This window comes from Streptomyces sp. NPDC058307 (assembly GCF_042880295.1).
GTDB lineage: Bacteria > Actinomycetota > Actinomycetes > Streptomycetales > Streptomycetaceae > Streptomyces.
The window spans coordinates 1-57,671 of the sequence record NZ_JBHVYZ010000030.1 but is presented as its reverse complement, the minus strand read 5'-3'; the positions used below and the strand labels follow the sequence as shown (position 1 = coordinate 57,671).

At 71.1% G+C, this 57,671-nt stretch carries 48 protein-coding genes, 2 pseudogenes and 1 riboswitch (1 of these 51 running past the window's edge); of the genes and pseudogenes, 25 read left to right on the top strand and 25 right to left on the bottom strand.

The genetic code is table 11. The features are described from left to right. The 7 genes from ACFVYN_RS22130 to ACFVYN_RS22100 form a co-directional block, all read left to right on the top strand. A protein-coding gene (locus ACFVYN_RS22130; protein ID WP_390001092.1) for a rhamnogalacturonan acetylesterase crosses the window boundary here: on the top strand, positions 1–616 show its 3' portion. The gene continues 185 nt to the left of window position 1, outside the view; 616 of the gene's 801 nt are visible here — the last part of the coding sequence; its start codon lies beyond the left edge, outside the window; it ends in the stop codon at positions 614–616. A gap of 35 nt (positions 617–651) precedes the next feature. Further along, a complete protein-coding gene (locus ACFVYN_RS22125) occupies positions 652–1,971 on the top strand; it encodes a polysaccharide lyase family 1 protein (protein WP_390001090.1) in 1,320 nt (439 codons plus the stop codon). 112 nt (positions 1,972–2,083) lie between these two features. Beyond that, positions 2,084–3,211, top strand: coding sequence for a pectinesterase family protein (locus tag ACFVYN_RS22120; protein WP_390001089.1), 1,128 nt, complete (start codon positions 2,084–2,086; stop codon positions 3,209–3,211). A gap of 1 nt (position 3,212) precedes the next feature. Continuing rightward, positions 3,213–4,241: a pectinesterase family protein gene (locus ACFVYN_RS22115; protein WP_390001087.1), complete on the top strand. Its 1,029-nt coding sequence runs from the start codon at positions 3,213–3,215 to the stop codon at positions 4,239–4,241. Beyond that, entirely contained in the window at positions 4,228–5,385 is a 1,158-nt protein-coding gene (locus tag ACFVYN_RS22110) for a dienelactone hydrolase family protein (RefSeq protein WP_390001086.1), read from the top strand. Before ACFVYN_RS22115 ends, ACFVYN_RS22110 begins: the two co-directional genes overlap by 14 nt. A 40-nt stretch (positions 5,386–5,425) precedes the next feature. Further along, positions 5,426–6,538, top strand: a complete 1,113-nt coding sequence (locus ACFVYN_RS22105; protein WP_390001084.1) for a chondroitinase-B domain-containing protein — start codon at positions 5,426–5,428, stop codon at positions 6,536–6,538. A gap of 90 nt (positions 6,539–6,628) precedes the next feature. Then, a complete protein-coding gene (locus tag ACFVYN_RS22100; RefSeq protein WP_390001083.1) occupies positions 6,629–7,426 on the top strand; it encodes an HAD family acid phosphatase in 798 nt (265 codons plus the stop codon). On the opposite strand, the gene ACFVYN_RS22095 is transcribed toward ACFVYN_RS22100, so the two are convergent. Then, positions 7,423–9,621: a family 43 glycosylhydrolase gene (locus ACFVYN_RS22095; protein ID WP_390001081.1), complete on the bottom strand. Its 2,199-nt coding sequence runs from the start codon at positions 9,619–9,621 to the stop codon at positions 7,423–7,425. The two genes, ACFVYN_RS22100 and ACFVYN_RS22095, sit on opposite strands and share 4 nt — an antisense overlap. Positions 9,622–9,828: 207 nt before the next feature. Here ACFVYN_RS22095 and ACFVYN_RS22090 point away from each other — a divergent pair, with 207 nt between their 5' ends. Further along, positions 9,829–10,983, top strand: a complete 1,155-nt coding sequence (locus tag ACFVYN_RS22090; RefSeq protein WP_390001079.1) for a right-handed parallel beta-helix repeat-containing protein — start codon at positions 9,829–9,831, stop codon at positions 10,981–10,983. A 283-nt stretch (positions 10,984–11,266) separates the two neighbouring features. On the opposite strand, the gene ACFVYN_RS22085 is transcribed toward ACFVYN_RS22090, so the two are convergent. Continuing rightward, positions 11,267–12,121, bottom strand: coding sequence for a hypothetical protein (locus ACFVYN_RS22085; RefSeq protein WP_390001077.1), 855 nt, complete (start codon positions 12,119–12,121; stop codon positions 11,267–11,269). Next, positions 12,118–12,684: a SigE family RNA polymerase sigma factor gene (locus ACFVYN_RS22080; RefSeq protein WP_390001076.1), complete on the bottom strand. Its 567-nt coding sequence runs from the start codon at positions 12,682–12,684 to the stop codon at positions 12,118–12,120. Before ACFVYN_RS22080 ends, ACFVYN_RS22085 begins: the two co-directional genes overlap by 4 nt. Positions 12,685–12,918: 234 nt before the next feature. On the opposite strand from ACFVYN_RS22080, the gene ACFVYN_RS22075 reads away from it, so the two are divergent. Beyond that, positions 12,919–14,322, top strand: coding sequence for an NCS2 family permease (locus ACFVYN_RS22075; RefSeq protein WP_390001074.1), 1,404 nt, complete (start codon positions 12,919–12,921; stop codon positions 14,320–14,322). A gap of 13 nt (positions 14,323–14,335) precedes the next feature. Here the strand turns inward: ACFVYN_RS22075 and ACFVYN_RS22070 are convergent, their stop codons facing one another. The 3 genes from ACFVYN_RS22070 to ACFVYN_RS22060 all read right to left on the bottom strand — a co-directional run bounded on the left by ACFVYN_RS22070 (position 14,336) and on the right by ACFVYN_RS22060 (position 17,115). Further along, entirely contained in the window at positions 14,336–15,787 is a 1,452-nt protein-coding gene (locus tag ACFVYN_RS22070) for a peptidoglycan D,D-transpeptidase FtsI family protein (protein WP_390001073.1), read from the bottom strand. Between the two features lie 80 nt (positions 15,788–15,867). Next, on the bottom strand, positions 15,868–16,338 hold the full coding sequence (locus ACFVYN_RS22065; protein ID WP_390001071.1) for a GNAT family N-acetyltransferase: 471 nt from the start codon (positions 16,336–16,338) through the stop codon (positions 15,868–15,870). 3 nt (positions 16,339–16,341) lie between these two features. Continuing rightward, entirely contained in the window at positions 16,342–17,115 is a 774-nt protein-coding gene (locus ACFVYN_RS22060; protein ID WP_020121403.1) for an IclR family transcriptional regulator, read from the bottom strand. Between the two features lie 130 nt (positions 17,116–17,245). Between ACFVYN_RS22060 and ACFVYN_RS22055 the strand changes: the two genes are divergently transcribed. The 4 genes from ACFVYN_RS22055 to ACFVYN_RS22040 all read left to right on the top strand — a co-directional run bounded on the left by ACFVYN_RS22055 (position 17,246) and on the right by ACFVYN_RS22040 (position 21,419). Next, positions 17,246–18,775, top strand: a complete 1,530-nt coding sequence (locus tag ACFVYN_RS22055; RefSeq protein ID WP_390001070.1) for an aldehyde dehydrogenase (NADP(+)) — start codon at positions 17,246–17,248, stop codon at positions 18,773–18,775. 45 nt (positions 18,776–18,820) lie between these two features. Further along, positions 18,821–19,429, top strand: a complete 609-nt coding sequence (locus ACFVYN_RS22050) for a DUF1349 domain-containing protein (RefSeq protein ID WP_390001068.1) — start codon at positions 18,821–18,823, stop codon at positions 19,427–19,429. A gap of 99 nt (positions 19,430–19,528) precedes the next feature. Further along, positions 19,529–20,254, top strand: coding sequence for a DsbA family oxidoreductase (locus tag ACFVYN_RS22045; protein ID WP_390001066.1), 726 nt, complete (start codon positions 19,529–19,531; stop codon positions 20,252–20,254). 112 nt (positions 20,255–20,366) lie between these two features. Then, positions 20,367–21,419: an aminotransferase class V-fold PLP-dependent enzyme gene (locus ACFVYN_RS22040; RefSeq protein WP_390001065.1), complete on the top strand. Its 1,053-nt coding sequence runs from the start codon at positions 20,367–20,369 to the stop codon at positions 21,417–21,419. Positions 21,420–21,520: 101 nt separating this feature from the next. Here the strand turns inward: ACFVYN_RS22040 and thpD are convergent, their stop codons facing one another. From thpD to ACFVYN_RS22010, 6 genes are all read right to left on the bottom strand, one after another. Then, entirely contained in the window at positions 21,521–22,414 is an 894-nt protein-coding gene (gene thpD, locus ACFVYN_RS22035; protein WP_390001063.1) for an ectoine hydroxylase, read from the bottom strand. Positions 22,415–22,418: 4 nt separating this feature from the next. Further along, positions 22,419–22,829 carry an ectoine synthase gene (locus tag ACFVYN_RS22030; protein WP_356585739.1) on the bottom strand — a complete coding sequence of 137 codons (411 nt, stop codon included), beginning with the start codon at positions 22,827–22,829 and terminating at the stop codon, positions 22,419–22,421. 85 nt (positions 22,830–22,914) lie between these two features. Next, positions 22,915–24,186 carry a diaminobutyrate--2-oxoglutarate transaminase gene (gene ectB / locus ACFVYN_RS22025; RefSeq protein WP_390001061.1) on the bottom strand — a complete coding sequence of 424 codons (1,272 nt, stop codon included), beginning with the start codon at positions 24,184–24,186 and terminating at the stop codon, positions 22,915–22,917. A 49-nt stretch (positions 24,187–24,235) separates the two neighbouring features. Next, the gene (gene ectA / locus ACFVYN_RS22020; RefSeq protein WP_390001060.1) at positions 24,236–24,763 is read right to left on the bottom strand and encodes a diaminobutyrate acetyltransferase; all 528 of its coding nucleotides are present in this window, start codon (positions 24,761–24,763) and stop codon (positions 24,236–24,238) included. A gap of 306 nt (positions 24,764–25,069) precedes the next feature. Next, positions 25,070–25,588, bottom strand: a complete 519-nt coding sequence (locus ACFVYN_RS22015) for a DinB family protein (protein ID WP_390001058.1) — start codon at positions 25,586–25,588, stop codon at positions 25,070–25,072. A 346-nt stretch (positions 25,589–25,934) separates the two neighbouring features. Next, a complete protein-coding gene (locus tag ACFVYN_RS22010) occupies positions 25,935–27,035 on the bottom strand; it encodes a pyridoxal-phosphate-dependent aminotransferase family protein (protein ID WP_390001149.1) in 1,101 nt (366 codons plus the stop codon). A gap of 175 nt (positions 27,036–27,210) precedes the next feature. Here ACFVYN_RS22010 and ACFVYN_RS22005 point away from each other — a divergent pair, with 175 nt between their 5' ends. The 11 genes and pseudogenes from ACFVYN_RS22005 to ACFVYN_RS21955 all read left to right on the top strand — a co-directional run bounded on the left by ACFVYN_RS22005 (position 27,211) and on the right by ACFVYN_RS21955 (position 39,374). Further along, positions 27,211–28,062, top strand: a complete 852-nt coding sequence (locus tag ACFVYN_RS22005; RefSeq protein WP_390001057.1) for a transporter substrate-binding domain-containing protein — start codon at positions 27,211–27,213, stop codon at positions 28,060–28,062. Further along, complete coding sequence (locus ACFVYN_RS22000; protein WP_390001055.1) at positions 28,059–28,892, top strand: amino acid ABC transporter permease; 834 nt, start codon at positions 28,059–28,061, stop codon at positions 28,890–28,892. Before ACFVYN_RS22005 ends, ACFVYN_RS22000 begins: the two co-directional genes overlap by 4 nt. Beyond that, a complete protein-coding gene (locus ACFVYN_RS21995; protein WP_390001054.1) occupies positions 28,889–29,695 on the top strand; it encodes an amino acid ABC transporter ATP-binding protein in 807 nt (268 codons plus the stop codon). Before ACFVYN_RS22000 ends, ACFVYN_RS21995 begins: the two co-directional genes overlap by 4 nt. 76 nt (positions 29,696–29,771) lie before the next feature. After that, positions 29,772–30,562, top strand: a pseudogene (locus tag ACFVYN_RS21990) (PIG-L deacetylase family protein). 24 nt (positions 30,563–30,586) lie between these two features. Further along, positions 30,587–31,678, top strand: a complete 1,092-nt coding sequence (locus ACFVYN_RS21985) for an amidohydrolase family protein (protein ID WP_390001052.1) — start codon at positions 30,587–30,589, stop codon at positions 31,676–31,678. 142 nt (positions 31,679–31,820) lie between these two features. Continuing rightward, positions 31,821–32,701 (top strand): annotated as a pseudogene (locus ACFVYN_RS21980) (SCO1860 family LAETG-anchored protein). Positions 32,702–32,933: 232 nt separating this feature from the next. Beyond that, a complete protein-coding gene (locus ACFVYN_RS21975) occupies positions 32,934–33,788 on the top strand; it encodes an ABC transporter permease (RefSeq protein ID WP_390001148.1) in 855 nt (284 codons plus the stop codon). Then, positions 33,785–34,672: a carbohydrate ABC transporter permease gene (locus ACFVYN_RS21970; protein WP_390001050.1), complete on the top strand. Its 888-nt coding sequence runs from the start codon at positions 33,785–33,787 to the stop codon at positions 34,670–34,672. Before ACFVYN_RS21975 ends, ACFVYN_RS21970 begins: the two co-directional genes overlap by 4 nt. Before the next feature lie 41 nt (positions 34,673–34,713). Beyond that, positions 34,714–36,351: an extracellular solute-binding protein gene (locus ACFVYN_RS21965; RefSeq protein ID WP_390001049.1), complete on the top strand. Its 1,638-nt coding sequence runs from the start codon at positions 34,714–34,716 to the stop codon at positions 36,349–36,351. A 48-nt stretch (positions 36,352–36,399) separates the two neighbouring features. Next, entirely contained in the window at positions 36,400–37,455 is a 1,056-nt protein-coding gene (locus ACFVYN_RS21960; RefSeq protein WP_390001047.1) for a LacI family DNA-binding transcriptional regulator, read from the top strand. Positions 37,456–37,469: 14 nt separating this feature from the next. After that, positions 37,470–39,374 carry a DUF2264 domain-containing protein gene (locus ACFVYN_RS21955; RefSeq protein WP_390001045.1) on the top strand — a complete coding sequence of 635 codons (1,905 nt, stop codon included), beginning with the start codon at positions 37,470–37,472 and terminating at the stop codon, positions 39,372–39,374. On the opposite strand, the gene cobC is transcribed toward ACFVYN_RS21955, so the two are convergent. Genes cobC through cobM form a run of 6 tightly spaced genes read right to left on the bottom strand, consistent with a single transcriptional unit; the run spans position 39,322 to position 45,621 of the window. Beyond that, positions 39,322–40,392, bottom strand: a complete 1,071-nt coding sequence (cobC, locus tag ACFVYN_RS21950) for an Rv2231c family pyridoxal phosphate-dependent protein CobC (protein WP_390001043.1) — start codon at positions 40,390–40,392, stop codon at positions 39,322–39,324. The two genes, ACFVYN_RS21955 and cobC, sit on opposite strands and share 53 nt — an antisense overlap. Then, positions 40,382–41,311, bottom strand: a complete 930-nt coding sequence (locus ACFVYN_RS21945; protein ID WP_390001042.1) for a sirohydrochlorin chelatase — start codon at positions 41,309–41,311, stop codon at positions 40,382–40,384. The genes cobC and ACFVYN_RS21945 overlap by 11 nt, the downstream gene beginning before the upstream one ends. Then, positions 41,308–41,898, bottom strand: coding sequence for a precorrin-8X methylmutase (locus tag ACFVYN_RS21940; protein ID WP_390001041.1), 591 nt, complete (start codon positions 41,896–41,898; stop codon positions 41,308–41,310). Before ACFVYN_RS21940 ends, ACFVYN_RS21945 begins: the two co-directional genes overlap by 4 nt. After that, positions 41,895–43,580 (bottom strand): precorrin-3B C(17)-methyltransferase, encoded by a 1,686-nt coding sequence (gene cobJ / locus ACFVYN_RS21935; RefSeq protein WP_390001039.1) that lies wholly within the window; start codon positions 43,578–43,580, stop codon positions 41,895–41,897. The genes ACFVYN_RS21940 and cobJ overlap by 4 nt, the downstream gene beginning before the upstream one ends. Beyond that, positions 43,577–44,806 carry a precorrin-6y C5,15-methyltransferase (decarboxylating) subunit CbiE gene (gene cbiE / locus ACFVYN_RS21930; RefSeq protein WP_390001038.1) on the bottom strand — a complete coding sequence of 410 codons (1,230 nt, stop codon included), beginning with the start codon at positions 44,804–44,806 and terminating at the stop codon, positions 43,577–43,579. Before cbiE ends, cobJ begins: the two co-directional genes overlap by 4 nt. Beyond that, positions 44,803–45,621: a precorrin-4 C(11)-methyltransferase gene (gene cobM, locus ACFVYN_RS21925; protein WP_390001036.1), complete on the bottom strand. Its 819-nt coding sequence runs from the start codon at positions 45,619–45,621 to the stop codon at positions 44,803–44,805. Before cobM ends, cbiE begins: the two co-directional genes overlap by 4 nt. A gap of 106 nt (positions 45,622–45,727) precedes the next feature. Between cobM and ACFVYN_RS21920 the strand changes: the two genes are divergently transcribed. Next, positions 45,728–46,456, top strand: a complete 729-nt coding sequence (locus tag ACFVYN_RS21920) for a ZIP family metal transporter (protein ID WP_390001035.1) — start codon at positions 45,728–45,730, stop codon at positions 46,454–46,456. A gap of 56 nt (positions 46,457–46,512) precedes the next feature. Here ACFVYN_RS21920 and cobI read toward each other — a convergent pair whose 3' ends face one another. The 7 genes from cobI to ACFVYN_RS21885 are packed head-to-tail and all read right to left on the bottom strand — an operon-like array spanning position 46,513 to position 57,360. Beyond that, entirely contained in the window at positions 46,513–47,259 is a 747-nt protein-coding gene (cobI, locus tag ACFVYN_RS21915) for a precorrin-2 C(20)-methyltransferase (RefSeq protein ID WP_390001033.1), read from the bottom strand. Further along, positions 47,244–48,674, bottom strand: coding sequence for a cobyrinate a,c-diamide synthase (locus tag ACFVYN_RS21910; RefSeq protein ID WP_390001031.1), 1,431 nt, complete (start codon positions 48,672–48,674; stop codon positions 47,244–47,246). The genes cobI and ACFVYN_RS21910 overlap by 16 nt, the downstream gene beginning before the upstream one ends. Then, a complete protein-coding gene (cobO, locus tag ACFVYN_RS21905; protein ID WP_390001029.1) occupies positions 48,671–49,270 on the bottom strand; it encodes a cob(I)yrinic acid a,c-diamide adenosyltransferase in 600 nt (199 codons plus the stop codon). Before cobO ends, ACFVYN_RS21910 begins: the two co-directional genes overlap by 4 nt. After that, entirely contained in the window at positions 49,270–51,261 is a 1,992-nt protein-coding gene (locus ACFVYN_RS21900) for a putative cobaltochelatase (RefSeq protein ID WP_390001027.1), read from the bottom strand. Before ACFVYN_RS21900 ends, cobO begins: the two co-directional genes overlap by 1 nt. After that, positions 51,258–54,914, bottom strand: coding sequence for a cobaltochelatase subunit CobN (gene cobN / locus ACFVYN_RS21895; RefSeq protein WP_390001025.1), 3,657 nt, complete (start codon positions 54,912–54,914; stop codon positions 51,258–51,260). Before cobN ends, ACFVYN_RS21900 begins: the two co-directional genes overlap by 4 nt. Then, positions 54,911–56,422: a cobyric acid synthase gene (locus tag ACFVYN_RS21890; RefSeq protein ID WP_390001023.1), complete on the bottom strand. Its 1,512-nt coding sequence runs from the start codon at positions 56,420–56,422 to the stop codon at positions 54,911–54,913. Before ACFVYN_RS21890 ends, cobN begins: the two co-directional genes overlap by 4 nt. Continuing rightward, positions 56,419–57,360 (bottom strand): cobalamin biosynthesis protein, encoded by a 942-nt coding sequence (locus ACFVYN_RS21885; RefSeq protein ID WP_390001021.1) that lies wholly within the window; start codon positions 57,358–57,360, stop codon positions 56,419–56,421. The genes ACFVYN_RS21890 and ACFVYN_RS21885 overlap by 4 nt, the downstream gene beginning before the upstream one ends. A 97-nt stretch (positions 57,361–57,457) precedes the next feature. Beyond that, positions 57,458–57,601, bottom strand: a riboswitch (cobalamin riboswitch). Positions 57,602–57,671: the final 70 nt, after the last annotated feature.

The following is a 57,671-nucleotide window of genomic DNA, read 5'->3' as shown; positions in this document are numbered from 1 at the left end:
CTTCTTCCTGCACAAGGATCTCCGGGTCGCCAATCACGCGGTGAACGGGCGGAGTTCGAAGTCCTTCGTGGACGAGGGACGGCTCGATGTCATCCTCGGCGCCATTCGGCCGGGCGACTTCCTGCTGATCCAGTTCGGCCACAACGACGAGAAGACCGCGGACCCGGCCCGCTACACCGAACCCTGGACGACGTACCAGGACTATCTGCGCCTGTACATCGACGGTGCCCGCGCCCGTGGCGCCCGGCCCGTGCTGCTCACCTCGGTCGAGCGGCGGAAGTTCGACGCCACCGGCAACGCCGTGCCGACCCACGGCGACTATCCGGCGGCGATGCGGGCGCTCGCCACCGAGGAGGGCGTCGCACTGCTCGACATCCAGGCCCTGTCGCTCGCCCTGTGGCAGCGGCTCGGGGTCGAGGAGACCAAGAAGTACTTCAACTGGACCGCGACCGAGCAGGACAACACGCACTTCAATCCGCCCGGCGCCATCGCGGTGGCGCGTCTGGTCGCGCGTGAACTGCTGCGGCACCGAGTACTGGCGCCCCGGGACGTGCGCCGGCTCGACGCCGAGATCCCCGAGTCGTGGATCACCTGGCCGTCTCCGGCCGCTGCCTGACCACTCCTTCTTCGCAGTCGAAAGAGAGCCGCACAATGAACGCACAGACATGGCATGGGCATGTCATGACAAAGGCGATGGCCGTGGCAGGCTGCGCCGCCCTGGTCCTCGCGGTCACCGGCACCACCGCCCAGGCCAAGGGCCACGACGCCGCCCGCGACACTCTCGCCACCGGTGACGGCTGGGCCTCCGACGGCACCGGCACCACCGGAGGCGCCGCCGCCGACGCCGCCCACGTGTACACCGTCACCGACTGGGCCGGCTTCAAGGCCGCCCTCGCCGCGGGCGGCACCGCACCGAAGATCATCAAGGTGAAGGGGACCATCGACGCCGTCTCCGAGGGCTGTGACTCCCTCGCCGCGCCCGGGTACGACTTCGACGCCTACCTCGCGAAGTACTCGCCCGAGGCCTGGGGCCTGGACACCGACCTGAGCGCCGAGCCCGACGACAGCCCCGAGGGCCTGCGCCGCGTCTCGGCCGCCAACCAGGACCAGACCATCAAGGCGAACGTGCCCGCCAACACCACGATCATCGGCGTCGGCAAGAACGCCGGGTTCAAGGGCGCGAGCCTGCAGATCAAGGCCGTCGACAACGTCATCGTCCGCAACCTCACCTTCGAGAGCCCCATCGACTGCTTCCCGCAGTGGGACCCCACCGACGGCGACAAGGGCAACTGGAACTCCGAGTACGACACCGCCGTCGTCTACGGCTCCACCCATGTGTGGCTGGACCACAACACCTTCACCGACGGCAGCCACCCCGACAGCGCCGCGCCCACCTACTTCGGGATGCTCTACCAGCAGCACGACGGCGAGCTGGACATCGTCCGGGGCGCGAACTACGTCACCGCCTCCTGGAACGTCTTCACCGAGCACGACAAGACGATCCTGATCGGCAACAGCGACAGCGAGTCCACGGCGGCCGGGGACCGGGGCAAGCTCAAGGTCACCTTCCACCACAACCTGTTCTCCGACCTCGTCGAGCGCGCACCCCGCGTGCGCTTCGGCCAGGTCGACTCCTACAACAACCACTTCGTGGCCAACGCCGACTACGCCTACAGCTTCGGCATCGGCAAGGAGTCCCACCTCGTCGCCGAGCACAACGCGTTCACGCTGCCGGAGAGCGTCAACCCGGCCAAGGTGCTCAAGCGCTGGAACGTCTCTCCGCTCACCGCCACCGACAACTACGTCAACGGCAAGCCCACCGACCTGATCGCCGTCCACAACGCCGGGATCCCCGCCGAGACCCTGGAGTCCGGCGCGGGCTGGACGCCGACCCTGCGCACGAAGATCGACCCGGCCAAGAAGGTACCGGGGATCGTCGACCGCGGCGCGGGCGCCGGGCACATCTGCTGACACCACCCCCCTGACCGGCCGGGGCGGAATCCAGCGGCCGCCCCGGCCACCCACCTCACCCCCCACGCGAGGCACCCCACACCCCTGAGCCGCATGTCCAAGGAGCACCCGCATGCCCTCGCACGACACCCGACTCCCCCTGTCCAGAAGGGGGTTCCTGCTCGCGAGCACCGGAGCGGCGGCCGCTCTCGCCCTCGCACCGGCCCCCGCGCACGCCGGCGCCCGGCGCCCGTTCGGCCGCTTCGGATCACCCACCGCCCGGCTCACCCCGCAGACCCTCTACGTCGACCCGAAGGGCCGCGGCGACCACACCACCGTCAAGGACGCCGTCACCGCGGCCACCGGCAGCGGCTGGACACTGGTCCTCGCCCCGGGCACCTACCGGGAGACCGTCGCCGTCGACGTCACCCGCACCGAGGCGACCTGGATCGGCGCCTCCGAGGACCCCCGGGACGTCGTGATCGTGTACGACAACGCGGCCGGCACCCCCAAGCCCGGCGGCGGCACCTACGGCACCACCGGATCCGCCACCACCACGGTCCAGGCCGACGGCTTCACCGCCCGCTGGATCACCTTCGCCAACGACTGGCTGCGCGCCGACCACCCCGGCATCACCGGCACCCAGGCCGTCGCCATCAAGGTCCAGGGCGACCGCTCCGCCTTCCACCACTGCCGCTTCCTCGGCCACCAGGACACCCTCTACGCCGACTCGATCGCCCTGACCTCCTTCGCCCGCCAGTACTTCTCGCACTGCTACGCCGAGGGAGACGTCGACTTCGTCTTCGGGCGGGCCACGGCCGTCTACGAGCACTGCCACTTCCGGACCCTGAACCGGACCGACCTGGCCGCGGCGCCGTACGGCTTCGTCTTCGCGCCCTCCACGGCGGGCGCCAACCCGCGCGGGTACCTCGTCACCAGGAGCCGGGTCGGCAGCGAGGCCCCCGACAGCTTCTACAAGCTGGCCCGCCCGTGGGTGCCCAGCTCCGACACCACCGCGCGGCCCTCGCTCGTGGTCCGGGACACCTGGCTGGGCCCCGGCATCGACGCGGCCGCCCCCTACACCAACATGTCGGACGCCTTCCCCTGGCAGAACCAGCGCTTCGCGGAGTACCGCAACACCGGCCCCGGCGCCCGGATCACCGTCCCGGAGAACCGGCCCCAACTCACCCGCGAGAAGGCGGAGTCGGCGACCCGGGAGGCCTACCTCGGCGACTGGAAGCCATGGAAGGAGGCGTGCTGAGATGCGCAGACGGACCTTCATGGCCGCCGGTGCCGGACTCGCCCTCGCGGCCGCCGCCCCGGCCCACGCCGGTACCCCCCGAGTCCTCCACGTCCGCCCCGGCGACTCCGTCCAGGCCGCCGTCGACGCGGTCACCGGCCCCGGCTGGACGATCGTCGTGCACCCGGGCACCTATCGCGAGGTCGTCAACGTCCCTGCCGACAAGGCGGAGTTGACCGTACGCGGCGCCGTCCCCGACCCCCGCGCCGCCGTCATCGTCTACGACAACGCCAATGGCACCCAGAAGCCCGACGGTTCCGGCACCTACGGCACCGCGGGCTCCGCCACCTTCACCTCCGCGGCCCCCGGCCTCACCGTCCGCGACCTCACCCTCGCCAACGACTGGCTGCGCGCCGACCATCCCGACATCACCGGCACCCAGGCTGTCGCCGCCTACACCTACGGCGACCGCACCCACTTCGACAACGTCCGGCTCCTGGCCCACCAGGACACCCTCTTCGTCGAGACGACCGCGCTCGCCTCCTTCGACCGGCAGTACTTCCGCCACTGCTACATCGAGGGGGACGTGGACTTCGTCTTCGGCCGGGCCACCGCCGTCTTCGAGGAGTGCCACTTCCACACCCTCCAGCGGGACGTCGGCTTCACCCCCAAGGGCATGGTCTTCGCCCCCTCCACGGCCCGCGCCAACCCGCACGGCATCCTCGCCGTCCGCTCCCGCATCACCTCCGGCGCCGAGGACGGGGCGTACAAACTGGCACGGCCCTGGGTGCCGTCGTACGAGACGACCGCCTGGCCGTCCCTCGTCGTGCGGAACTCCCGGATCGGGCCCGGGATCGACCCGGTCGCGCCCTACACCAACATGCGCGAGGCCTACCCCTGGCAGACCATGCGCTTCCGGGAGTACGCCAACTCCGGTCCAGGAGCGGTGATCTCCGTCCCCGACAACCGGCCCCAGCTGACCGCCGAGGAGGCCGCCGCGCACACCCGGCGCACCTATCTCGGGGACTGGAGGCCCTATGAGCGCCGGTGACCCGCTGGGGCGGCGGGCGTTCGTGGTGGGCGCCGGAGCTGCCGTGCTGGCCGGGGGAGCGGTGAGCCCCGCGGAGGCCGGGGTCGTGGACGGCCCGCTGCCCGACTTCCACCCGGCACTCAAGGCCGAGCTGACCTTCCCGCTGGCCTGGGGGACGTCGCCCGTCCGCGATTTCGGGGTGTGGCGTCGGAAAGCCAGGGCCGTGGTCGATGAGCACCTCCTCGTCGACCGCCAGGACGGGACGCCGTACGCCCCCGAGTTCACCGACCGGTCACCGTCCGACGGCTACACACGAGAGTTGGTCACCCTCTCCCTCACCCACCACGAACGGGTCCGCGCCGCCCTGCTCACCCCGCACGGCCCCGGTCCGTTCCCCGCCGTGCTGCTGCTCCACGACCACGGGGCGAAGTTCGACATCGGCAAGGAGAAGCTGGTCCGGCCCTGGTACGACGACACCCGGCTCGCCTCCGCGCAGTCCTGGGCCGACAAGTACTTCAGCGGCCGGTTCGTCGGCGACGAGCTGGCCCGGCGCGGCTATGTCGTCCTGTGCGCGGACGCGCTCGGCTGGGGCGACCGCGGACCCGTCACCTACGACCAACAGCAGGCCCTGGCCAGCAACTTCTTCAACCTCGGCTCCTCGCTCGCCGGGCTCATGGCCCGCGAGGACGCCCGCGCCGCCGGGTTCCTGGCCGGCCTGAAGAGGGTGGACGCCAGAAGGGTCGCGGCCGTCGGCTTCTCCATGGGCGCCTACCGCGCCTGGCAGACCGCCGCGCTGACCGACGCCGTCACGGCCACGGCAGCCGTCTGCTGGATGACCGGCCTCAAGGAAATGATGGTGCCCGGCAACAACACCCTGCGCGGGCAGTCCAGTTACTACATGCTCCATCCGGGGCTGCCCCGGTTCCTCGACTTCCCCGACGTGGCGAGCATCGCCGCCCCCAGGCCGATGCTCTTCTTCAACGGCGGGCTGGACCCGCTGTTCCCCGCCGACGGCGTACAGGTCGCGCACGACAAGCTGCGCGCCGTCTGGCACTCCCGCCGCGCCGAGGAGCGGTTGCACCTGAAGACCTGGCCCGACCTCGGCCATGTCTTCGTCGACCGCATGCAGGACGAGGTCTTCGGCTGGCTCGACGTCGTCCTGTGAACCATCCCCCCCCACCCGCACGAGAAGGGACCCGCACTCCATGTCTCGTCGTACCGCTCTCACCGTTCTGTCGGCCCTGTCCCTGGGCGTCGGCCTCGCCGTCCTCCCCACCCAGGCGCAGGCCGCGACCGTGGTCGTCAGCAACTCGACCGATCTGTCCAACGCCGTCAAGAACGCCACCGCCGGCACCGTGATCCAGGTCCGCGGCGGCACCTACTACCCGACGGCCACCCTCCAGTCCACGGCCAACGGCAGCTCCTCCGCGCCGGTCACGCTCACCGCGTACGGCTCGGAGACCGTGAAGATCGACGGCTCGTCGCTGCCCGCCGGCGACTGGATCTTCAAGCTGACCGCCGACTACTGGAACGTCTCCAACATCACCTTCCAGAACTCCCCGGACAGCGCGGTCGTCTGCCAGTCCTGCACCGGGACGGTCTGGAACAACATCAAGACCATCAACGGCGGCGACTCCGGCTTCACGCTCACCGGAGACGGGACCGTCAACAACACCGTCAAGAACATCGACTCCTACGGCAACTACGACGCCGCCAACCACGGTGAGAACGCCGACGGCATCGCCGTGAAGTTCGGCTCCGGCACCGGCAACCTCATCACCGGCGCCCGCCTCTACAACAACTCGGACGACGGGATCGACTTCTGGTCCTTCTCCTCGCCCGTCACCGTCGAGCACACCTGGTCCATGGGCAACGGCGTCAACCGCTGGTCCGACTCCGCCTTCGCGGGCGACGGCAACGGCTACAAGCTGGGCGGTGACGGCGAGGTCGTCGCGCACGTCATCAACAACTCCGCGGCCTGGGGCAACGCCGGCAACGGGTTCACCGAGAACTCCAACACCGGCGCGATCGTCATCAACCGCACCACCGCCTACGCCAACAGCAAGTGGGGCTACTACTTCGCCACCAGCTCCGCCAAGCTCGGCAAGAACCTCGCGGTGAGCAATGGCGGCGGCTCGGTCAGCAAGGGCTCCAAGGTCTCCTCGTCCGGCAACAACTGGGACAGCGGGATCAGCACCCCCGCCTTCAAGTCGACGGACGCCTCGACGACGTACAACGCCCGCAGCTCCAGCGGCACCCTGCCCTCCACCACGTTCCTGACGACGGGCAGCACCACCATCGGCGCCACCATGAACTGACGCCTCGGAAACCCCGGCTCAGGGCGCTTGACCCGTTTTTTACCGGGCGGGTCTCGCGCCCGACATGGTGACGCGCGTAGAACCTCTGTCATGCATAAGTCACTGCGTATCGCAGCCGCCACCGCGGCGTGTGCCGTCGCCGCGGGCGCCCTCTACGGCGCCGGCGCGGCCACCGCCGGCCAGTCCACGGCGAACTCCACGCACGAGCCCTACAACATCGGCGTCCTGGTCAAGGACATCGACACCTACTACGGCACCACGGCCGACGCCAACGGTGTCTACCAGGCGTCCCCCACCAGCCCGTACGCCAAGGACCTCGCGGCCATCGACAAGGCAGCAAAGAAGCAGATCGACCAGGCCGCCCGCAAGGCGCACCACAGGGGCGAGAAGCCCGCCGTCGTCTTCGACATCGACGACACGCTGCTGCTCAGCCTCGACTACGAGAAGCGCTACAACTACACGTACAACGGGACCACGTGGGCCGACTACGTGAACCGGGCCGACCGTCCGGCCGTCTTCGGCAGCCCGGAGCTCGTGCAGTACGCCGAGAAGAAGGGCGTCGAGGTCTTCTACAACTCGGGCCTCAGCGAGGCGCAGCGCTCGGCCGCGGTCGAGAACCTGAAGAAGATCGGCGCCGACGTGAACCTCGACGCCGACCACGTGTTCCTCAAGGACAAGGCGAACCCGCCGTCCTACCTGAGCGCCTGCGCCACGCCGGGCACCTGGACCTGCACCACCGTGCAGTACAAGTCCGGCACCCGTGCGCACATCGAGAACGACCTCGGGTACGAGATCATCGCCAACTTCGGCGACCAGTACTCCGACCTGGAGGGCGGTTACGCCGACAAGACGTACAAGCTCCCGAACCCGACGTACTTCGTGAGCTAGTTCCGCACCGGCCTGATCCCCTCCAGGGTCGGCACCACGGGCTTGATCGTGCCGTCCGCCGCGAACTCCAGCCGGTCGACGGTGGTTTCGCGGTGCATTCCGTCGCCGCCGGGCTTCCCCGGCCCGTTCAGGGCGAACCGGTGATAGACGATGTACCAGTCGTCGGTGCCGGGGACGTTCACCACGGAGTGGTGGCCGGTGGCGAGGATGCCGTACTCGGGACGCTTGGACAGGATCGTCCCCTTCTTGGTCCACGGGCCGAGCGGGGACGGTCCCGTCGCATAGGCGACGTGGTAGTTCTCGCTGCGGGTGTCGTCCTCGGACCACATGAAGTAGTACGTGCCGTTCCGCTTGATCACGAAGGACCCCTCGCGGAAGTTGTCCGGGGTGATGTCCTTCACTGCGGCGGCGTCGTAGGACGTCATGTCGTCGTTCAGAGGGGCGACATACCCGTGCCCGTTGCCCCAGTACAGATACGACGTCCCGTCGTCGTCCGTGAAGACGGCCGGGTCGATCATCTGGCCCTTGAGTGAACCGCCCTTGGCCACGAGTGGCTTGCCCAGGGCGTCCTTGAAGGGACCGGCGGGGGAGTCCGCCACCGCCACGCCGATCTGCTGCTCGGCGCAGAAGTAGAAGTAGTACTTGCCGTTCTTCTCCGCGATCGCCGGCGCCCACGCGTACTTGTCGGCCCAGGACACGTCCGCGCCGAGGTCGAGAATGACCCCGTGGTCCTTCCAGTGGACCAGGTCCTTGGAGGAGTAGGCCTTGAACCGGGTCCCGCTCCAGCCGTTGAAGCCGTCGGTGGTCGGATAGATCCAGTACTCGCCGTTCAGATAGTGCACGTCCGGGTCGGCGTTGAGGCCGGGCAGGACGGGGCTGCCGGTCCGCACCGCCTCGACCGTCCAGCTGCGGCTGGTGCCGTCGGCGGCTGTCACGGTGTAGGACTGCGGCCTGCGGAAGTCGCGCCGGGTACCGGACCTGGGGGCGATGCTCGCGCCCTCACCCACGGCGATCTGCGGAGCGAGGTGCGTGAGGTCGGTGTCGGTCTGCACCGGGAGCACGACCTTCGACGCGGCCTCGGTGACGATCGCGTACCCCTTCTGGCCCTTGGCCGTTGCGTCCACGACCGAGGCGGGCGTCGACGGATACGCGGCCAGCAGCCGGTCGTACTCCTGCTGCGTCACCGGAAGTACCGTGCCGTGCCGGGGACTCGCGGGCAGCTGGTAGTTCGTGGACGGGGTCCACGTGCCCGAGTCGAGGTCGGTGGTCTCGAAGGGGACGTACCCGCGGCCGCCGTACTCGTCGATGAACAGGTACCACTTCTTCTCGGTGTTCGACTTGAACACCGTCGGACCCTCACCGCGGTCCATCGCCCCGCTGCCGATGCAGTCCGCGACCAGGTCGTACTTCGTCGAGGTCAGGCTCGTCGACTTCTCGCCGGTGATGAACTTGGCGCAGGGCGAGCTGGAGGTGGGGTCCCGCTCGTCCTTGGTGTAGCGGTAGTAGGTGTCCTTGTACTTCACGACCGTCGAGTCGATCACCGAGTAGCCGGGGTCGTCCCAGACCTTGGGCGCGCTGAAGGTGCGGAAGTCCTTGGTGGTCGCGTACAGCATCTTGTTGTACGTCGATCCGGTGTGCCCGGGGTCGTCGTCGGCGTACAGCTTCGACGCCCAGAAGACGACGTACTCGCCGAGGCTGTGGTCCCAGTAGGCCTCCGGCGCCCAGGTGTTGCCCGCGTTGTCCGGGGCGACCTTCACCAGGCGCTGGTCGGTCCAGTGGACCAGGTCGGTGGACTCCCAGATCATGACCGACTTGCTGCCGTGCCGCTGGACGTCGTCCCAACTGCCGCTGCTGTTCTTGTACATGCGCAGGTCGGTGGCGATGAGATAGAACTTGTCACCCTTGGGGGAGCGGATCACGAAGGGGTCGCGCAGGCCCTTCTCGCCGGTCGTCGACGTCAGGACCGGCTTGCCCTGGTTCAGCTCACGCCAGTGCAGGGGGTCGTTGCCGCGGCTGAGGGCGTAGCGGATCTGCTCGCCGTCGGCGGTGCCCTCGCCGGTGAAGTAGGCGAAGAGATATCCGGCGTACTTGGGGTGGTTCACGGGTGGAGCTCCTGAGTGGGCGGAACCGTGCGGTGCGGTGAGCAGGGCCAGCAGTAGCGAGAGACAGGCGACGAGGAGAATACGTGGGCGCATGTCGCTCCTGTGAGTGTGGGGGTGTGGGGGTTTCTGTTGGGGGCTGTGCGCGCCTTCGGAGTGTTACGAGCGGGAAACAGCACGTCAATCGGTGAGTGCGCGAGCGGAAGCAGCGAAAGTTTCGGTTGTTTTCGGCGGGGCGCGGCAACCTCACCGGCCAGGGCGGCGACTTCAGGGCGTCTCCACTGCCGAGGAAAGGAACGCCCTGTGCGTCACAGCACCGGACGCCACCGCCGGACCCGCACGCTCTCCATCGCCGCGGCGGTCGCCGTCAGTGCGGGCGCGGGCGGTGTGTATCTCGGCCTGTCGGGCGGCGGGGCCGAGGCCGCGTCGACGACGGTCACCGTCTCCGGTACGGCCCAGCTGGAGGCGGCGGTGCGGAACGCGAGCGCGGGTACGGTCATCCAGGTCCGCGCCGGCACCTACACCCCGTCGGCCACCCTCAAGTCCGCTGCCAACGGCACGAGTTCGGCGCGGATCACGCTGCGGGCGTACGGCGGCGAGAAGGTGCGGATCGACGGGTCCGAGCTGCCCGCCGGGTCCTGGTTGGCCGGCATCCACGGCGATTACTGGACCGTCCAGAACCTCACCTTCCAGAACTCCCCGGCCCAGGGCCTCGTCGTCACCTCCTCCGTCGGCGGGGTCTTCGAGAACCTCGTCACGGCGAACAACGGGGACTCCGGATTCACCCTGCGCGGCGACGGGACCAGCGACAACCTCGTGCGGAACCTGGACAGTCACGGCAACTACGACCCGGCCGGGCACGGTCAGAACGCCGACGGGATCGCCGTGAAGTTCGGGTCAGGGACCGGCAACCGGATCACCGGGGCGCGTCTCTACAACAACTCGGACGACGGGCTCGACCTGTGGCAGTTCTCCTCGCCGGTCACCGTCGAGCACAGCTGGGCCTTCGGGAACGGCAGGAACCGGTGGGGGGACAGCGACTTCGAGGGCAACGGCAACGGGTTCAAGCTGGGCGGCGGAGGCGTCACGGTGGCCCATCTCGTCCATCACGACGCGGCCTGGGACAACACGCAGAACGGGTTCACCGAGAACTCCAACACCGGGGCGGTCGTGCTGAACCGCAACACCGCGTACGCCAACGGTGCGGCCGGGTTCCACTTCGCCACCGGCAAGGCCAGGCTGGCGCGCAATCTCGCGGTGGGCAACAAGGGCGGCCTGCCGCAGCCGGGCCCGGCCACGGTGTCCGCGGCGAACAACTGGGACGGCGGGGTGCCCACTCCGGCCTTCCGGTCGACGGATGCCACCACGGCCTACGGCACCCGCGGTCCGGACGGTTCGCTGCCCCCGACGGACTTCCTGACCACCGGATCCACCACCGTCGGCACCACGATGGACTGAGCCGCTCAACGACGGAACGCCCCGCCTGTCGTCACAGGCGGGGCGTTCCTCGTGCCGGCCCGAGGGGGGCTCCAGCCGGCAGCTGCCGGCCGAGGGGGGCTCAGGCCAGCAGGTCTGTGTACTGCGAGGTGCCGGTTTTCCCGGCATTATTAGTGACGTTGAAGATGTACGAATGGTTGTTCCATACCGTGCACCTCTTAAGTGGCCGCTGAGGCGAGAAGGGTTGCCGCGTCGGGGAGATTTCTCGGCAGGACTCCGGCAAGGGGTCTGCGAGTCAAGAGGCCTACGAGTCCCCTTCGTCCGCGGACCCGTCGTCCTGCGCCGCGAAGCCGCCCTTCACGGCGAGGTCCCCGGACTTGGCGGTCGCCGTCGCCGTGTAGCCGTCGTCCTTCGCGTCCCGGCCGCCGCGCTCGTGGTTGTACTGCCCGGCGAACACCCACTCGCCCTTCGGGACCGTACGGCCGTCCTTGAGCACCCAGGTGTAGACGAGGAAACCGTCCTTCTGGGCGACCGTCAGCGTGAAGTCGTCCTCGGGCAGCGAGCGCCAGGCGCCGGCGTCGGTCACACCGCCCGTCTGCGCGATCCTCAACTCGACCGTGAGCGCGGTCAGTTGCTCGGAGGTCTTGAAGGTCAGATCGCTCTGCGCCCAGAACTCGTTGCTGTGCGGGTCCACCGAGCCGTCCGACCACAGCGGGCCGTCCTCGACGCCGGACGCCCGCACTTCGGTGGAGGCGCTCGGTGTGCCGGCGGGCGTACCGCTCGGCCTCTCGGCCCGGTGCGTGGGGGTGGTGCTCGGCGTCGGATCCGCCGACGGGGCGGGCGGACGGCTCGTCGCGTCGGGCGAGGAGGCGGGGGAGCCGGTGGCCGCGACCGGCTTCTGCCCGGGCGGCTCGTCCTTCACCGCGGAGGCCACCGCGTAACCGCCGAGGCCCAGCACACAGGCGACCGCCGCCGTGGCGCTCACCACCCGCACCCAGCCGTAGACCGGCGGCCGGGTCGCCCGGTGGTCGGGGCGGGCCTGTTCCGACATGCCGCGCTCGATCCGGGCGAGGATCCGCTCGCGGTTCGGCTCGTGTGCCCCGGCGGCGTCCTGCAGCCGGGCGCGCAGTTCGCCGTGCACGTCCCGCCGCATGGTCATCGGTCCCTTCCTCCGGCGTCACCGGTGCGCGCCATCGCGGCATGCACCTTCAGCGGAGCGTTCTGGGGGCCGAGCAGCCGCTGCAACTCGGCCATCCCCTTGGAGGTCTGGCTCTTAACCGTACCGACCGACACACCGAGGGCCAGCGCGGTGTCCTTCTCGGAGAGATCGAACGCGTGCCGCAGCACGACACACGCCCGCTTGCGGAACGGCAGCCTGCGCAGCGCCTCCTGGACGTCGACCGTTCCCGCCACGTCGGGATTGTCTACCTTCTCCTCGCGCTGGGACCAGAACAGGGCGATGCGCCGACGCTCACGGACCGCGCTGCGGATGCGGGTCCGGGCCAGGTTGGCGACCACTCCGCGCGCGTACGCCGCCGGGTGGTCGGCCGCGCGCACCCGGTCCCAGCGGTGCCACAGGGCCAGCAGCGCGTCCGCCGCCAGGTCGTCGGCGGCGTCCGGCTCGCCGGTCAACAGCAGGGCCAGACGGGACAGTTCGGCGTAATGGCGCTCGAAGAAGGCGTGGAACTCCACGGAGGCGGCGTCGTCGACGACTGTGCCCACGGGTTCCCTCTCCTTTGTGTGTCATGTGAATGACATGTGATCATCCGGGGGTGGCCGGACGGAGATCCGGAAGCGTAGCAGCGATCGAGTACGTGTTCCCGTACAGGTCTTCGAACAAGGTATGACGGGGCGACCCCCGATTCGTAACACGGGGAAAACCTGAAGCGCGTTCAACGCAGGAACAATCCAGCCAGCATCCGCACACCGATCATTCAGGCACCAGGAGCATCGAGCATGTCCGTCGACCGGTACTTCAGGATCTCCGAACGGGGATCCACCCTCGCCCGTGAGACGCGCGGCGGCTTCGCCACGTTCTTCACGATGGCCTACATCCTTGTCCTGAATCCGATCATCCTCGGCAGTGCGAAGGACAAGTTCGGGCACCAGTTGGATGCGGTCCAGCTGACCACCGCGACGGCTCTGGTGGCCGCGGTGATGACGATCGTCATGGGCGTGGGCGGGAACCTGCCGCTCGCGCTCGCCGCCGGGCTCGGGCTGAACGCGGTCGTCGCCTTCCAGATCGCCCCGCTGATGAGCTGGGACGACGCGATGGGCCTGGTCGTCCTGGAAGGGCTGCTGATCTGTGTGCTGGTGGTGACCGGTCTGCGGGAGGCCGTCATGCACGCCATCCCGCAACCGCTCAAGCAGGCGATCAGTGTCGGGATCGGGCTGTTCATCGCGTTCATCGGCTTCGTGGACGCCGGGTTCGTCAGCCGTATACCCGACGCCGCGAACACCACCGTGCCGGTTCAGCTCGGCGGCACCGGCGCGCTCACCGGCTGGCCGATCCTCGTCTTCTGCCTCGGGGTGCTGCTGACGATCGGGCTGCTCGCGCGCAAGGTCAAGGGCGCGATCCTGATCAGCATCGTGAGCATGACGATCCTCGCGATGATCATCAACTCGATCGCCGACATCAAGACCTGGGGGCTGACCACGCCTGCGTGGCCCGACAAGGTCGTCGACACCCCCGACTTCGGACTGATCGGCCACTTCAGCCTGTTCGGTTCCTTCAGCGCGCCCGGCGTCGGGATCGTCACGGTCGTCCTGCTGATCTTCACGCTGATCCTGTCCGACTTCTTCGACACGATGGGCACGGTCGTCGGGATCACCGCGGAGGCCGGGCTCCTCGACGAGGAGGGCAAGGTCCCCAACCTCGGCCGGGTCCTGCTGATCGACGGGGCGGCGGCGGTGGCCGGCGGTGCGGCCTCGGCGTCCTCCGCCACCTCGTACATCGAGTCGGCGGCGGGCGTCGGTGAGGGCTCGCGCACCGGGTTCTCGAACCTGGTCACCGGCGGGCTCTTCGGCCTGGCGCTGTTCCTGACCCCGCTGCTGACCATCGTCCCGCTGCAGGCCGCCGCCCCCGCGCTGGTTGCCGTGGGCTTCCTGATGATGACGCAGGTCAAGCACATCGACTGGGACCGCTACGACATCGCGATCCCGGCGTTCCTGACCATCGCCGTGATGCCGTTCACCTACTCGATCACCAACGGGATCGGGGCCGGCTTCCTGGCCTACGTCGTGATCAAGACGGTGCTGGGGAAGGCCAAGGAGATCCACTGGCTGCTGTGGGCCGCCTCGGCACTGTTCCTCGTGTACTTCGCCATCGACCCGATCGAGCAGATCCTCGGCGCCAAGTAACCCCCGGGAAGGCTCAGTTCTTCAGGGCCGCCTCCATCATGGCCTTGGCCACGGGGGCGGCCAGTCCGTTGCCGCTCACCTCCGAGCGGGCCGCGTTCGACTGCTCCACGACCACCGCCACGGCGACCTCCTTGCCGTCGGCCTTGCCGTAGGACGTGAACCAGGCGTACGGCGTCTTGCTGTTGTTCTCGCCGTGCTGGGCCGTGCCCGTCTTGCCGCCCACCGTGACGCCGTCGATCAGGGCGTTCGTGCCGGTGCCCTTCTCCACCACCGACTGCATCGCCGACTGGAGTTGCCGCGCCGTGTCCGAGCTGACGACCTGCGTCGTGGCCGCCTCGTCGTCGTAGTTCTTCAGGACGTCGCCGCCATGGTCGGTGATCGTCGACACCATGTGCGGCGAGACCAGCTTGCCGCCGTTGGCTATGGCCGCGGAGACCATGGCCATCTGGAGCGGGGTGGCCGTGACGTCGTACTGGCCGATACCGGTCAGGGCCGTCGAGGACTTGTTCATGCCGGACGGGTAGACGCTCTCGTAGGCCCGCACCGGGACGTCCTGCTCGGCGTCGTTGAAGCCGAACTTCTCGGCCGTCGCCCGCACCTTGTCCTGGCCGAGGTCGACGGCCATCTTCGCGAAGACGGTGTTGCAGGAGTACTCCAGCGCGACCCGGATCGAGGCGTTCTCACAGGGCGCCGAGGCGCTCTCGTTGCCCAGCGGGGTCACCGTGCCCGGCAGGGTGTACGGGGCCGGGCTCACGGTCTTCTCGTCCACCGAGGAGTAGAGACCGTCCTCCAGCGCGGCCGCGGCCACCACCAGCTTGAACGTCGAACCGGGCGGCAGCGGCTGGCGCAGCGCGCGGTTGGTGAGCGGCTTGTCGGAGTCCGCGGTGAGCCGCTTCCAGGCACTGCCCGCGGTGTTGGCGTCCGTCAGCGAGGAGGGGTCGTACGACGGCGTCGACACGACTGCCAGGATCTTCCCGGTCGTCGGGTCGATCGCGACGGCCGCACCCTTCGTGTCGCCGAGCGCGGCGTACGCCGCCTTCTGCACCGCCGGGTCGATCGTCGTGATCACATCACCGGGCTCGGCCCGCTGGTTGGTGACCGTGTCCATGACGGTCTTCAGCCGGCTGTCCGTGCCGTTGAGGAGATCGGCGTAGATGCCCTCCAGTTGGGTCGGGGCGTAGGCCTGCGAGGCGTAACCCGTCACCGCCGCGTACAGCGTGCCGTTCGTGTACGTCCGCTTGTACGCGAGGTCGCTGTCCGTCGTCCTCGCGGAACCCGTCACGGCCTTTCCGGCCACGATGATGTTCCCGAGCGGCGAGGAGTACGTCTCGATCGCGTTCCGCCGGTTGTCGTTGTCGTCCGCGAGTGCCTGGCCCTCGTAGAACTGCACCCAGGTCGCTCGGATCAGCAGAGCGAACACCAGGAGCAGCGCGAAGACCGATGCGCGCCTGATCGTCTTGTTCATCCCACTCTGAAGACGATCAACGGCGGACGAATCGTTCCCGAACGACCGCTCTTCTCATCGGACGTTCATCTACGGCGGTGTCAGGCGCCCAGCGTGAGCACCAGCTCGTCGATCTCCGCACCGCGCGCGGTGGCGTACCCGGACGCCTGGGCGGTCACCCGGAAACCGCACTTCTCGAGGACGCGCAGGGACCCGGCGTTGTCGGCGGCCGCGCGGGCGTACAGGGGACGTTCGGGGACCTGGGCGACCAGCTCCCGCAGGGCCGCCGTGGCGATGCCGCGCCCCCAGTAGGCGCGGTCGATCCAGTACGTCACCTCGCGCTCGCCCGGCTCGCCGTACACCGCCGCGCTGCCCACCACGTCACCGTCCGCCAGGATCGTGCGCTGCACGTCCTGCGAGGCGCGGATCCGTTTCCAGTGGGCGTCGAAGGCGTCCCGGTCGGCCGGGTCCTTCGGGGTGAAGGCGGCCATGTGCAGGGCCTCGGGGTCGTTCAGCTGCCGGAAGAAGACCGGCAGATCGCTGTCATGGACTTCGCGGAGAACGATCTGCATGCCTCAGAGCCTACGGGTGGCCAGGGTCAGCCGGTCGCGGGCGTCGAACAGCGCGTCCTTCACCAGCTGTTCGTGCGCCGGGGTCAGCCGCGCCACCGGCACCGAGCAGCTGATCGCGTCCCGCGCGGGCGTGCGGTAGGGGATCGCCACGCCGAAGCAGCGCAGCCCCAGCGTGTTCTCCTCGCGGTCCACGGAGAAGCCCTGCTCCCGGATCTGGTGCAGCTCCTCGATGAGCTTCTCGCGGTCGGTGATCGTGTGCTCGGTGAGCGCCGGCAGGGTCTCCGGCAGCATCTTGCGGACCTGCTCGTCGGAGTACGTGCTCAGCAGCGCCTTGCCGAGGGAGGTGGAGTGCGCCGGGAGCCGGCGGCCGACTCTCGTGAAGGGCCGCAGGTAGTGCTGCGACTGCCGGGTGGCCAGGTAGACGACGTTCGTACCGTCCAGGCGCGCGAGGTGGATGGTCTCGGTGGTGTCGTCGGAGAGCCGGTCCAGGGTCGGCCGGGCCGCCGCGACCACCTCGTCACCGTCGATGTAGGAGGTGCCGACGAGCAGCGCCCGCACCCCGATGCCGTACCGCGTGCCCGTCGCGTCGGTCTCCACCCAGCCCAGCTCGACCAGCGTGCGCAGCAGCATGTAGAGACTCGACTTGGGGTACCCGACGGCCTCCTGGACCGCCGCGAGGGAGTGCATGCCGGGACGTCCGGCGAAGTATTCGAGCAGTTCAACCGTCCGTACCGCGGACTTGACCTGTGACCCGCCGCCCGTCTCGCCAGCCGACATCGCCCATGACCCCTTCGTTCGCCGGGAACCCAGCTATATAGTCTCCAACAGCATATTCACCATCAGGGACAGCGTTCAGCATATCGAACGGTCCTGGTGGGTGACCCAGATACACGTGGAGGGACCCGCGGTGGCAGCAGCACCAGTCTGGAGTGTCGACCCCCGAACCGGGAAGCAGCGCGAGCAGGTTGCGGTGGAGGCCACAGCCCAGGAGGTGGACGCCGCCGTCCGCGCCGCGTACGACGCGCGCGCGTCCCTCGCCGACCGCACCGTCCGCGCGGCCTTCCTGCGCACCGCCGCCGACAAGCTGGAGGGCTCCAAGGAGCACCTCGTCGAGGCCGCGGACGCCGAGACCGCGCTCGGCCCGGTCCGGCTGACCGGCGAGCTCGCCCGCACCTGCTACCAGCTGCGGGCCTTCGCGGACATCGTCGACGAGGGCGCCTTCCTCGACGTGGTGATCAACCACCCCGACGACACCGCGACCCCGCCGGTCCCGGACCTGCGCCGCTACAAGGTGCCGCTGGGCGTCGTCGCCGTCTACTCGGCCTCCAACTTCCCCTTCGCCTTCTCGGTCGCCGGCGGCGACACCGCGAGCGCGCTGGCGGCCGGCAACCCGGTCGTCGTCAAGGCCCACCCCGACCACCCGGGCCTGTCCGAGCTGGTCGCGTCCGTGCTGCGCCGGGCCGCCGACGAGCACGGCATCCCCGCGGGCGTGCTCGGCCTCGTGCACGGCTTCGAGGCCGGCATCGAGCTGATCAAGCACCCGCTGGTCGCCGCCGCGGGCTTCACCGGTTCCGTGAAGGGCGGCCGCGCCCTGTTCGACGCGGCGGCCGCGCGTCCGGTGCCGATCCCGTTCCACGGTGAGCTGGGCTCCCTGAACCCCGTCGTGATCACCGAGGAGGCCGCGGCCGAGCGCGCGGAGTCCATCGGCACCGGGCTCGCGGGCTCCATGACCCTCGGCGTCGGCCAGTTCTGCGTGAAGCCGGGCCTGGTCCTCGTGCCGTCCAGCGCGGCGGGCGACGGACTGGTGAAGTCCCTGACCGACGCGGTCAGCGACACCGACGCAGGCGTCCTCCTCGACCACCGCATGCGGGACAACTTCGTCGCCGGCGTCGCCGAGCGCGCGAAGCTTCCCGACGTCGAGACGCCGGTGACGCCCGGCGCGGGCGGCGAGCACACGGTGAGCCCGGGCTTCCTCACGGTGCCGGCGGAGAAGCTGACCACCGAGGGCGCGTACGACCTCCTCCTCGAGGAGTGCTTCGGCCCGGTGACCGTGGTGGTCCGCTACGACGACGACGAGCAGGCGCGAGCCGTGCTGTCCCGGCTGCCCGGCAACCTCACGGCGACCGTCCACCTGTCCAGCGAGGAGGCGGCCGGCCAGGGACGCGGCGCGGAGATCCTCGCGGAGCTGACCCCGCTGGCCGGCCGGGTGCTGGTGAACGGCTGGCCGACGGGTGTCGCGGTGGCCCCGGCCCAGCACCACGGCGGCCCCTACCCGGCGACGACGTCCACGTCGACGTCGGTGGGCGGCACGGCGATCGAGCGCTGGCTGCGGCCGGTGGCGTACCAGAACACGCCGCAGGCCCTGCTGCCGCCGGAGCTGAGGGACGACAACCCGCTGGGTGTGCCCCGGCGTTTCAACAACGCTCTGGAACGCTAGGCACCCGGGGGCCGCCCGCGGAGAGGGAACTGGAAAACTCCGGGGATGGACGTAGACCTTCCCCAACTCCCCTTCTCTCTCCGTACCTACGGCCCCGACGGGCACTGGAAGTACGAGGACGGTTTCCTCTCCGGCTGGGCCGGCCCCCGGCAGGACCGGTTCGTGCCGCCCACCGGAGAGTCCCTGGACCCCGCCGCCGACGCGCCCCGTCTGCTCGGTGCCCCCGAGGGGGACTTCCAGCTGATAGCCCGCGTCACCGTGGGCTTCAACGGATCGTTCGACGCGGGCGTCCTGTACGTCCATGTCGGCGAGCGGGCCTGGGCCAAGCTCTGCCTGGAGAACTCCCCGGACGTGCCCACCGTCTGCACGGTCGTCACCCGGGGCCACTCCGACGACTGCAACTCCTTCACCGTGGACGGCAGTTCGGTGTGGCTGCGGGTCAGCCGCACCGGCCGCGCCTTCGCCTTCCACGCCTCCCGCGACGGCAAGCGCTGGACCTTCGTCCGCCTCTTCACCCTGGGCGACGAGAAGGAGACCGGCGCGGCCCTGGTCGGCTTCATGGCCCAGTCGCCGATGGGGGAGGGGTGCGTGGTGACGTACGACCACATCGAGTACCGGCCCGAGTGGCCGGCCGACCTGCGCGACGGCAGATGAGCGGCGACGGGGCCGGTGGGGAATGAGACCCGCTGCTTGAATGTTCACCCACTGAGCGGAGGAGTCTCCGTAGCCGTCCGACCTGGAGAGAGCCGAACCATGCGCGTCGAGATCTGGAGCGACATCGCCTGCCCCTGGTGCTACGTGGGCAAGGCCCGCTTCGAGAAGGCGCTGGAGGCCTTCCCGCACCGTGACGGGGTCGAGGTCGTCCACCGCTCGTTCGAGCTGGATCCGGGGCGGGACAAGAGCGACGTGCAGCCCGTCCTCGCCATGCTCAGCAAGAAGTACGGCATGAGCGAGGCGCAGGCGCAGGCCGGTGAGGAGAACCTCGGCGCCCTGGCCGCCGCCGAGGGCCTTGCCTACCGGACCCGCGACCGCGACCACGGCAACACCTTCGACCTGCACCGCCTGCTGCACCTCGCCAAGGAGCACGGCCGGCAGGACGAGCTCGTCCAGATCTTCTACCGGGCCAACTTCGCCGAGGAGAGGTCCCTGTTCACCGAGGGCGACGAGCGGCTCGTCGAGCTCGCCGTCGAGGCCGGGCTCGACGCCGACGAGGTCCGCAAGGTTCTCGCCGACCCCTCCGCCTACGCCGACGAGGTCCGCGCCGACGAGCGCGAGGCCGCCGAGCTCGGCGCCAACGGCGTCCCCTTCTTCGTTCTGGACCGCACGTACGGCGTCTCCGGCGCCCAGCCCGCCGAGGTCTTCGCCCAGGCCCTCACCCAGGCCTGGGGCAACCGCTCCCCGCTGCAGCTGATCGACCAGGGCGACGCCGGCGCGGAGGCCTGCGGCCCCGACGGGTGCGCCGTACCCCAGCACGGCTGACAACAGCACGGCTGACAACGCGCAGGTCGGCGCGGACGTATAAGCGTTCCTTGGCGGAACCACGTAGAAAAACGCAATGGACCGACAGGTCTCCCGGCCCCACAGTGGACCCATGGAGACCTTCGAGAGCCTCGTCCACGCCGAGTTCACCCCGAAGAACACCTTCCTCAACACCGCGAGCAGCGGTCTGCTCCCGGCCCGCACCGTGGCGGCCCTCCAGGAGGCCGCGCTGATCCGCGCCGAGGGCAGGCCGCTGGACCCGCTGTTCGAGGACGTGGAGCAGTCCCGCGCCGCGTTCGCCAGGCTCGCCGGCGTCCCGGTCACCCGGGTCGCGGCCGGCGCCTCCGTGTCCTCGCACTCGGGCCTGGTCGCCGCCTCGCTGCCGCCGGGCGCCGAAGTCCTCACCGCCGAGGACGACTTCACCTCCGTCGTGAACCCCTTCCACACCCGCGGCGACCTCAAGGTCCGCATCGTGCCGCTGGAACGGCTCGCCGACTCCGTCCGGCCCGGCACCGCCCTCGTCGCCGTCAGCGCCGCCCAGTCCGCCGACGGCCGGATCGCCGACCTGCCCGCCCTGCGGGAGGCGGCCAGGGCACACGGAGCCCGCACCTACGTCGACTTCTCGCAGGCCGCGGGCTGGCTCCCGGTGGACGCGCGGTCGTACGACTACACCGTCTCCACCACCTTCAAGTGGCTGCTCGGCCCGCACGGCGCGGCCTTCCTCGCCGTCCCGGAGGACTTCGGCGACCTGAGGCCGGTGCTCGCCGGCTGGGTCGCGGGCGAGGTCCCCTGGGACAGCTGCTACGGTCCCGTCGCCGAACTGGCCCACTCCGCACGGCGGTTCGACGTCAGCCCGGCCCTGTTCACCTACACGGGCACCCGCCGCTCCCTCGAACTCCTGGAGGAGCTCGGCGTGGACGCCGTGCGCGCGCACGACCTCGCCCTCGCGGACCGCTTCCGCGCCGGACTCGCCACCCTCGGCCACGCACCCCTGCCGGCCCCCGGCTCGCCGATCGTGTCCGTGCCCCGACTGGGCGCCAGGCAGCCCGAGTTGAGCGCGGCGGGCATCGAGGTGTCCAACCGCGCCGGCAACCTGCGCGCGTCCTTCCATCTGTACAACACGGCCGCGGATGTCGACCGGCTTCTGGAGGCCCTGTCTGTGTGAACACCGTCCCCCGGACAACGACGGGCGACGCGGCCGCCGTACGGAACGTACTGGAGCGGGCCGCGTCGCTGTCGTGGTCGGTGAGGATCAGCCGAACAAGGTCACTTCACCGGCGTGAAGTCCCTCGCGCCGATGAACTCCGGGCGCCGAACCGGAGCCGCGAACGGCTCCACGGCCTGGTTCTCCACGCTGTTGAACACGATGAACACGTTGCTGCGCGGGAACGGCGTGATGTTGTCGCCGGAGCCGTGCATGGCGTTGCAGTCGAACCAGGTCGCCGAACCGGCCTTGCCGGTGAACAGCTTGATGCCGTACTCCGAGGCCATCCGCGTCAGCGCCTCGTCCGACGGCGTGCCCGCGTCCTGCATCTGCAGCGACTGCTTGTAGTTGTCCTTCGGGGTGGCCCCCGCGCACCCGAGGAAGGTGCGGTGCGACCCCGGCATGATCATGAGACCGCCGTTGGTGTCGTAGTTCTCGGTCAGCGCGATCGAGACGGACACGGTGCGCATGTTCGGCAGGCCGTCCTCGGCGTGCCAGGTCTCGAAGTCGGAGTGCCAGTAGAAGCCTCCGGCCCCGAAACCGGGCTTGACGTTGATCCGCGACTGGTGGACGTACACGTCCGAGCCGAGGATCTGCCGGGCCCGGCCGACCACCCGCTCGTCGCGCACCAGATTCGCGAACACCTCGCTGATCCTGTGCACCTCGAAGACCGAGCGGATCTCCTGGGACTTCGGCTCGATGATCGAGCGCTCGTCCGCGCGGATCTCCGGGTCGGTGACGAGCCGCTCCAACTCACGCTGGTACACCGGGACTTCGTCCGGACCGATGAGCTGGTCGACGGCGAGGAAGCCGTCGCGCTCGAACGCCTCCAGCTCGGCCGTGGCGATGGGTCCCGGCGCGTCGGGCGCCGACCAGACGACCGGGTCCTTGCGGGGGAGCGGCACCTCGGTGGCGCCGCGGCTGGGGTAGAGATCGGTGACGGTGGCGGTGGTCATGCGGTCACACCTCCTCGGATTCGGGTTCGGTGAGCAGCGGGTAGACGCCGTTCTCGTCGTGGTCCTCCCGGCCGGTCACGGGCGGGTTGAACACACAGATGCAGCGGAAGTCCTCCTTGACCCGCAGGGTGTGCCGCTCGTGACCGTCCAGGAGGTACATGGTCCCCGGGGTGATCGAGTGCGTCTGCCCGCTCTCGTGGTCGGTCAGCTCGGCCTCGCCCTCGACGCAGACGACGGCCTCGATGTGGTTCGCGTACCACATCGACGTCTCCGTGCCCGCGTACAGGATCGTCTCGTGCAGCGAGAAGCCGACCCGCTCCTTGGCGAGCACGATGCGTTTGCTCTCCCAGGTGCCGGACGCGGCCTTCACATGACGGTCGGTGCCTTCGATGTCCTTGAACGAACGGACGATCACGGTGCTGCGATGCCTCCTACGTAGACGGTGATGTGCCGGCGGTGGTTCAGACGGTCCAGGTGGGTCCAGGTGGGTCCAGGTGGGTTCAGGCGGTTTCCCGTACGGCGCGGGCGAGGATGCTGAGCCCCTCGTCCAGTTCCTCGGGGGTGATCGTGAGCGCCGGGAGCAGCTTCACGACCTCGCTCTCGGGGCCCGACGTCTCGATGAGCAGCCCGAGTTCGAAGGCCCGGTGCGCCACCCGGCCCGCGCGGTCCTTGTCGTGGAACTCCAGGCCCCACACCAGGCCGCGACCGCGGTACTCCCTGATGTCGGCCAGGTTCTCCTCGGTGATGGAGATGAGGCCCTGCTCGAGCTGCTCGCCGCGCCGGAGGGTCTGCTTCTCCATCGCGGAACCGTCCGCCCAGTACTGCTCAAGGGTGGCGGTGGCCGTGACGAAGGCGGGGTTGTTGCCGCGGAACGTGCCGTTGTGCTCGCCCGGCTCCCAGACGTCCAGCTCCGGCTTGAACAGGCACAGGGACATCGGAAGGCCGTAGCCGCTGATGGACTTGGACACGGTGACGATGTCCGGGGTGATGCCCGCCTCCTCGAACGAGAAGAAGGCACCGGTGCGTCCGCAGCCCATCTGGATGTCGTCGACGATGAGCAGCATGTCCTGCCGCTCGCACAGTGCGGCGAGGGCCTGGAGCCACTCCTTGCGGGCGACGTTGATGCCGCCCTCGCCCTGCACCGTCTCGACGATCACGGCGGCCGGCTTGTTGAGGCCGGAGCCCTGGTCCTCCAGGAGCCGCTCGAACCACAGGAAGTCCTCGACGGTGCCGTCGAAGTAGTTGTCGAACGGCATGGGGGTGCCGTGGACCAGCGGGACACCGGCGCCGGCCCGCTTGAAGGCGTTGCCGGTGACGGCCAGGGAACCCAGCGACATCCCGTGGAAGGCGTTGGTGAAGGACACGATGGCCTCGCGCCCCTTCACCTTCCGCGCCAGCTTCAGCGCGGCCTCTACGGCGTTGGTGCCCGTCGGGCCCGGGAACATGACCTTGTACGGCAGGTCGCGCGGGCGCAGCACCAGGTCCTGGAAGGTCTGCAGGAAGGCGCGCTTGGCGGTGGTCGACATGTCGAGCCCGTGCGTGACGCCGTCGCGCTCCAGGTAGTCGATCAACGCCCGTTTCAGCACGGGGTTGTTGTGGCCGTAGTTCAGTGAACCGGCGCCGGCGAAGAAGTCGAGGTACGCGTGGCCGTCCTCGTCGTACATGCGGCTGCCCTGCGCGCGGTCGAAGACGGTGGGCCAGCCGCGGCAGTAGCTGCGCACCTCGGACTCGACGGTCTCGAAGACGCTGAGGTCGGGCTGGGTGATGGTCACGACGAATCGCTCCTCGGGTGCGTGGGGGTGCGTGGGGGTGCGTGGGGGGTCAGGCGGAGGGAGTGGCGGAAGCGGGGGAGAGGGGCCCGATGCGGTAGAGGACCTCGGGGTCGTGGGGACCCTCGGGGAACAGGTCCGCGTCGAAGAGCACCTCGCGCTCCAGGTGTGCGCCGCGGCGTTCGGCGAACGCCGTGAACAGCCGCTCGGAGGCGGTGTTTCCCGGCGTGATGGTGGTCTCGACGGTGGTCAGCCCGCGCTCGGCGGCGAGCCGCGCGGTCAGTGAGTCGAGCAGGGCGGCGGCGAGTCCCCGGCCGCGGTACGCCGAGTCCACCGCCACCTGCCAGACGAGCAGGGTGCCGGGGCGGTCCGGGCGGACGTACCCGGTGACGAAGCCGATCGGCTCCCCGCGGTCGTTGCGTGCCACCGCCGACGTGGCGGCGAAGTCGCGACACCACAGCAGATAGCTGTACGACGAGTTCAGGTCGAGGACCTCGGAGTCGCGGGCGATCCGCCACAGCGCGGCTCCGTCCGCGACCGTCGGCCGGTCGATTTGCAGGTCTGCTTGTGCGGCAGTCATGCGAATTGAATTTACCGAGGGAAATTAAAAATTGCATCGCCGGGTGGGGTTACGTGGGGACGCTTCATGTGTTATCACGCGGGCGCGCACTGACGCGCAAGGAGTGTCCGTTATATACCGTTACGCCCAGCAAATAAGGGGCGAATTGATCAAGGTGTGGAACGCGTCACAAGCGTGTAACCACCACGAGATCTCCTCGAATTCAGCCGGTTCGCGTTCGCAGAATCTTTGCGTTTAGGCCGATGGAAAACGGGCAGAAGAATACGGGAAGCTATTCACTGATAAACCGCGGAATTACTCCAGGAATTATGCACCGGTAACCCCGTCGATGCGTTCCCGTAAGATGTCGGCGTGTCCGTTGTGCCGCGCGTATTCCTCGACCAGATGAAGGAACACCCACCGCACACTCACCTCGACCCCGGCCATCGGCCCGTCGGTGATCCGCCCGCTGTCGTCGAGCGACCGCCCCGCGCACACCTCCCGCCCCCGCTCGATCTCCCGCCGCCAGACGGCGAGCGCGTGGTCGAGCCCTCGCCGCGCGTCGAGGGCGTACCCGGTCGGCTCCTCGAAGACGGGCGGCAGGTCCAGCCCGCCGACGACTCGCCGGCACCAGTTCCGCTCCACCTCGGCGAGATGCTGGACCAGCCCGAGCAGCGTGAGCGCGGACGGCTCGGCGGACGCGAGCCGCACCTGCGCGTCGTCCAGCCCCGCGCACTTCAGCTCCAGCGTGGCCCGGTGGAAGTCGAGCCAGCTCTCCAGCATGGGGCGCTCGGCGCCGGTCAGTAACGGGATGGGGCGGCCGTCGGGAAGCGTATGAGTGGTCATGGGCCGACGATGCCAGTGCCAGAACCACTGCGTGTCCGTTCAGCCCCGAGCGCAAAGGAACCCCGGCCCAGAGGCGCCCCCTCGGGGGCGCGGGGAACGGCGCGAGCGGCCACGACGGCGCCGCAGCCGCAACGCGCGGCCAGCGCTGGCGGCGCGTCTCTTCCGTTGCCCGCAGTGCGTTCTCGACGTCCGCCGTGAGGCTCTTTCAGGGGCGCGGGGAACGGCGCGACCGGCCACGAAGGCGCCGCAGTCGCTACGCGAGCAGTCGCAAGGGCCCGCAGTCGCTACGCGAGCAGTCGCAATGCCACCGCAGCCGCAACGCGACCCGGCATCCGAGGTCGGGGCGCTAGCGCCACGCCTCTTCCGCCGCCAGCAGCGCGCCCTCCACGTCCACCGCGAGCCCCTTCTCGCGCAGTGCCGCGCCCAGCGACGCCAGGCTCGCCCGTACGGCTCCCTGTGTCGCGTCCAGGCCGTAGTGGTTGACCCGGATCATCTCCGCGGCCAGCGCACCCCCGCCCGCGGCCAGCGGCAGCGCGGGGTCGGACGCCAGCGCCCGGGCGACGAGGTCCGATGCCACCACACCGGCGGACGAACGCAGCGTCGTGGCGACGGGAGCGGCCTCGTGGTCCGCGTACACGTAGGGCTCCAGACCGCCGCCCAGCGCCCGCGCCCCCGCCCGGGTCGCCGCGGCGGCGGCCCGGTGCCGCGCCATCACCGCGTCCAGCCCGTCCGCCTCGATCCGCTCGACGCACGCCTCCAGCGCCAGCATCTCCAACTGCGCCGGAGCATGCGGCAGGGCGCGACGGCCGCCGTCGATCCAGCGCTCCTTCCAGTCCAGCAGGGACAGGTACGACCGCCGCGGCGCCGCCGGATTCGCCGCCATCCGGGCCCACGCCCGCTCGCTCACCGACACCGCCGACACCCCTGCAGGACCGCCCATCGCCTTCTGCGCCCCGATCACGCACAGGTCCACACCCCACGCGTCCGGCAGCACCGGCTCGGCCCCCACGGAGGCGACCGCGTCCAGGTAGAAGAGAGCACCCTGCTGCCGTACGACGTCCGCGATCTGCGCGACCGGGTTCGTGTTGCCGGTCGCCGCCTCCGCGTGCACCAGCGACACGAAGTCGATCGCCGGGTGCTCCTCGAAGGCCGCCGAGATCTGCTCCGCCGTCACCGCCGTGTGGAACGGCACCGCGAGGTCGATCACCGTCGCGCCGCAGTCCCGCAGCCAGTTCCCGAAGGTCTGCCCGTACGGACCGGTGATGACGTTCAGCGCGGTCGTCCCCGGACCGGCGGCGGAGCGGATCGCCCCCTCCAGTGGCAGCAGCGCCTCGCCCTGCATGATCACGACGTCCTGCTCGGTGCGCAGCAGCCGCGCCACACGGTCCTCGATCGAGGCGAACTGCGCCGCGCCGAGCGGGGCCAGGTCCAGGAAGGGGTGCGTCACGGCGGTGCTCTCTTCGCTCACTGGGGTAGACGTGAACGAGCGTAACCGTTCCCGACCACCCCCCAACGACCGGCGACTTCTTAGGCTGAACGGCCTCGCGACCATCGGAAAGGTTTGAGACACCCAAACCTTTCCTTATAATCGGAACCCACAGTTCCCCCACAGGAGGCCTCCCGTGAACACCCTCTCCGGGCGCCGGACCCGCGTCCTGGCCGCCACCACCGCGACGGCCGGGCTCCTGCTCGTCGCTGCCTGTACCTCCAGCGACGACGGCGGCAGCGGTTCGAAGACCGCCGCGGGCGGGGTCGAACTCGTCAAGGGCGGACAGCTCACCACCTGCACCCACCTGCCCTATCCGCCCTTCCAGTCGGAGATCGACGGCAAGGTCCAGGGCTTCGACGTCTCTCTCATCGACCTGGTCGCCAAGGACCTGGGCGTGAAGCAGGACATCCTCGACACCCCCTTCGAGAACTTCAAGACCGGCGCCTTCCTCAACTCCGGCTCGTGCGACCTGGCCGCGGCCGGCATGACCATCACCGCGGAGCGCAAGAAGAACGTCGACTTCTCGGACCCCTACTTCGACGCCACCCAGGCCCTCCTGGTCACCAAGGGCAGCGGGATCTCCTCGCTGGCCGACGCCAAGGCGAAGAAGGTGAAGCTCGGCGCCCAGGCGCAGACCACCGGCGAGGACTACGCCAAGGGCCAGGGCTTCGACCCGGTCTCCTTCGAGTCCTCCGACGCCGTCCTCAACGGCCTGCGCTCCGGCCAGGTCAAGGCCGTCGTCATCGACTACCCGGTCGTCCAGGGCTGGCTGAAGAACAAGGCCAACGCCGACGCCTTCCAGATCGCCGACAACATCAACACCGGTGAGCAGTACGGCTTCACGGTGAAGAAGGGCAACACCAAGCTGCTGGCCGCCATCAACAAGGCGCTCTCGGACGCCAAGGCCGACGGCACGTACAAGAAGCTCTACGAGAAGTGGATCGGCCCGTACGACGAGTCGGTCGCGTCTCCCTCCGCCTCATGACCGCGGCGAACACGCAAGTCCAGCCTCGCAAAAAGGGTCTGACCCGACGTCAGAAGCGCAGTCTGTCCCGCGGCGTCCAGTACGCCGTCTTCGTCGCCGCCGTGATCGCCTTCGCGTTCTCGGCGGACTGGGGGCGGCTGAAGAACCAGTTCGCGCAGGCGGACATCGCCGACCAGATGTTCCCCGACGTCATCACACTGGCGCTGAAGAACACCGTGCTCTACACGCTGTCCGGCTTCGTCGTCGGACTGGTCCTCGGCATGGTCATAGCGCTGATGCGGCTGTCGTCGGTGGGCCCCTACCGCTGGTTCGCCGGTGTCTACATCGAGATCTTCCGCGGGCTGCCCGCCCTGCTGATCTTCATCTTCATCGGCGTGGCCGTACCGCTCGCGTTCCCCGGCACGGAGATCATCGGCGGCACCTACGGCAAGGTCGCCCTCGCGCTCGGCCTGGTGGCGGCGGCCTACATGGCGGAGACGATCCGCGCGGGCATCCAGGCGGTGCCCAAGGGGCAGCTGGAGGCGGCCCGTTCACTGGGCTTCTCACCGGCCCGCGCGATGGTCTCGATCATCATCCCGCAGGCGTTCCGGATCATCCTCCCGCCGCTGACCAACGAACTCGTCCTGCTCTTCAAGGACTCCTCCCTGGTGCTGTTCCTCGGCGTCACCCTGGAGGAGCGCGAACTGTCCAAGTACGGCCGCGACCTGGCCAGTACGACCGCCAACTCCACGCCGATCCTCGTCGCGGGGCTGTGCTACCTGCTGGTGACGATCCCGCTCGGGTTCGTGGTCCGCCGTATGGAGGCCAAGGCCCAGGAGGCCGTGAAATGAGCCGACCGGAGATCCAGGTCAAGGGCCTGCACAAGTCCTTCGGCGACAACGAGGTCCTCAAGGGCATCGATCTGGAGATCGGCCAGGGCGAGGTCGTCTGCGTGATCGGCCCCTCCGGCTCGGGCAAGTCCACGCTGCTGCGGTGCGTGAACCTCCTGGAGGAGCCGACGAAGGGCCAGGTCTTCGTCGGCGGCACCGAACTCACCGACCCCGACGTGGACATCGACGCCGTACGCCGCCGTATCGGCATGGTCTTCCAGCAGTTCAACCTGTTCCCGCACCTCACGGTGACCGAGAACCTCACGCTGCCGCAGCGCAGGGTGCTGCGGCGGGGCAAGGCGCAGGCGGCGAAGGTGGCCGCCGAGAACCTCGAGCGCGTGGGCCTCGCCGAGAAGGCGGACGCCTACCCGGCCTCCCTGTCCGGCGGACAGCAGCAGCGCGTCGCCATCGCCCGGTCCCTGTCCATGGGCCCCGAGGTGATGCTCTTCGACGAGCCGACCTCGGCCCTCGACCCGGAGCTGGTGGGCGACGTGCTCGCGGTCATGCGGATGCTGGCCCGGGAGGGCATGACGATGATGGTCGTCACCCACGAGATGACCTTCGCCCGCGAGGTCGCCGACCGGGTCGTCTTCATGGACGACGGAGCGATCGTCGAGGACGGCACCCCGGACCGGGTCATCGGCGCCCCGAGCCATGAGCGCACCCGCCACTTCCTCTCCCGGCTCCTCGACCCGGCGATGGCCGACGTGGAGGAGAACGGCGCCGGAAGTGACGCCGGAAAGGACATCCGGAACGACACCTGAAAGGACGCCTGAAGGACGCCTGAAATGGACGTATGTTCCCCTGTCACGCAGACCCGACAAGCACCATCATCCGGGCATGACGACTCTCGACGACGCGGGCGGCTTCGGAGCGGGCGGCCCTCTGCCCCCGCTGCCGGAGGACTGGGAGCGCTGCCTCGCCGTGGCGGCGCACCCGGACGACATCGAGTACGGGACGGCGTCCGCGGTGGCCCGCTGGACGACAGAGAGCAAGCGGATCGCGTACCTGCTGGTCACCCGCGGTGAGGCGGGCATCGACGGACTGCACCCGGATCAGGCGGGCCCGCTGCGCGAGGCCGAGGAACGGGCGGGCGCGCGGGAAGTGGGCGTGGCGACCGTGGAGTTCCTCGACCACCGCGACGGGATGATCGAGGAGGGGCCGGCCCTGCGCCGCGACCTCGTGCGGGCGATCCGGCGGCACCGGCCCGAGGTCGTGGTGACGGGGGCGTACACCGTGCGGATGGTCGCCGGGGTGGTCAATCAGGCCGACCACCGCGTGGTGGCCTGGCCGCCCTCGACGCGGCCCGCGACGCCGGCAACCGCTGGATCTTCCCCGAACTCGCCGACGAGGGCCTCGAACCCTGGGGCGGCGTCCGCTTCGTGGCCGTCGCCGGCGCCGGCCGGCCCACCCACGGCGTCGACGTCACCGGCGAACCCCTGGAGCGGGGCATCGCGTCCCTGGCCGCACACGCCGAGTACACCAAGGGCCTCGGCGCGGGAGCCTTCCCACCGCGCCCCTTCCTGACCTGGGCGGCCCGCCGGGACGGCCCCGCCCTCGGTGTCGAGGCGGCGGTCCTCTTCGACGTCCACCAGCTCGCCTTCGAGGGGCCACCGCCCTGGGAGCGGTGACCTCGGGCTGGCTAGGGTGCGGTCATGAGCGATCGCGCGGTGCTGCACGTGAAGGGGCGGATCCTGGCCGGCCCCGAGGACGTCCGGGACGAGCTGTGGGTGGTCGACGGGCGGATCTCCTACGACCGTCCCCTCGCCGCCCGTGACGTCCGCACGGTGTCGGGCTGGGCGCTGCCCGGCCTGGTGGACGCGCACTGCCATGTGGGCCTCGGCCCGCACGGCCCGGTCGACCAGGACGTGGCCGAGAAGCAGGCCCTGGCCGACCGGGAGACCGGCACCCTGCTGATCCGCGACGCCGGATCGCCCTCCGACACCCGCTGGGTGGACGACCGCGAGGACCTGCCGAAGATCATCAGGGCCGGCCGGCACATCGCCCGCACCCGCCGCTACATCAGGAACTTCGCCTGGGAGATCGAGCCCGAGGACCTCGTCGCGTACGTCGCCCAGGAGGCCCGGCGCGGCGACGGCTGGGTGAAGCTGGTGGGGGACTGGATCGACCGTGAGGTGGGCGACCTGGCCCCCAGCTGGCCGCGCGAAGCGGTCGAGCCGGCCATCGCGGAGGCCCACCGCCTCGGCGCCCGCGTCACCGCGCACTGCTTCGCCGAGAACTCCCTGAAGGACCTGGTCGAGGCGGGCATCGACTGCGTCGAACACGCCACCGGGCTCACGGACGACCTGATCCCCCTCTTCGCCGAACGAGGCGTCGCGATCGTGCCGACCCTGGTCAACATCGCGACCTTCCCCAAGCTCGCGGACGGCGGCGAGTCCAGGTTCCCGCGCTGGTCCGCCCACATGCGACGGCTTCACGAACGCCGCTACGACACCGTCCGGAGCGCCTACGACGCCGGCATCCCGGTGTACGTCGGCACGGACGCGGGCGGCACCCTCCCGCACGGCCTGGTGGCGGCGGAGGTCGCGGAACTGGTGACGGCCGGAATCCCCCCGCTGGACGCCCTGTCGGCGACGACATGGGGTGCCCGGAGATGGCTGGGACGCCCAGGACTGGAGGAGGGCGCCGCCGCGGACCTGGTGGTCTACGAACAGGACCCCCGCACGGACGTACGCGTACTGGCGGCCCCGCGGCAGGTCGTGCTGAACGGGCACGTGGTGGAGTAGGTCCCGGACCGCCTCCGTGCACTCGAAAGCGTGCGCGGATGCGCCACGATCGTGTGAACTCCCGGCGGACCGCTGTCGAACGACCGGCGGTGCGACATCCTTTCGAGGTCCCGAGCCCGTCCTCTCTGGGGGTCCCGCCACCGTGAACAGCACCGACTTCCGCATGCCCGCACGCCGTCTCGCCACCGTGGCGAGCGCCACCGTCCTGGCCGCCGGTCCCGCGGTGCTGGCCGGCGCGGGCGCCGCGCACGCGACCGGCGACCAGGGACGCGCGAGCGCCGTCGTCCTGCGCACGGGGCTGGACGTCAACCTGCTCGACAAGACGGTGAACGTGCCCCTCGCGGTCACTCTCAACGAGGCCCAGGCGCCCCGGAGCGCCCAACAGACCGCCCTGACCGCGACGTTGGACGGCGTGGACGGTGGGCGGCCGTTCAGCGTGCTCGCCGCCGAGGTGGCCGACGCCGAGGCGACGGTCGCCGACGGGAAGGCCGAGGCCTCCACCCGCCTCACCCACGCCACGTCCCGGGTCTCCCCCTGCTGTCGCTCATCGAGATCGAGGGCGTCACGTCCACGGCGACCTGTGAGGCCGGCAGGACACCGACCGCCTCCACGAACCTGCTCGGCGCGGTGACGGTGCTCGGCAAGAAGGTCACGGTGACCGCGGGCGGCCCGACCGACGTCAAGGTGCCCGGCGTCGGCGAGGTGCGGCTCGACCTGTCGAGGAACGCGACCACCTCGCGCACGGCTGCCGCGACCGCGCTCGAACTCACCGTTTCCGTCAACCCGTTGAAGCTGGGCGTCGCCGACGTCGAGGGCACCCTGACCCTCGCGAAGGCGAACTGCGAGGCCCCGGCCGCGTCGAAGCCCCCCGCGGCCGACGTCGAACCCCAGGGCGGCCCCGTCGAGCAGGCGGGCCTGGCCGAGACCGGCGGCGGCTCCCTCACGCCGTACCTCGTGGGCGGGGCCCTCGCGCTGCTCGTGGCCGGCGGGGGAGCGGCGGCGGTGGCCCGGCGCCGGCGCTGACCGCGGACATCGACCACGCGGTCGCACGCCGTCCTGCTCTGAGAGCGTTTTCATCGGCAACGGCACATCGACGCAACAGCCTGACCTGCCATAACTCCCCACCTTTGTCAGAACTGTTGACCCCTGCATGAAAGCGCTTTAACTTCCTCTTCGATCTGCCCCACCAGGAAGAGGGATAGCCTTGGCAGTCGTCCGAAGAAAACGCTTTCAGGGCAGAGCCCTGCTCCTGCTGATGCTGCCCGGCCTCGCCTACTTCCTGCTTTTCCACTACGGGGCACTGGTCGGCAACGTCATCGCGTTCAAGGAGTACGTCCCCTTCGACGGCCTCTGGGGCAGCCCCTGGGTGGGAGCGGGCAACTTCCAGCGGATGTTCGAGGACACCGCGTTCTGGGACGCGGTGCTCAATACGGTCTGGATCGCCGTCCTCCAGCTCGTCTTCTACTTCCCGGTCCCGCTCGGCCTCGCCCTGCTGCTGCACAGCCTCACCTGGAGCAGCGTCCGCCGGTTCGTGCAGTCGGTCGCCTATCTCCCGCACTTCATCTCGTGGGTGATCGTCGTCGCCCTCTTCCAGCAGTTGCTCGGCGACACCGGGCTGCTCAACTCCGGCCTGGACGGCATGGGGTTGCACAGCGTCGACATCATCGGCAACCCCGACGCCTTCAAGCCGCTCGTCGTGGCCCAGGTCATCTGGAAGGACGCCGGCTGGGGCACGATCATCTTCCTCGCCGCCCTCGCCCAGGTCGACGAGCAGCAGTACGAGGCCGCCGCGATCGACGGGGCGGGTCCCTGGCGGCGCTTCTGGCACGTCACCCTGCCCGCCGTCCGCCCGGTGATCGTGCTGCTGCTCATCATGCGGCTCGGCGACATCCTCTCGGTCGGCTTCGAGCAGATGCTGCTCCAGCGCGACGCGGTCGGCCCCGAGGCCTCCGAGATCATCGACACCTTCGTCTACTACCAGGGCATCGTCGGCGGCGACTACGGATTCGCCGCCGCCGCGGGCCTGTTCAAGGGCGTCGTCGGCGCCCTCCTCGTCTACGCCGCCAACAAGGTCGCCCACCGCCTCGGCGAACAGGGGGTCTACAAGTGAGTGCCCAGGCCCGTCCGGGATGGATGGAGAAACCGAAGCCGGTGACGCAGGCCGCGAAGGCGCTCGCCCTCGCCGTGGTCGTCCTGCTGGTCTGTGTGCCGTTCCTCGTCATCGTGTCGACCTCGCTCGCCTCCACCGAGGAGGTCGTCGACAACGGGGGCTGGGTGCTGTGGCCCACCCACCCCTCTCTCAAGGCCTACCGCGACATCCTCGACGGCGGCATCGTCACCCACGCCCTCGGGGTCAGCGTCGGCGTCACGGTCGTGGGGACCGCGCTGAGCCTCCTGTGCACGGTCACCCTCGCCTACGCCCTCGCCCGCCCCGGCGTCCTCGGCGGCAAGCCCGTCCTGCTCCTGGTCCTGTTCACGTTCCTCTTCCCGCCCGGCATGATCCCGAGCTTCCTGCTGGTCAAGGAGCTGGGCCTGCTGGACAGTTACGCCTCGCTGGTCCTGCCCGTGCTGGTCAACGTCTTCAACCTGGTCGTCCTGCGCGGCTTCTTCCAGGGCATCCCCGACGAGCTCTACGAGGCCGCGCGCCTCGACGGGGCCGGGGACCTGCGGGTCCTGGTCTCCGTCGTACTGCCGCTGTCCAAGGCCGCGTTGGCCGTCGTGGGGCTCTTCTACGCGGTGGCCTACTGGAACTCCTGGTTCTACGCCTCCCTCTACCTGGAGAGCGACCACTGGCCCCTCCAACAGGTGCTGCGCACCTACGTGGTGGCCGGTTCCGGGCTCACCGACGCCACCACCGGCGAGGGCACCGTCACCGCCCCGCAGACCGTGCAGATGGCAGTCCTCGTGATCGCCACCGTGCCGATCCTGCTGATCTACCCCTTCCTGCAGAAGTACTTCACCAAGGGCGTGCTCACCGGCGCCATCAAGAGCTGACCCAAGCCGAGCCGACCAAGCCGACACGAGGTGATTCACCCATGTCCAGCCTGTCCCGACGCACCCTGCTGCTGTCCGCGGCCGCCCTCTCCGTACCCGGTGCGCTGACCGCCTGCTCCACCGGATCCGGCGACAGCGACGTCTCCAACGCGGGCAAGAAGCTGGCCCCCTGGCCCGCGTACAAGGCCGCGAGCGGACCCAAGCCGGACCTCGCCCCCACCGAGGCGGGCGTCCAGGCCGGATACACCGCCTACCCCGCCGACCTCGTCAGGTCCGTCTCCCGCACCCCCGGTGACGGCTCGACCGTCAAGGTCATGTCGGTCTCCTTCGGCACCCCGCCCAAGCCGGCCTCGGCGAACCGGTTCTGGGCGGCCGTCGAGAAGGCGCTCGGGGTGAAGATCGAGTACACGATCGTCTCCCAGGCCGACTACCAGAAGAAGATGGCCACGGTCATGGCGGCCGACCCCGACACCCTGCCCGACATCATCAACCTGTTCTCCGGCTTCGTCCTGCCCCGCGAGGCTGAGTTCGTGCAGCGCCGGGCCGAGGACCTCACCCCGTACCTCTCCGGCAAGGCGATCACCGACTACCCGAACCTCGCCGGGATCCCCACCCACGCCTGGCAGGACATGGGACGCATCGGCGGCCGCATCTACGGCATCCCCCTCGAACGCCCGCTGCCCGGCTCCACGCTCTGGCTCAACCAGGGCCTGTTCACCGACGCCGGCATGAAGGAGGGCTGGACCTCCGAGGACTTCGCCGCCGTCGCCCGGCGGGCCACCAGCGGCCGCACCTACGCGCTCGGGGCCGCCAACGGCTCCCTGTTCGGCAACGCCGTGCACGCCGCCGCCCACAACGCGCCCAACGAGTGGGCCGTCACCAAGGACGGCACCTTCCGGCACTGCGCGACCGACGAACGCTACAAGGCCGCCATCGCCTACCAGGCCCGGCTCCGCAAGAACGGCTCCTACTACCCCGACTCGACGTCCGTCTCCCAGATCGACCTCACCACCCTCTACTACAACGGCACCGTCGGCTCCATGCAGGACGGCTTCGGCGCCTACCTCCCCAAGTACCGTGAGTCGCAGGGCAAGTTGACCCCGGCCGCGGCCCTCCCGTACAGCGTGGACGGCACGCCCGGCGGGATCGTCGCCGCCCGCCGCTCCTTCGGCTACACCGTCCTGAAGAAGGCCAAGAAGGAGCGCGTCGAGCTCCTCCTGCGCATCCTCGACTATCTCGCCGCCCCCTTCGGCAGCCAGGAGTGGGAGCTCGTCCACTACGGCGTCGAGGGCACCCACTTCACCCGCGGCAAGGACGGCTCGCCCGAGCCCACCGAGCTCGGCGAGGTCGAGAACAACACCAACCTGCCCTTCAAGTACCTCGCAGAGGGCCCGCAGGTGCTGTTCGTGCCGGGCATGCCGGACGCCGTACGGGCCCTGCACTCCTGGCAGCAAAAAGTCGTGCCGCACGCCATCCGCAACGCCTCCAACGGCCTGCAGTCCCGCACCAAGAACGCCCAGGGCACCACGCTCAAGGCGCTGCTCGACGACGCCGTCACCGGGATCGTCGCCGGACGGCTGCCGCTGTCCGAGTGGGACGCGGTGGTCAAGAAGTGGCGGGCCCAGGGCGGCGACAGAATGGCCGGGGAGTTCGCGAAGGACTACGCGGCCAACACATGAGGCGCCGCCGGTGCACCAGCAGACGCGGGGGACGGGATGGAGAACGACATGACGGACACGGGGTCCAGGCGACGGGTCACCATCCGCGACGTCGCCGAGCGGGCGGGGGTCTCGATGGCCACGGCCTCGCGCGCGCTCAGCGGCAACCATCCGGTGCCGGCCGCGACCCGGGCCCGTGTCCTGCGTGCCGCCCGCGATCTCGACTACGTCGCCAACGCGCATGCCCGGGCGCTCGTCGGCGGGGGCCGCAAGATGGCCGCCGTCGTGGTCCGGCAGGTCACCAGCCCCTTCTACGCCCAGGTCGCCGAGGGAGTGGAGGCAGAGGCCGCCGACCGCGGGTGGCTGTGCGTGGTCGGGGCGACCGGCGGGGATCCGCAGCGGGAGATGGAGTTCGTGCAGTTGATGCGGGAGGAGGGGGCCCGGCTGGTGATCCTCGTCGGCGGGGTCGTCGAGGACGACGCGTACCGCTCGCGGGTGGCCCACTACGCCCAGGCCCTCGACTCCTCGGGCGCCCGGCTGGTGCTGTGCGGCCGTCCCGCCCCGGACCCCGACATCCCGGCGCTGGTCGTCGAGTTCGACAACGAGGCCGGGGCCCGGGCCGTCACCGGGCATCTGCTGTCCGCCGGGCACCGGCGGATCGTCTTCCTCGGCGGGCTGCCCGGGAACACCGCCCTCGACGCACGCGTCGCCGGGTACCGGGCCGCGCTCGCCGAGCACGGACTGCCCCCGGCCGCCGCACGGGTCGTCGACTGCGGCCTCGGCCGGGCGGCGGGGCTGCGCGCGATGGCCGAACTGCTCAAGGAGACCCGGGAGTTCACGGCGGTGGTCGCCGGGGACGACATGGTCGCCGCGGGGGCGCTGCGCGCGATCGCCGACGCCGGGCTCGGAGTGCCCGCGGACATCTCCGTCGTCGGCTACAACGACATCCCGCTCGCCGAGGACTTCAACCCCCCGCTGACGACGGTCCGTACGCCCGCCGAGGAACTCGGCCGGGCCGCCGTACGCATCGCCCTGCGCGATCCCGAACACGCCGCCGGAAGCCACCATCTGCTGGGCACGCACATCGTCGTACGCAAGAGCGTCGCCCCACCACCGACCGACTAAGGACTCACCCCCGTATGACCGCGCCGCATGTGTCGCTCCCCGACGACCCGACGCACCACCCCGACCTCCCGCCCGCCGACCCCCTCCGTTCTCCCGTCACCGGCTGGACCCGCGCCCACTGGGAAGCCCTCGCCGACCGGCTGCTCGACGGGCTGCTGCCCTACGCCACCCCGGGCTTCGCCCAGTACCGGCTGCCCGGACCGCCCAGCCACTCCGGGGCCTGGTCCGACGGCCTGGAGGGGTTCGCGCGGTCCTTCCTGCTCGCCGCCTTCCGGATCGCCGGGTCGGCGGGGCGCGTCGAGCCCGCACTCGTCGAGCGGTACGCCGCCGGGCTCGCCGCCGGCACCGATCCGCACCACCCCGAGCACTGGCCGCCGATCACCGACCGGGCCCAGCCGATGGTGGAGGCGGCCTCGATCGCCCTCGCGCTGCACGAGTCCCGGCCCTGGCTGTGGGACCGGCTCGACGACAGCGTGCGCGACCGGGTCGTCGAGTGGCTCGGCCGGTTCGTCGGCGCGACGGCCAACGACTCCAACTGGCGGCTCTTCCAGGTGATCACGGAGGAGTTCCTGGCCTCCGTCGGGGCCCCGCACAGCCGGGCGGAGATCGACGCGGGCCTCGCCCGGCTGGACGACTGGTACCGGGGCGGCGGCTGGTACACCGACGGCGACGGGAAGAAGTTCGACTACTACAACGCCTGGGCGCTGCACCTGTACCCCGTGCTGTGGGCCCGGATCGCTGGACCGCGCGCCGACCCGGAGACCGTGGCCCGCCACCGCGACCGGCTGCGCGAGTTCCTCGGCGTCCACCAGTACTTCTTCGGCTCCGACGGCGCCCCCGTCCACCAGGGCCGCTCCCTCACCTACCGGTACGCCGCCGCCGCCCCGCTGTGGGCCGGCGCCCTCGCCGACGCCACCCCGCTGCCGCCCGGCCTCACCCGCCGCCTGGCCTCCGGCGCCCTGAAGCACTTCACCGAGCGCGGCGTCCCCGACGAGCGCGGCCTGCTCACCCTAGGCTGGTACCGGCCGTTCGAGGGAGTGCTCCAGCGCTACTCGGGCCCCGCCTCCCCGTACTGGGCGAGCAAGGCGTTCCTCGGCCTGCTGCTGCCCGCGGACCACCCGGTGTGGACGGCCCCCGAGGAGCCCGGCCCCGTCGACACCACCGACACCGTCCTCGCGCTCCCCGCCCCCGGCTGGCTGCTCCACTCGACCGCCTCCGACGGGATTGTCCGCCTCGTCAACCACGGCACCGACCGCCTCCCGCCCCCACCCGCGGCCGACGCCGACAGCCCGCACTACGCCAAGCTCGCCTACTCCACCGCCACCGCCCCCGAGACCCCCCTCGGCCCCGACAACCACCTCGCCCTGCTCACCCCCGATGGCACCCCGTCCCCCCGCGGCCGCATCCACCCGCTGCACTGCGAGGGCCACAGGGCCGCCTCCTGGTACGAGGCGCTCGGGCACCGTGTCGAGACGGTGAGCGTGGTTCACGGGCCGTGGGAGGTACGCGTGCACCGCATCTCAGGGGACAACGTCCCGGTGCGGGAAGGGGGCTGGGCGCTCGCCGACGACTCCGGGCCGCCGGTCGCCGAGTGCGGGCCGGGCTGGGCGCGGGTCCGCCGGGCGGCGGGCGGACTGACGAGCGCCGTCGTCGGACTGTACGGCTGGGGCGAGGCCGACGGCACGGTCGTGGCGGCCGAACACACCAACGCCTACGGGCGGTACTCGGCGACCCCCGTCCTCGAAGGCACCGGCCCCCTCCTGGTCACCCTCGTGGCCCTCGGCGCCGACGTGCCCCTCACGGGCGCGGACGCCACGCTCACCCCCGGCGGCACCGTCGAGATCCGTCTCCCCGACGGCACCCGCCTCAGTGCTGGGCCAGCGTCACCGCCTGATCCAGCGCCTGCAGAAAGGAGTTGACCGTCGCCCGGTCCCGCACGGCGAGCCGCAGCCACTCCTCGCCGAGCCCCGGGAACGTGTCCCCGCGCCGCACCGCGAAACCGAGATCGCGCAGATGCCGTCGTACGCCGGCGGCCTTCGGCAGGCGTACGAGGACGAAGGGGCCCTCGGCCGGCTCGACCACCCGGAGTCCGTCCGGGGCGAACTCCCGCAGCCCGGCGACGAGATGGGCCCGGTCGGTGGCCACGCGGTGGGCCGCGTGGGCGGCCTCCGCGACGGCCCTCGGCTCCATGCACGCCACGGCCGCCGCGAGGGCCGGGGTGGACACCGGCCACAGGGGCTGGGCGCGCTCCAGTTCGGCGATCGTCTCCGGGGCGGCGAGGACGTAACCGATCCGCAGTCCGGCCAGCCCCCACGTCTTCGTCAGGCTGCGCAGGACGACGAGGCCGGGCACGTCCGTCCGCCCGGCCAGGGCCTCGCGCTCGCCCGGCACCGCGTCCAGGAACGCCTCGTCCACCACCAAGGTCCGCCCGGGGCGGGCCAGTTCCGCGATCGTGGCGGCCGGATGCAGGACCGAGGTGGGGTTGGTCGGGTTGCCGACGACCACCAGGTCGGCGTCCTCGGGGACGGCCGCCGGGTCGAGCCGGAAGCCGTCCTCCTCCCGCAGCAGCACCCGGTCGACCGCGTGCCCGGCATCCCGCAGCGCCGCCTCCGGCTCGGTGAACTGCGGGTGCACCACCACGGCGTGACGGACCGTCAGAGCGCGGGCGAGCAGCACGAACGCCTCGGCGGCGCCCGCGGTCAGCAGCACCCGCTCCACGGGCACCTCGTGCCGGGCCGCCACCGCCGCCCGCGCCGCACGCCCGTCGGGATACGCGGCGAGCCCGGCCAGCGACCCCGCGATCCGCTCCCGCAGCCACACCGGGGGAGTGTCCGCGCGGACGTTCACGGCGAGGTCGGTGAGCCGGGCCCCGTCGTCCCGTACCTCGGCGTCGCCGTGGTGGCGCAGGTCATGGCTCCCGGCGCGGTCAGTGTGCATGGGTGTGGGTGTCGTGGTGGTGGCCGTGGTGATGGTGGTGGCCGTCGTCGTCCGGGTGGAAGTGCGGCTGCTGCGGCAGACCCACCTTGTCCTCGAAGCCGGGCAGCGCGATGCGGTACACGCACGAGTCGCAGTTCATTCGCAGATCGCCCTTGACGGCCTCCTCGTACCGCTCCATCACCAGGTCCAGCAGCTCCGGCTCCGGACCGATGACGTCCGCCGAACGCACCTCGACCTCCGGGTGGGCGGCCGCCCAGCCCTCGGTCTGCTGCCTGACCCGGTCCGGCAGGATCCCGGTGAACAGGAAGTAGGGCAGTACGACGATCCGGCGCGCCCCCAGCGCCACGCACCGCTCCAGCCCGCTCGGCACGTCCGGCGCGGCCAGCGACACGAACGCCGTCTCCACGCCCCCGTATCCGCGCCCCTCCCACAGCAGCCGGGCCGCCTTGTACACCTCGGCGTTGGCGTCGGGGTCGGTGGAGCCCCGGCCGACGAGCAGCACGGTCACGTCCGCGCGGTCCAGCGGGGTACGTCCGCCGGTGGCGCCCAGCGCCTCGTCGAGGCGCCGTTCCAGGACGTTCAGCAGCGCCGGGTGCGGGCCCAGCGGGCGCCCGTAGGTGTAGGAGATCCCGGGGTGGCGTTCCTTCTCGCGGGACAGCGCCGCCGGGATGTCGCCCTTGGCGTGTCCGGCGGACACCAGCATCAGCGGCACGGCGGCGAACCGGCGGACCCCGCGCTGGACCAGCTCGGCCACCGCGTCGGTGAGCGGCGGCGGGGACAGTTCGATGAAGCCGCCCGCGACGGGCAGTTCGGGGTGGCGGGCCCCCAGTTCCCGGACGAAGTCGCGGAACGCCTCGGCTCCGGCATCGTCCCGGGTGCCATGACCGGCGATGAGCAGGGCGGGCGGCGGGGTGGTCACGATTGCTCCTTCGAAGGGGAAGTGGGGTGGTACAGCAGGGCGTTGAGCGCGGCGGAGGCGACCGCCGAACCGCCCTTCTCGGACACGTTGCTCACGGCGGGCAGCCCGCTCTCGCGCAACGCGGCCTTGGACTCGACCGCGCCGACGAAGCCGACGGGCAGCCCGATGACGAGCGCCGGAGCCGCGTCCAGGGTCAGCAACTCCTCCAGCGCGGTGGGGGCGTTGCCGATCACCCAGATCGCCCCCGGGCCGACCTGCTCGTGGGCGAGACGGATCGCGTGGGCCGAACGGGTCAGCCCCGGCCCCGACTTGGCGTCCCGCAGTCGGCAGACGGTCTCCCGCCGGGTGATCCCGGCCGCGACCATCTCCACGTCCGTGACGACGGGCGCGCCGGAGTGCAGCGCGATGTGCGCCTTCTCCAGGTCGCCCTCGTCCATGACGAGATCGGTGGCGTAATCCAGATCGGCGGCGGAATGGATGACCCGCTCCACCACCGCCCGGGTCAGCGGCGGGAAGTGCGAGGTGTCCAGGCGGGCGCGCAGCCGCCGGTACGACTCCACCTCGATCGGGTGGACGACACGGTTCACTTGGCGCCCTCCTGCCAGCGGTAGCCGCGCGGTGTCACCATGCGGCCCGCGATGTCACGGGTCGCCGTGTTGCCCACGGTCACGACGGTCATCATGTCGACCGTCGCGGGGTCGAGCGCGGCCAGGGTCGTCAGCCGAGCGGACTCGTCGGGCCGTGACGCGTTGCGTACGACCCCGACCGGCGTCGCCGGCTCGCGGTGCTCGGCGAGGATCGCGAGCGCCTTGGGGAGCTGCCAGTCCCGGCCCCGGGAACGGGGGTTGTAGAAGGTGACCACGATGTCCGCCTCGGCCGCCGCGCGCACCCGCCGCTCGATGACCTCCCACGGGGTGTGCAGGTCGGACAGGCTGATGGACACGTGGTCGTGCCCCAGCGGGGCCCCCAGGATCGCGGCGGCGGCGAGCGCGGCCGTGACCCCCGGTACCCCGATCACGTCGATGTCGTCCGAGGCCTCGGCGAGCGCGGGCGAGGCCATGGCGTACACACCGGCGTCCCCGCTGCCGATCAGTGCGACCGCCTGCCCCTTCCGCGCCTCGGCCACCGCGGTCCTGGCCCGCTCCTCCTCGGCCCCGAGCCCCGACTCCAGGACCCGGGTCCCGGGCCGCAGCAGGTCGCGGATCTGGTCGACGTACTGGTCGAGCCCGACCAGCACCGAAGCACGCTGGAGCTCCGCCTTCGCGCGGGGCGTGAGCAGGTCCCGGGCGCCGGGACCGAGCCCGACGACCGCGAGCCGGCCGCGCGCGGGACGCCGTACGACAGCGCAGGTCGCCATGGCGGGCTGTGCGGCCGACTTCCGCTTGGGGACGAGGAGTTCACCGCCGTCGGCGAGGGCGGCGGCCTCGGCGACCGAAGGGGTGCCCACGGCGGCGAGGGGCGCGTCCGAGGGGTTGGGCACCTCGATGGCCGCCAGCTCCTCGGCGGAATGGGTGACCAGGGGCACGCCGAGCCGCTCGGCCGCCGCCACGATCCCCGCCTCCTCGGCCTTGACGTCCACGGTGGCGAGGTGGGCGATCGACTTCGGGGACAGCCCGGCCTCGCGCAACGAGCCCTCGATCAGCTCCAGCACCTCCTCGACGGGCGCGCCCTTGGAGGCGCCGACGCCGACGACGAGCGTGGGCGGACGGAGGACGACCTCCCGCTCGGTCAGCGGCTCGACCAGCCGGTCCGTCACCCTGATCGCGTACGCTCCCTCGCCGGCGACCGGCAGCGGAGGCAGCGGCCAGCGCGACTCGTTGCGCAGGGCGACGGGCTCCCCGTCCAGGAGCGCCCGCGACACGGCCGCCACCGCGCCCTCCACCGGCAGGCCGAGCGTGTCGAGCCCCGGCACCCCCACCGCGTCGGTCGCCGTCGTCACCACGGGCTCGGCACCGAGCAACTCCCCGACCTCCCGGGCGAGTTCATTGGCACCGCCGCCGTGTCCGCCGACCAGGGACACGGCGAACCGGCCGCCCTCGTCGACACACACCACACCCGGGTCGGAGGCCTTGCCGCCGAGCAGCGGCGCGATCAGGCGCACGACCGCGCCCGTGGCCAGGAAACACACGAGCTGCTCGCACTCCGCGAACGCCCGCCGCACGGCGTCCCCCACGGGTCCGTCGTACACGCGCGTGCGGTCCGGCCATGCCGCGGTCAGCCGGTCGCGTGCCGCCGCGCCCGCCGCGGTGGCGGAAATGAGGCCGATCACAGAGCAACTCCCTCTCGGTACACGGGGTTTCTGACGCCCCACAGCAGGAAAACCGGATTGGTCGCGGCGAGCCGGGTCACGTCCCCGGGCAGCGGCGCGAGCCGGGACGACTGGAGCAGTACGCCGTCGCAGTCGAACCCGGCACCGGTGAGCGCCGCGCGCACGGCCGGCACCCGGTCCAGCGCGGCCATGGCGACGACGACGCTCCGCCGGGCCCGGCGCGCGCACGCGCCGACGATATCCGGCAGCTCCCGCCCCCCGCCGCCGACGAACACGGCGTCCGGGTCGTCGAGTTCGGCCAGCGCGCCCGGCGCGGACCCGTGCACGACCCGTACGTCGACCCCGTGGGCGGCCGCGTTGGCGCGGATCCGCTCGACACCGTCGGGGGCCTTCTCGACCGCGACGACGGCGGCACCGAGCCGCGCGCACTCCACGGCCACGGAACCGGAGCCCGCGCCGACGTCCCACACCAGCTCCCCGAGCCGCGGCCCGAGCCGGGCCAGCGCCAGCGCCCGCACCTCGAACTTGGTGATCATCGAGTCCCGGTGGGCGAACTCGGTCTCTTCCAGGGCCCATTGGGAGGGAGCTGAAGAAGGCCCGGCGACCGTGCGCACGGCACCGAGAGCGCGGGACTCGTCGAGACAGAGGACGACACTCACGGCGGAACCCCAGTCCCGGGCGGCGGCCGCGGCGGGGGTGACCCGCTCCACGCGCTCGTCCTCGGTACCGAGCGCTGAGGCGACCACGAGGACCCGCGACTCGGCCGTGAGCGCAGCTCCCAGCTCGGCGGGACCGGCCCCCGGCCCCGTCAGCACCGCCACCTTCGGTCGCGCGCGGCACACGTTCACCGCCGTCCGCAGATCACGCCCGTGCGCACTGACCACCACCGCGTCGTCCCACGGCAGTCCGACCCGCGCGAAGGCGGTGGCGACGGAGGAGACCCCGGGCCGCACGTCCAGCGCACCGGGCCCGAACCGTTCGGCCAGCACCCGCACGATCCCGAAGAACCCGGGGTCGCCGGAGGCCAGCACGACGACCCGGCTCCCCTTGTCATGATGCCGTTCGATGATGTCCAGCGCCGGTGCCAGCGGTCCGAGGACGACCCGCTCGGCGTCTGCTGGGACCGCCGCGGCGTCCAGGTGCCGCCGCCCGCCCACGACCAGCTCGGCCCCGGCCAGGCACTCCTGGGGCGGCGCCCCCGTCCCCGTACCCACCACCGTGATCACGTGCCGGCACCCCGCGAGCGCAGCGCCCGCCGGGCCTCCGGGTCCGCCTTGCGGTACCCGTGGAAGTGACCGGGGTGGTAGAGATGCGACCGCGTGCCCTCGGAGTCCAGCGCCGGGCCGACCAGGAACAGGGTGTGCTTCCACAGCTTGTGTTCCTTGACGGTCTCCTCCAGCGTCTCGATCGTGCAGCGCACGATCAGCTCCTCCGGCCAGGTCGCCTGGTAGGCGACGACGACCGGCGTGGACGTCGGATACCCGCCCTCCAGCAGCTCCCGCACCAACTGCCCACTGCGCGCGGCGGACAGGAAGATCGCCATGGTGGTGCCGTGCTTGGCGAACTCCCGCACCTCCTCGCCGGGCGGCATCGGCGTCTTGCCGCCGCCGAGCCGGGTCAGCACCACGGACTGCGCGACCTCGGGGATGGTCAGCTCGCGCTGAGCGAGCGCGGCGACCGCGGAGAAGGCGGAGACCCCGGGCACGACCTCGGTGTCGATGCCGATCCGCGCGCACCGGTCGAGCTGCTCCTGCGTACCACCCCACAGGGCCGGGTCACCGGAATGGATCCGGGCCACCTTGAGGCCCTCCGCGCTGGCCCGCTCGTACACCGCGACCACGTCCTCCAGCGACATGGTCGCCGAGTCGAGGATCTCTGCGTCCGCGCGCGCGTGCTCGAGGACCTCCGCCTGCACCAGGCTCGCGGCCCAGATCACGACGTCGGCCTCGGCGATGGCGCGCGCGGCCCGGAACGTCAGCAGATCGGCGGCGCCGGGGCCGGCACCGACGAAGGTCACCTTGCCGGTGGGGGCATCGGCCATGAAAATCGGTCCTCTCATCACAAAAGGTCTTGAAAAGGTCTTACGCCTGCGGTCGGCGCGGTGGCCGGATGTGCGCGAACGGGGGCTGATCGGATACCAAGGCCCTATGGCGGTCTTCGTCGCGCTCGGCGCGTTCCTGATGACGCTGGCCGGCGGCTGGACGGCACAGCGGGTGACCGACCGCCGTCATCTGGTCCTCGGCCTGGCCGGCGGACTGATGCTCGGCGTGGTCGGCCTGGACCTGCTGCCGGAGGCGCTGCACGCGGCCGGCGACGAGGTCTTCGGCGTCCCCGCGGCCCTGCTCCTCTTCGTGGCCGGTTTCCTGCTGGCCCATCTGGTGGAACGCCTGCTGGCCGCCCGCCAGGCCGCGCACGGCGGCGAGGAGAGGAACGGCCGCGCGCCCGAGGTGGGCCTGACGGCCGCGGCCGCGATGGTCGGCCACAGCGCCATGGACGGCGTGGCCATCGGCGCGGCCTTCCAGGTGGGCGGCGGCATGGGCACGGCGGTCGCGCTCGCCGTCGTGGCCCACGACTTCGCTGACGGCTTCAACACGTACACGATCACGAGCCTGTACGGCAACGACCGCCGCAGAGCGCTGACCATGCTCTTCGCGGACGCGCTGGCCCCGGTGCTGGGCGCCGCCTCGACGTCGTTCGTGACCATCCCGGAGGGCCTGCTCGGTGGCTATCTCGGCCTCTTCGGCGGCGCGCTCCTCTACCTCGCGGCGGCCGAGATCCTCCCCGAGGCGCACCACGAACACCCCGCCCGCTCGACCCTGCTGTGCACGGTCGCGGGCGTCGTCTTCATCTGGCTGGTGGTGGGCCTGGCCGGCTGATCCGGCGGCTCTGCAGGGGCGTGCGGAGGGGGCTGCGGAGGGGCCTGCGAAGGGTGTCACAACTTGCCGCCCCGGGTGCCGTCCCGCCGCGCGGGCGCGATGAGGGTGGACAGATACGGCAGGGGAGCCCCGTCGAGCTCGGCGGCGGGCCGAATGGACTCGCCGTCCAGCCCCAGCGCCGATCCCCATACGGCGTCCTCGATCCGCCCGGTCTCCCTGAGCACCTCGGCCACCTCGGCGGCCTGCCGCCCGAACTTGTAGGCGACGACGGTCCCGGGCCCGTTGAGCGCGTCCTTGAGCACGGCGGAACCGGCGGTGACGGGCACCAGCGTGAGCGGCTCGGTGCCCTCGGTCAGTACGGCCCCGGAACGCGCCGCGAGATCCTGCATGGCGGTGATCCCGGGCACGGTCTCGACCACGACGTCCGGCACGAGCTCGCCGATGGTGTGGGCGAGATAGGTGAAGGTGGAGTAGACGTTGGGGTCGCCGATGGTCGCGAAGGCGACGGAGCCGTTGGCGCGCAGCAGCTGGGCGACCCGCTCCCCGGCGGCGTCCCAGGCGGCCTCGCGCCGGCCGTGATCCGTGCGCTCGTTGAGTGCGAAGACGATGCGTACGACCTTCTCCTGCGGCACGTAGTGCAGCACGGTCGCCTCGGCCCGCCCCCGCTCACCCGTGTCCATGACCGGTACGACGACCACGTCGGCGGCGCGCAGGGCGTTGACGCCCTTGACGGTCACCAGCTCGGGATCCCCGGGCCCGACCCCGACCCCGATCAACCTGCTGCTGCTCATGACGTCCGGCACCTCTCCACGAACCGACGGGCGACACCGGGCTGCGAGGCCCAGTGCGTGTGCAGATAACTCGCGTGCACACCACGCTGTACGAAACCTTCGAGCCGCCGCCTGGGCACCCGCACACCCCACGCGGCCGTGTCCCCGGCCCCCGGCTCCACCACGGTCCGGTGGAACTCGTGCCCCCGCATCCGCGTCCCGGCGACGGCCAGCGAACTGTCGCTCACGGCGACCGCGTCGCGATACCCGAGGGTGAGCTTCTCCTCCATCCGCGCCGAGGCGTCGAGCACCCCGCACATCGGCTGCCTGTCGAGCTCACGGCACAGATACAGCAGCCCGGCACACTCGGCGGCGACGGGAGCGCCGGTCTCTGCGAGAGCGGCGACGGCTTTCCGCAGCGGTTCGTTGGCGGACAGGTCATTGGCGTACACCTCGGGGAAACCGCCCCCGATGACCAACCCGCTCGTCCCGCTCGGAAGTTGCTCGTCCCGCAGCGGGTCGAAGGTGACGACCTCGGCTCCAGCGGCGGCGAGCAGCTCGGAGTGCTCGGCGTAGGAGAAGGTGAACGCGGGGCCGCCGGCGATGGCGATCACCTGCCCGTTCAGCCGCTCCGGCGTTTGAGGAGCGGGGGTCCAGGGGGCGGAGCCCCCCGAGGATGGGACGGGTAGGGGCGGCGGGGGCGAAGAAGCCACCACCTCAGCCGCATCCCAAGCCGCACACGACAACGCCCCCGCCCCCCGCGCCAGCGCGACCAGCCCCTCCAGATCGCACCCGGCACGGACCTGCTCCGCCATCGCCGCGACAGCGGCCACCGCCTCCCCCCGCCGCTCCGCGACCGGCACCAACCCCAGATGCCGGGAAGGCGTATCCACCTGAGCCACCCGCCGCAGCACCCCGAACACCGGCACCCCGGCCGAGTCCAGCGCCTCCCGCAACAACCCCTCATGACGGTCGGAGGCGACCTTGTTGAGGATCACGCCCCCCACCCGCACCTCGGGATCCCACGACGCGAACCCGTGCACCAGCGCGGCAACCGACCGGGACTGCGACGAGGCGTCGACGACCAGCACCACGGGCGCCCGCAACAGCTTCGCCACATGAGCCGTGGACGCCAGCTCGCCTTCCCCCGCGGCCCCGTCGAACATCCCCATCACCCCCTCCACGACGGCGATGTCACACCCGCGCGCCCCGTGCAGGAACAGCGGAGCCACCAGCTCCGGCCCACACAGATACGCGTCGAGATTCCGCCCCACCCGCCCGCTCGCGAGCGCGTGATACCCGGGATCGATGTAGTCGGGACCCACCTTGTGCGGAGACACGGCAAGCCCCCGCGCGGCGAACGCGGCCATCAACCCCGTGGCGACGGTGGTCTTCCCGCTGCCGGACGCCGGCGCGGCGATGACCAGCCGAGGGACGGAAGGATTCACCACTCGATGCCCCTCTGCCCCTTCTGCCCGGCGTCCATGGGGTGCTTCACCTTGGACATGTCGGTCACGAGATCGGCGAAGTCGACCAGCTTCTCAGGGGCGTTACGGCCGGTGATGACCACGTGCTGGGTGCCGGGCCGATTCCGAAGCACGTCGAGCACCTCGTCCGTGTCCACCCACCCCCAGTGCATCGGGTAGGCGAACTCGTCGAGCACGTACAGCTTGTACGTCTCGGCGGCGAGGTCCCGCTTGACCTGCTCCCAGCCCTCCCGGGCCTTCTCCTCGTTGTCCATCTGGGCATCGCGCTGCACCCAGGACCAGCCCTCGCCCATCTTGTGCCAGTCGACCGACCCGCCCTCCCCGGACGCCCCCAGCACCCGCAGCGCGTTCTCCTCGCCGACCTTCCACTTCGCCGACTTGACGAACTGGAACACCCCGATCGGCCACCCCTGGTTCCAGGCCCGCAGGGCGAGCCCGAAAGCGGCGGTCGACTTGCCCTTCCCGACACCGGTGTGCACGACCACCAGCGGCCGGTTACGACGCTGACGGGTGGTCAGCCCGTCCTCCGGCACGACACTCGGCTGTCCCTGAGGCATTACGCGGCCCTCCTCTGTACGTCCTTCACCAGTCCGGCGATCGAGTCGGCACGCAACTCGTCCAACGTCACCGCGGTACCGCCCAGTTCACCGGCGAGCTGCCCGGCCAGCCCCAGCCGCACGGGCCCGGACTCGCAGTCCACGACGACCGAGGCCACGCCCTCCGCGGCGAACAGCCGAGCCGCCCGCCCCGCGAGGGCGACCGGCTCGGGCCCTCCAGTGGCCCGCCCGTCCGTCACCAGGACGACGAGCGCCCGCCGCGCGGGGTCCCGCAGCCGCTCCACCCGCAGCACCTCGTGCGCCCGCAGCAGCCCGGCCGCGAGCGGCGTACGCCCACCGGTCGGCAGGGTCTCCAGCCGGGCCGCCGCCGCGTCCACGGACGACGTCGGCGGCAGCGCGACCTCCGCCGCCGACCCCCGGAACGTCACCAGGCCCACCTTGTCCCGCCGCTGATAGGCGTCGAGGAGCAGCGACAGCACGGCCCCCTTCACCGCGCTCATCCGCTGCCGCGCCGCCATCGACCCCGAGGCGTCGACGACGAACAGCACGAGATTGCCCTCGCGCCCCTCCCGCGTCGCCTGCCGCAGATCGTCCCGCCGGACCACGAGCCCGCGCCCCGACCGCCCCCGCGCCCGCTGATGGGGCGCGGCCGCCTGCACGGTGGCCGCCAGGTGCAGCTTGGTCAGGGCCCCTTGGGGCCGCCGGGCACCCGTGGTCCGCCCGTGCTCGGTCCGCGCCCGCGACCGCCGCCCGGCAGCGCCTTCCCCGAGCCCGGGCACGCTGAGCACCTTGGTGCGGAACGGCTCGGAAGCCCGGGCGGCGGCCTGTTCCCCGGACCCGGCACCGGACGCCTGAGGCTCGCCGGCGTCCCCCGCCTCCGGCTGCGCGCCGGAATCCCCGTCGGCCTGCGGCCCGTCCGAGGACGGCGGCTGCCCACCCCCACCACCGGGCCCGTCCGGGTCGGGATCCTCGTCCCCCTCGCCGCTGAACTCCTCCAGCGTCTCGTCGAGCTTGTCCTCGTCAAGTCCCGGCGCGTCAAAGGGGTTACGGCGCCTGCGGTGCGGCAGCGCGAGCAGCGCGGCCTGCCGTACGTCCTCCGCGAGCACATCGGTCCGCCCGGCCCACGCCGCCAGCGCGGTCGCCGTACGCGCCATCACGATGTCGGCCCGCATGCCGTCCACCTCGAACGCGGCGCAGGTCGCCGCGACCTGCCGGAGCGCCCCGTCGCCCAGCCGCACCGACGGCAACAACTCCCGTGCGGCCACGATCCGTTGCCGTACGGAGGCCTCCTCGTCCGCCCAACGGACCGCGAACCCGGCCGGGTCGTCGTCGTACGCGAGCCGCCGCCGTACGACCTCCACCCGCTGGTCCGGCTCCCGCGAGGCCGCGACCTCGACGGTCAGCCCGAACCGGTCGAGCAACTGCGGCCGCAGCTCGCCCTCTTCGGGGTTCATGGTGCCGACGAGCAGGAACTTCGAGGCGTGCCGTACGGAGACGCCCTCGCGCTCCACGTACGACGCCCCCATCGCGGCCGCGTCGAGGAGCAGGTCGACCAGGTGGTCGTGGAGGAGGTTGACCTCGTCGACGTAGAGGATCCCGCGGTGCGCGTCGGCGAGCAGGCCCGGCTCGAAGGCCTTCACGCCCTCCGCGAGCGCCCGCTCGATGTCGAGGGCGCCGACGAGCCGGTCCTCGGAGGCGCCGACGGGCAGTTCGACCATGCGGGAGGGGCGCATGCCACCGTTGCCGGGCTCGTGCGGGCCGTCCGGGCAGGACGGGTCCGGCGCGGCGGGGTCACAGGAGAAACGGCAGCCGGGGACGACCGCGACCTCGGGCAGCAGCGCCGAGAGCGCGCGCACGGCCGTCGACTTGGCGGTGCCCTTCTCGCCGCGCACCAGCACTCCGCCGACCGCCGGCGAGACGGCGTTCAGCAGCAGCGCGAGCCGCAGGTCCTCCTGGCCGACGACGGCCGTGAACGGAAACGGGGTACTCACTTCTCGTCACCCTCCAAGTCGCCCTCGAGCTCCAGGTACGTGGCCCGCAGCCGCTCCAGCGTCTCCGCGTCCGGCTCGGCCCACAGTCCACGGTCGGCGGCCTCCAGGAGCCGTTCCGTGATGCCCCGCAGCGCCCAGGGGTTGGACTTCTTCATGAAGTCCCGGTTCTCCGCGTCGAAGACGTACTCCGCGCTGAGCTTCTCGTACATCCAGTCGTCGACCACGCCCGCCGTGGCGTCGTAGCCGAAGAGGTAGTCGACGGTCGCCGCCATCTCGAAGGCGCCCTTGTAGCCGTGCCGCCGCATCGCCGCCATCCAGCGCGGGTTGACCACCCGGGCCCGGAAGACCCGGTGGGTCTCCTCGCCCAGCGTCCGCGTCTTGACCTGGTCGGGCGTGGCCGAATCGCCCACGTACGCCTCGGGGTTGGCGCCCGTGAGGTGGCGCACCATGACGACCATGCCGCCGTGGTACTGGAAGTAGTCGTCGGCGTCGACCAGGTCGTGCTCGCGGGTGTCGACGTTCTTCGCGGCGACGTTGATCCGCTTGAACGCCGTCTCCATGTCCCCTCGTGCCGCCCGCCCGTCGAGCCCGCGCCCGTAGGCGTAGCCGCCCCACACCGCGTACACCTCGGCGAGGTCGGCGTCAGAGCGCCAGTTGCGGGCGTCGATCAGGGGCAGCAGCCCGGCACCGTACGCCCCCGGCTTGGACCCGAAGATCCGGGCCGTCGCGCGCCGCCGGTCGCCGTGCTCGACGGTGTCCTCGTCGGCGTGCGCCTTCACGAAGTTCCGCTCGGCCGGCTCGTCCAGCTCCGCCACCGTGCGGACGGCGTCGTCGATCAGCCCGACCACGTGCGGGAACGCGTCCCGGAAGAACCCGGAGATACGGACGGTGACGTCGATGCGGGGCCGCCCGAGCTCCTCAAGGCCGATCACCTCGAAGCCGGTCACCCGCCGTGAGGCGTCGTCCCACACCGGACGGCAGCCGAGCAGCGCGAGGATCTCGGCGATGTCGTCGCCCTGGGTGCGCATGGCCGACGTGCCCCAGACGGTCAGCCCCACGGACTTCGGGTACTCACCGGTGTCGGCCAGGTACCGCTGCACCAGCGAGTCGGCGAGCGACTGCCCGACCTCCCAACTCAGCCTGGACGGGATGGCCTTGGGGTCGACGGAGTAGAAGTTCCGGCCGGTCGGCAGGACGTTGACGAGACCACGGGTCGGGGAGCCGGACGGCCCCGCCGGGACGTAACCGCCGTCCAGGGCCTTGAGGATGTGCCCGATCTCGTCCGTCGTACGCGCGAGCCGGGGCACGACCTCGGTGCAGGCGAACTCCAACACCGCGACAGCCTCGGGGAGTTCGGTGCCGAGGACGTCACGGACGAGACCGGGGACGGCCGCCGTGTCCCAGGACACGGCCTCCAGTCCCTCCGCGACCCGCCGGCACAGCTGCTCCAGCAGGTCGATCGCGTCGGAGGCCGTCCGCGCGGGCCCCTCGACGAGGTCGGACAGCTCCACCGGAACCTTCAGCGGCGCGCCCGGCTCGGCAAGCAACTCCTTCTCGACCAGCCCGAAATGAGCGGCGAAGGAGGCCCGCAGCCCCGGCAGGGCGTTCGCCTGCCCGCCCCACACCTGCGAGGCGCGCAGCACGGCCAGCACGAGGTTGACGCGGGCCTCGTCGACCGGACCGCCGCCGAGGATGTGCAGCCCGTCGCGGATCTGCACGTCCTTGATCTCGCACAGATAGCCGTCGATGTGCATCACGAACTCGTCGAACGCCGTGTCGTCCGGCTGCTCGTCGACATGCAGGTCGTGGTGCAGCTCGGCCGCCTTGACCAGCGTCCAGATCTGGGCGCGCACGGCCGGGGCCTTGGTCGGGTCGAGGTCGGAGACGAGCGCGTACTCGTCGAGCAGTTGCTCCAGCTTGGCGAGGTCGCCGTAGGTGTCGGCCCGCGCCATCGGCGGCACCAGGTGGTCGACGACGGTGGCGTGGCCGCGCCGCTTGGCCTGGGTGCCCTCGCCGGGGTCGTTCACGATGAAGGGGTAGATCAGCGGCAGCTCCCCGAGCACCGCGTCCGGGGCGCAACCCCCGCTCAGGCCGAGGCCCTTGCCCGGCAGCCACTCCATCGTGCCGTGCTTGCCCATGTGGACGACGGCGTCGGCGCCGAAAGAGTTGTCCAGCCACCGGTACGCGGCCATGTAGTGGTGCGACGGCGGCATGTCCGGGTCGTGGTAGATCGCGATCGGGTTCTCCCCGAAGCCGCGCGGCGGCTGGATCATCACGACGACGTTCCCGAACTGCAGGGACGCCAGCACGATGTCGTCCCCGTCGACGTAGAGGGAGCCCGGCGGCTCGCCCCACGCGTCCAGCATGGCCTGACGCAGCTCAGGGTCCAGCTGGTCGAACCACGCCCGGTAGTCGGCGAGCGGCACCCGCGCGGGAGCGGAGGCCAACTGGTCCTCGGTGAGCCACTCGACGTCGTGGCCGCCGGCCTCGATGAGCCGGTGGATGAGTTCGTCGCCATTGTCGGGGTACCCCTCGACGACGTACCCGGCATCCCGCAGCGCGTCCAGCACCCGCACCGCCGAAGCGGGCGTGTCCAGGCCCACCGCGTTGCCGACCCGGGAGTGCTTGGTCGGATACGCGGTGAAGACCAGCGCGAGCTTCTTCTCGGCGTTCGGCTTGTGCCTCAACTCCGCGTGCCGTACGGCGATCCCGGCGACCCGCGCGGCCCGCTCCGGGTCGGCCACGTACACCGGGACGTCGTCGGGGCCCTGCTCCTTGAAGGAGAACGGCACGGTGATCAGCCGTCCGTCGAACTCCGGGATCGCGACCTGCATGGCCGCGTCCATGGGGGACAGGGCCGCGTCGGACGCGTCCCAGACCGCCCTGGACGTCGTGAGGCAGAGCCCTTGCAGCACGGGCACGTCGAGGTCGGCCAGCGCCCCGATGTCCCAGGCCTCCTCGTCACCGCCGGCCGAGGCCTGCGAGGCGTGGGTGCCACCGGCGGCGAGGACGGTCGCGACGAGCGCGTCGGCCCGGGCGAGGGTCTCGTAGAGCGCGGGGTCCGCCCCGCGCAGTGAACCGCAGTACACGGGCAGGGCGTTGGCGCCCTTCGCCTCGATCGCCTCGCACAGGGTGTCCACGAAGCCGGTGTTGCCGCTCAGCTCATGGGCCCGGTAGAAGAGCACGCCGACAGTCGGACGGCCTTCCACGAAAGGACGGTCGCCGTGGACGCCGTACTCCGGCATCTTCTGCGGCTCGACGAACCCCTCGCCGGTCAGCAGCACGGTGTCCGACAGGAACCGGGCGAGTTCCTCCAGGTTGGCGGGGCCGCCCTCGACGAGGTACTTGAGCGCCTCGGCCACCACACCGGCCGGGACGGACGACTCGGCCATCAACTCCGCGTCGGGAACGGTCTCTCCGCCCAGCAGCACGGTCGGGATGCCCGAAGCCTTCAGCGCGGCCAGCCCGTCCTCCCAGGCCCGCTTGCCGCCGAGCAGCCGTACGACGGCGATGTCCGCGCCCTCGACCAGCGCCGGCAGCTCCTGCGCGACATCGACCCGGGTCGGGTTCCCGATCCGGTACGAGGCGCCGGAAGCGGCCCGGGCCGCCAACAGGTCCGTGTCGGCGGTGGACAACAACAACACTGTGCTCATGCGGGCGCTCCCGGTGGAATGAAAGGCAGTCCTTGCGGCGCGCCGGACTCGATGAGCCGCCACAGCGCGTCCGTGTCCGCGTGCTGTTCGATCAGGTCGCCGAGCCGGTCCAGCTGCTCCTCGCGCAGCGCGGCGAACGACGTGTCGGGGGCCGGCACGAACCGGCGGCCCGCGGCGGCCGCCACCTCCCGCAGAAAGGCCCGCCGGAAGCCGTCCGACTCCAGCGAGCCGTGCCAGTGCGTGCCCCAGGTCTGGCCGACGCGGCAGCCGTCGAGGAAGGGTTGGCCCCCGTCGACGTCGGCGACCCCGTGATGGATCTCGTACCCCTCGACGTGCTCCCCGAGGGCTTCCCCCACCGGCCGGGTCAGGGTCTTCTCCCGCGCGAACCGCACCCGCACGGGAAGGACTCCGAGCCCCTCGACGTGCCCCTGGCGGCTCTCGACCTCGTCCTCGATGTGCTCGCCGAGGATCTGGAACCCGCCGCAGATGCCGAGGACGGGCCGCTGCTCGGCGACCCTGCGCCCGATGGCCTGCGCGAGCCCCCGCTCCCGCAGCCACTCAAGCGCCCGTACGGTCCCCCGGGTTCCCGGAATCACGACGAGGTCGGCGTCGGCCAGCTCCTCCGCCCGGTCCACGAACCGCACCACGACACCGGGTTCGGCGGCCAGGGCGTCGACGTCCGTGAAGTTGGACATCAGCGGGATCGCGCAGACGGCGACCCGCAGCACGTCCTCACCCACCGGAGGGCTCACCGCGGACTCCCGGACCGTCCCCCGCAGAGACACCCGCAGTCCGTCCTCCTCGTCGATCCCGAGGCCGTGCCGGAAGGGCAGCACGCCGTAGGTGCGCCGCCCGGTGAGCCCGTGGAGCATGTCGAGGCCGGGTTCCAGGAGACTGACATCCCCCCGGAACTTGTTCACGAGGAACCCGGCGATAAGCGCCTGGTCCTCGGGGGAGAGCAGCGCGACGGTCCCGAAGAAGGAGGCGAAGACGCCCCCGCGGTCGATGTCGCCCACGACCAGTACGGGCAGCCCGGCGTTGCGGGCGATCCCCATGTTGACGATGTCGGTCCGCCGCAGGTTGATCTCGGCCGGGCTCCCGGCCCCCTCACAGATCACCGCGTCATACGTGCCCCGCAACTCGGCGAGACAGTCGAGCACGGTCCCGAGGAGCTGCTGCTGCCGCCCCCCGTGATAACCGCGTGCGCTCAGCTCACCGACCGGCTTGCCGAGCAGCACGACCTGACTGCTCTGCTCGCCACCGGGCTTGAGCAGCACGGGATTCATCAGCGCGGTCGGCTCGATGCGGCAGGCCTGCGCCTGCATGGCCTGGGCCCGCCCGATCTCCGCGCCCTCCCTCGTCACGAACGAGTTGAGGGACATGTTCTGCGCCTTGAACGGCGCGACCTTCACCTCCTGCCGCACCAGCCACCGGCAGATCCCCGCGGTGACGACGCTCTTGCCGGCGTCGGAGGTGGTACCGGCGACGAGAAGCCCTCCGCCACTCATGCGCTGCGCCCCTTCACGAAGGCCCGCGCGGCGACACCGACGCCGAGCGCGAGCAGCCCGACGCGCCGCGAAAGCCGCGCGGCGCGCTCGATGTCGTACATGGCGACGGCGCGCCCCTCCCGGTTCAGCACCGGCCGGTGCTCGACCCGCCCCGCGTACGAGAGGGTCCCACCGAGCCGGACACCCAACGCCCCCGCGAACGAGGCCTCGACGGGCCCGGCGTTGGGACTCGGATGCCGATGTGCGTCCTCCCGCCAGGCCCGCACGGCACCCGGGGGATCGTCTCCGGCCACGGCGGCGAGTACGGCGGTGAGCCGCGCCCCCGGCCACCCGGCGAGGTCGTCGAGCCGGGCGGAGGCCCACCCGAAACGCCGGTACCGGGGCGACTTGTGCCCCACCATGGCGTCCAGCGTGTTCACGGCCCGGAACCCGAGCAGCCCCGGCACCCCGCCGAGGGCACCCCACACGAGCGCCCCCACGACGGCGTCGGAGGTGTTCTCGGCCACGGACTCCACGATCGCCCGGGCGATCCCCTCGGCGTCGAGGGCCTGCGGATCCCGCCCGCACAGATGGGGCAGCCGTTCCCGGGCCGCCTCGACGTCACCCGCCTCCAGCGCCCGTCCGATGACCCGGGCCTCCCGCACGAGCGAAGTCCCGCCCACGACGGCCCAGGTGGCGGCGCCGGTGAGCACGACGGAGGCGGTACGGGAGGGACGTACGACCTGCTCCGCGGCGGCGCCGAGCGCCACCGCACCGCCCACGCACACGGCGGTGTGCAGCGCGCCCCAGCCCCGGTGGTCCCGCCACAACACCCGCTCCACGCCCCCGGCAGCCCGTCCGAACGCGGCGACCGGATGCCCACGACGGGGGTCACCGAGCAGGAGGTCACCGATCAGACCGGCGGCGGCGCCGTACGCGAAAACGCGATCGGCACGCATCGGGTCAGCCGATCGCGGGGTCGTTCAAATACCGGGTACCGCTGGTGGATCGGCAGGCGAGCATCGCGTCATGTCCTCACTCAGGGTGTCCACGCCCTGGTTCGACGAGTCCGGCGGCGAGAGTTCCTGGCTCCCGGGGGTGTCTACCCCGGTGACAGTGGCGGGACCGCGCCGGATTCGCACCGGCTTCCTCTTCTGCCGCCGTATATGGCTCCGGCAGTCCACCACGGCCCTTCGAGACCCGTCAACTTGTTGTTGACCTGCGGCGGGAGAGTGTGCAGAACCCCACATCGCCGGTCACGGAAGACGGC

Bases quoted from the DNA above. Each gene is read 5' to 3' on its own strand.
- ACFVYN_RS22125 (WP_390001090.1), top strand. From the start codon at position 652: ATGAACGCACAGACATGGCATGGGCATGTCATGACAAAGGCGATGGCC.
- ACFVYN_RS22120 (WP_390001089.1), top strand. From the start codon at position 2,084: ATGCCCTCGCACGACACCCGACTCCCCCTGTCCAGAAGGGGGTTCCTG.
- ACFVYN_RS22115 (WP_390001087.1), top strand. From the start codon at position 3,213: ATGCGCAGACGGACCTTCATGGCCGCCGGTGCCGGACTCGCCCTCGCG.
- ACFVYN_RS22110 (WP_390001086.1), top strand. From the start codon at position 4,228: ATGAGCGCCGGTGACCCGCTGGGGCGGCGGGCGTTCGTGGTGGGCGCC.
- ACFVYN_RS22105 (WP_390001084.1), top strand. From the start codon at position 5,426: ATGTCTCGTCGTACCGCTCTCACCGTTCTGTCGGCCCTGTCCCTGGGC.
- ACFVYN_RS22100 (WP_390001083.1), top strand. From the start codon at position 6,629: ATGCATAAGTCACTGCGTATCGCAGCCGCCACCGCGGCGTGTGCCGTC.
- ACFVYN_RS22095 (WP_390001081.1), bottom strand. From the start codon at position 9,621: ATGCGCCCACGTATTCTCCTCGTCGCCTGTCTCTCGCTACTGCTGGCC.
- ACFVYN_RS22085 (WP_390001077.1), bottom strand. From the start codon at position 12,121: ATGACCATGCGGCGGGACGTGCACGGCGAACTGCGCGCCCGGCTGCAG.
- ACFVYN_RS22075 (WP_390001074.1), top strand. From the start codon at position 12,919: ATGTCCGTCGACCGGTACTTCAGGATCTCCGAACGGGGATCCACCCTC.
- ACFVYN_RS22070 (WP_390001073.1), bottom strand. From the start codon at position 15,787: ATGAACAAGACGATCAGGCGCGCATCGGTCTTCGCGCTGCTCCTGGTG.
- ACFVYN_RS22065 (WP_390001071.1), bottom strand. From the start codon at position 16,338: ATGCAGATCGTTCTCCGCGAAGTCCATGACAGCGATCTGCCGGTCTTC.
- ACFVYN_RS22060 (WP_020121403.1), bottom strand. From the start codon at position 17,115: ATGTCGGCTGGCGAGACGGGCGGCGGGTCACAGGTCAAGTCCGCGGTA.
- ACFVYN_RS22050 (WP_390001068.1), top strand. From the start codon at position 18,821: ATGGACGTAGACCTTCCCCAACTCCCCTTCTCTCTCCGTACCTACGGC.
- ACFVYN_RS22045 (WP_390001066.1), top strand. From the start codon at position 19,529: ATGCGCGTCGAGATCTGGAGCGACATCGCCTGCCCCTGGTGCTACGTG.
- ACFVYN_RS22040 (WP_390001065.1), top strand. From the start codon at position 20,367: ATGGAGACCTTCGAGAGCCTCGTCCACGCCGAGTTCACCCCGAAGAAC.
- thpD (WP_390001063.1), bottom strand. From the start codon at position 22,414: ATGACCACCGCCACCGTCACCGATCTCTACCCCAGCCGCGGCGCCACC.
- ectA (WP_390001060.1), bottom strand. From the start codon at position 24,763: ATGACTGCCGCACAAGCAGACCTGCAAATCGACCGGCCGACGGTCGCG.
- ACFVYN_RS22015 (WP_390001058.1), bottom strand. From the start codon at position 25,588: ATGACCACTCATACGCTTCCCGACGGCCGCCCCATCCCGTTACTGACC.
- ACFVYN_RS22000 (WP_390001055.1), top strand. From the start codon at position 28,059: ATGACCGCGGCGAACACGCAAGTCCAGCCTCGCAAAAAGGGTCTGACC.
- ACFVYN_RS21995 (WP_390001054.1), top strand. From the start codon at position 28,889: ATGAGCCGACCGGAGATCCAGGTCAAGGGCCTGCACAAGTCCTTCGGC.
- ACFVYN_RS21985 (WP_390001052.1), top strand. From the start codon at position 30,587: ATGAGCGATCGCGCGGTGCTGCACGTGAAGGGGCGGATCCTGGCCGGC.
- ACFVYN_RS21975 (WP_390001148.1), top strand. From the start codon at position 32,934: ATGCTGCCCGGCCTCGCCTACTTCCTGCTTTTCCACTACGGGGCACTG.
- ACFVYN_RS21965 (WP_390001049.1), top strand. From the start codon at position 34,714: ATGTCCAGCCTGTCCCGACGCACCCTGCTGCTGTCCGCGGCCGCCCTC.
- ACFVYN_RS21960 (WP_390001047.1), top strand. From the start codon at position 36,400: ATGACGGACACGGGGTCCAGGCGACGGGTCACCATCCGCGACGTCGCC.
- ACFVYN_RS21955 (WP_390001045.1), top strand. From the start codon at position 37,470: ATGACCGCGCCGCATGTGTCGCTCCCCGACGACCCGACGCACCACCCC.
- cobC (WP_390001043.1), bottom strand. From the start codon at position 40,392: ATGCACACTGACCGCGCCGGGAGCCATGACCTGCGCCACCACGGCGAC.
- cobM (WP_390001036.1), bottom strand. From the start codon at position 45,621: ATGGCCGATGCCCCCACCGGCAAGGTGACCTTCGTCGGTGCCGGCCCC.
- ACFVYN_RS21920 (WP_390001035.1), top strand. From the start codon at position 45,728: ATGGCGGTCTTCGTCGCGCTCGGCGCGTTCCTGATGACGCTGGCCGGC.
- cobO (WP_390001029.1), bottom strand. From the start codon at position 49,270: ATGCCTCAGGGACAGCCGAGTGTCGTGCCGGAGGACGGGCTGACCACC.
- cobN (WP_390001025.1), bottom strand. From the start codon at position 54,914: ATGAGCACAGTGTTGTTGTTGTCCACCGCCGACACGGACCTGTTGGCG.
- ACFVYN_RS21890 (WP_390001023.1), bottom strand. From the start codon at position 56,422: ATGAGTGGCGGAGGGCTTCTCGTCGCCGGTACCACCTCCGACGCCGGC.
- ACFVYN_RS21885 (WP_390001021.1), bottom strand. From the start codon at position 57,360: ATGCGTGCCGATCGCGTTTTCGCGTACGGCGCCGCCGCCGGTCTGATC.